The following is a 55,748-nucleotide window of genomic DNA, read 5'->3' as shown; positions in this document are numbered from 1 at the left end:
TTGGCGTGCAGCCCGGTGGCCACCCCTTCGCTGCGCGGGCGTCCCGCCAAGGTGACAAGCGCGATATCGCATTTCCCCGCCGCGATCGCCTGCGCGGCATGGCTGGCCAGCGACAGGTACGACGCCCCGCCGATATCGGTGGAGTCGGCATGCCTGACGCTCAAATTCAGGTATTCGAGCATGGAAGCGGGGCCCATGCCCGGCGCATCGCCCGAACAAAAATACCCATCCACATCGCGGCGCTCCAGGCCCGCGTCCTGGAGCGCGCCCAATGCCACTTCGGCGTGCAATTGCGCGGTGGAAGCGTCGGGCGCATGGCGCGTCGGGTGTTCGTAAGCGCCCACGATGTAGGCCTTGCCGTTGATCGTCATAACCGGCCGTCCCGTCGTTCCAGACCATGCGGCGCGGCAGCCGCCTTGCCTTGCAGCACCGTCTTCCGGCCCACGCTGGCCTGCAGATCGAAACGCAGCGCGCCGTTTTCCTTGCCGACCAGGGTCACCGTGACCGTGACGCTGTCTCCCGCCATGACAGGAGCGAGGAAGCGCGCCGACAGCTCGGTGACCAGCGCGTCGGGGCCGATTGCCTGCGCCAGGCAGGAAGCCGCGAAGCCCATCGTCAGCATGCCGTGGGCGAGCACGCCTTCCAATCCGGCTTCGCGCGCAAAGGGGTAGTCGAAATGTATGCGATTGAAGTCTCCGGAGGCGCCGGCATACTTGACCAATTGCGTCGTGCTTACCGGCCCATGGGTCGTCTGGCGCTGCTGGCCGACGGACATATCGCGTAGATGTATGTCATTGCTCATTCTGTTTCCTTGAAGAAGCGCGGTCAGGCCGCCGGCAGGCGGCCTGCCGCCCGGTAGATCACCACGCGGCCATTGGCGACCACCAAGTCGCCATGCGCATCGGCGGCGCGCAATTCCTGCACCACCAGGAGCATGGCGCCGCTGCGCCCGGCCTTTTCGTCCACGCGGACGAAATGCAGCCGGCATGTCAGCACATCGCCCGACACGACAGGGCGCGCATACTTGAAATATTGTTCGCCCGCCAGTATCCGGCCCTCATCCAGGCCGAGCAGCCAGGGCTGGCGCTCCGGCGGGCGAAAGCTCGCCGGAAATGTCGGCGGCGCCACCAGCCCTCCATAGCCTTTGCTTCGGGCAAAATCCTCATCGCGCGCCAGGCGATTGTCGTCACCGATGGCGTCCGCGAAGGCGCGTATCGCGCCCTTTTCCACTTCGACCACGAAAGGCGCTGTCGCGCTGCCAACCAGAGACCGGTCCAGTTCCATTGCCACTCCTTATTCAGCCAGCTCAAGCTGCAAGCCAGGCGCGGCGGCGCCGGCCTGCTTCAATACAATCAGGGCATCGAGGGCCAGCAGGCCTTTGTTGCGCTTATCCAGGACCAGGGGATTGACGTCGATTTCCCGTATCAGGTCCGCGTTCACATGGGCGAACAGGCTGAGCCGCAGCAGCAGCCGCGCGAGTTCGCCGCGGTCCACCGCTGCTTGCCCCCGCACGCCCTGCAATAAGCGGCCGCCACGCAACCCGTCTATCATGCCCATGGCCTCGTCTTGATCGAAAGGCGCCACGCGCATCGAGACGTCCCGCAGGATTTCCACAAAGATCCCGCCAAGACCCAGCACCACGACAGGGCCGAACTCCGGGTCCGACGTAACGCCCAGGATCAGCTCGGTGCCGGAATCCGCCATTTCCTGCACCAGGACCTTGCCAGGCCCCGGCGCCGCCCGGCTCATGCCGGCCATCGCCTGGGCGAAGGCCTGGCTCACAGCGGCAGGCTCCTCGAGTCCCAGGAACACCAGTCCGAGCTCGGTCTTGTGCAGAATCTGCGGATGCTCGCCCTTGAGCGCCACCGGGTAGCCTATGGACCGGGCCGCGGCCACGGCCTGCTCCGCGCTTTCCGCGGAGAGCTCGCGCGTAACGGGAAAGCCCACCAGATGCAGAATATGCTTGCTCTCGCGTTCGGTAAGGGCGCTGCGCCCGGCGGCGGCGTACTCCTGCAACAGCAGCCTGGCCTGGGCCAGGCTTGCATCCGGGGCATGGGCGGCGGCTTGCGGCGAACCCCGGCCGCGGCCGCGGCAATAGCTGTCCAGCGCGCGGATCGCCGCCGCCGCGCGCGCTGGCGTGCGGAAAACCGGCACATTGCTTTGCATCAGCAAACGCCGTCCCTCGCCTTCGAAATCGCCGCCGGCCCATACCACCACCACGATCTTGCCCGACTTCTGCGCGATGTCGATGAAATCGCGGATCGCCGCCTCGTAGGTCCGCGCCACGGTGATGATGGGAACGACGACTTCAATGGCTGCGTCGTCCAGCAGCACGCTTGCGCAGCGCCCCCAGAATCCATCGTCGCCTATCGTGCGGGCGGTCGTATCCAGGGGATTCTGGAAATTTCCCTCGAATCCCAGCTCCCGTGCAATAGCGGCCTGGGTGCGCCCGGAGAATGCTGGAAAGGCAAGTCCGGCGAGCGATGCGTGGTCGGCGAAAAGACCGATATGCCCGCCTGAAATCGACAGCGCGGCGCAATGGGCGCCCGGGTTCGCAAACGTTCCGAGCTTGCCCGCGCGCCGCAATTTGGCGAGCATGGCGGCGATCTGGTAGAAATCGTCCACGTCGTTGGCGCAAATGGCGCCGTACTGCGCGCACACCGCCTCGAATACCGCCGCCGAGCCGGCCAGCGCGCCAGTGTGCGAGGCGGCCATCGTCTTGCCAAGCTCGGTGCGGCCGGATTTCAAGACGACCACGGGCTTGCCGGCCGCCTTCGCCTCTTGCAGCGCGCCGAAGAAAGCGGCCTTGTCCCGCACTGCCTCCACGGTCATGGCGACGACGTCGGTGGCTGCGTCGGCGATCAAATAGCGGGCGATGTCTATGGTGTCCAGGTCGGCTTCATTGCCGGTAGTCACGATATGGCTGAACGAAATGCCATCTTCCAGCGCGCTGTACAGGATGGTGGCCAGTCCCAGCCCGCCGCTCTGGGATACCAGGCCTATGCCGCCCTGAGGGATATCCGGCCAGCTCGCGGCCGCCGCCGACGACACGCACACCCGGCTCACCATATTGATGAAGCCGATGCAATTCGGCCCCAGCACCCGCACGCCCGCCGCGCGGGCCCGCGCCAGCATGCTTTCCTGCATGGCCACGCCCTGCGCGTCGCCGCGCTCGGCAAAGCCCGCGCTCGAAACCACCATGAGCCTGACGCGCTTGTCCCGGCATTGGTCCAGGACGGCTCCGATATGCTCCGCGGCCAGGGCATAGACGACACAATCCACGTCGCCCGGCACCGCGGCCAGATCGGGATAGCAGGCCAGGCCGCCGATGTTGCCGCGGCCCGGGTTCACCGGGTAAATGGCGCCGCCATAGCCTTGCCGCAGCAGGCTGGGAATAATCTTGCCGCTGAACCTTTCGGGATTGGCCGAAGCGCCCACGACGGCGATCGACTTCGGCTTGAAAAGCCCGGCCACGTCCGCGGGGGCCATGCGCGCGCGCGCCGGCATCAACTGATTGTTTAAATCCATTTTTCAACTTGCCTCGGGTTTAATCCTTGTTGCCGACCGACTGCAGTTCCGATGCGACAGAAGCGCGGAACATCTCGCGCATGTTCTCGACCGACCAGCCGCCGAAAATGAATGCCTCGGCCACTTCCTTGGGATGCGACCATAAAGACAGCTTGTCGCCGCCGATGCCTATCACCTGGCCGGTGATCCACTCGGCCTCGCCGCTGGCCAGATAGACGACCGCCGGCGCGATCTGCTCCGGAGTACCGCGGCGCACCACCGAGGTATCCGCCCATGACGCGTCCTTCTTTTTCCTGACATGCTCGGGAATGCTGTTGGTCATGTCGGTGACGGCGCGCGGGCTGATGGCATTGACCGTGATGCCGAATTTCGAGACCTCCTGGCAGAGCGTGCGGGTCAGGCCCAGCACGCCCGCCTTGGCGGCGGCATAATTCGCCTGGCCTATGCTGCCGCGCAGGCCCGAGCGCGATGCGATATTGATAATCCGGCCGCCCTCTCCAATACGGCGCATTTCCCTTATCGCCGCCCTGGCGCAGGCAAACGTGCCCTTGAGGCAGACGGCAATGACCTGGTCCCATTCACTCTCGGTCATGTTGTAGCTCATGCGGTCGCGCAGGATGCCGGCATTGTTGACGAGGATGTCGATCCGGCCATAGGCGTCGATAGCCGCCTGGACCGCCGCATCGGCGCCGCCGAAGGTGGAGATGTCCGAATGCTGCGCGACGGCGCGCCCGCCCGCGGCGGCGATGGCGTGCGCGACTTCGTCGGCCTTTCCGTGGTTGATATCGTTGACGATGACGCTGGCGCCCGCATCGGCCAGCGCCCGGGCGAGGGTCGCCCCTATGCCCTGGCCGGCGCCGGTGACAAGCGCGACTTTATTAGAAAGCAACATGATGGTTTTCCCTGGTTGTGTGGCCCGCGCTCAGCTCGGCTGAATATTCAAATCGCGGATGATTTTGCCGAAGCGCGTGATCTCGGAATTGATGAATGCCGCCAGCTCGGCGGGAGTCATGTTTATGGCTTCGGCGCCGAGGCTCGCCATGGTCTTCTTGACGTCCTCCTTGCCCTGGCTGGCCTTGATGGCCAGATTCAGCTTGTCGATGGTGGCGGCAGGCGCGCCGGCGCGGGTCACCAGCGCGTACCATTGCATGAATTCGAGATCTTTCAGCCCCGCTTCGGCCAGGGTGGGCACATCCGGCAGAGAGGCCAGCCGCTGCTTGTTGGCCACCGCGATGATCTTGATTCTTCCCGACTGCATTTGCGGCGCGGCCGAGGCAACACCCACGAATGCCATGGACACTTGTCCGCCCATGGCATCGGTCACGGCGGGCGCATCCCCCTTGTAGGGGATATGGACCATGTCCAGGCCCGTGGCGGCCTTGAATGCTTCGCCGGCCAAGTGCCCCGTCCCGCCCACGCCGCTGCTGCCGAAGGACAATTTCGACGCATGCGTTTTGCCGTAGGCGATGAGTTCCTGGACGGTATTGATGTTCAAAGCTTTGTTGACCGCCAGGACGATGGGCACTGCGCCGACCATGCCGACCGGGGCGAAATCCTTCAAGGCGTCGTAGCTGAGATTCGCGTAGAGCGTGGGGTTGGTGCCGTGGGTGGCGCTGTTGCCCATCAAAAGCGTGTACCCGTCCGGGGCGGACTTGGCCACGTAGCTGGCGCCCACAATGCCATTCGCGCCGGCGCGGTTTTCGGCGACCACATTGGCTTTGAGCTCTTCCCCGACGTTCTTGGCCATCAGGCGGGTCAGGCTGTCGTTGGCGCCGCCAGCGGCATACGGCGAGACTATCTGTATGGGTTTGTCCGGGTATTCCGCGTGCGCGGCGGCCGCTGCGAGCGCAAGGCCCATGGCCGCCGCAAATTGCAATGCTCCGCGTAGGTATGCAGTGTGCATGTCTTCCTCCTCAAGGATTTTGATGTATTGGATCTCGCCTCTACCAGGGGCGACAGGAGGAAGTATTGGCGATGAGCGCCGGTTTTACTTGTACGATCTTGCGCTTGCGGTTCCCGCTTGCCTCATGGCCTCAGTGCCTGGCGCAAGAAACGTAGCGCTTGGGCGGTACGCCGACAATGCGCCGGAAATGGCGGGTGAAGTGGCTTTGATCGAAGAAGCCGGTTTCCAGCGCCGCATCGGTGACCGACATGCCGCCCAGCAGCAGCGATTTGGCGCGCTCCACCCTGACTTGCGTCTGGAATGCGTGGGGAGGCATGCCCACTTCGCTCGCAAAGATGCGGTTCAGGTAGTAGGGGCTGACGCGAGCCACGTCCGACAGTTCCGCCAGGGTGATATTCTCGGCATACCGGTCCTGGACGTATTCGCGTATCGCCCGGGTCCTCGCCGCATTTCCCTGGACATTTTCCGGCCTGGCGCGGACGGACCCGAAACGCAGCACCAGCTGCGCCAGCGCCGACAGCAGCCCCGAGTCTTTTTCCAGCGCCGAGGCCGCGGCGCCGGCCATCTTGTGCATGGCAAGGAAGCGGGCAATGAACGCTTCGTCGGTAATGACCAGATCATCGAAATGCGGCTGCCCGCCGTCGTGCTCGGCGACCATGGCTGCAACCTCGCGCATTTTCCCGATGTCGACGAATATCAGCCTGGATATTGCCGAACAGGACCGCACACTGGCTCTGGGCGCGCTATGCACCTGCCCCGGGTGAAACAGCACTATCGAACCCGGCGGCGCGTACCATGCCTTGCCGTCGCACAGGTATTCGCCGGGGTCGCGCGTCGTCATCCCGATCTGGTAGGTATCGTGCGCGTGTTTCGGGATCGCGTGAGGCTGCCCGCGATGCAGTTCGAACGCGACGCCCCTGGCCTGCCATCCGTTGACCTGGCCGGCGCCAAGGCTGATTTCATTATTATGCATAGCCATGCTGGACTCGCCCCCTCCTCTACCGCAACGATCCAATCCGATGTATACAATAGAATACTGTAAAACTGTGGCAAGGACAGTTGCCCCGCCTGCGCGCCGACGGCGCCGATGTTAGGCGCTACACTGCAATGGCCTCCAACCGCATAAGATTCCCATGGCATCCGACTCTTCAGAAACACAACTGCGCCGCGGCGTATCGCGCAGCGACCAGGCTTATCAATTCATCGTCGAAGGCATTCAGTCGGGCCGGATCGTCCCGGGCACCCGGCTGCGTGAAATCGAATTGGCGGGAACCATAGGCCTGAGCCGCACGCCCGTGCGCGAGGCGCTGGGCCGCCTGCAAATGGAAGGCCTGGCCGTCAACGACCCCGCGCGCGGCCTGGTCGTCACCGAACTCGATCATTCGATGACCAGCGAGCTCTACATCATGCGCGAAGTGCTGGAAGGCACCGCCGCGCGGCTGGCGGCGCGCCACGCGTCGGATGTGGAGATCGATTTCCTGCGCGAGATCAACCAGCGCGACGCCCTGCTGACGGCGCCGGAGGACCTGGCCGCGAACAACCGGCTGTTCCACAGCACACTGTACCGCTGCGCCCATAACCGCTATTTAGTGAAAACCTTGAATTCGCTGCAGGAATCGATGATGCTGCTGGGGCCCACTACGCTGGCCGCGCCCGGGCGGGCGCAGAGCTCGCGGGCCGAGCATCTGGCTATCGTGGAGGCCTTGGCCAGGCGCGATCCGGAAGCCGCCGAGCTGGCCGCGCGGGCGCATATCATTTCCGCCTATCGCATCCGCCTGGACGGCCTTTTCCACACGCCCGGGCTGGCCGGACGCCCGGTATCGGCCGGCGAATGAGCGCCAGGGTCAGCGCCCGGCTTCCAGGCCGTCGATCTCGGCCCGGCGCAGGCGCAGCAAGACCAGGCCGGGAAGTGCGATCAGCACCGTAATCACAAAGAATCCGGGCCAGCCTATGGCCTCGACCAGAGGCGGCGTCAGCGGCCCCGCGAGATAGGTGCGCCCCACCGCCGACAAGGCCGACAACAGGGCAAACTGCGTGGCCGAGAATTCCTGCTTGCACAGCGCCATCAGCAGCGCCACGAAAGCGGCCGTGCCCAGGCCGCCGCACAGGTTTTCTATCCCCACCACCAGCGCCATGGAATAGATATGCGCGGGGGTGACCGCCAGGACCCAGTAACCGAAGTTGGAGACGGCCTGCAGCAGGCCGAACAGCATCAGGGAACGATACAGGCCCAGGCGCGTCATGAACGCGCCGCCCGCCAGGGCGCCCACTATGGTGGCCGCCAGGCCGAACACCTTGTTGACGGTGCCGACTTCGGTGCCGGTAAAACCGGCGCCGCGCAGCAGAAAGGTCGTCGACAAGGCGCCGGCAAAGGCATCGCCCAGCTTGTACAACACTATCAGCAGCAGGATGCCCAGGGCGCCGGGACGCTTGAAAAACTCGACCAGGGGCTCGACGACCGCGATCGCCAGCGACCTGGGCGGACGCGCAATGACTTCGGGCTCCGGCGCCAGCAAGGTGGCGACGGCGCATAAGGCCATGAACGCGCCCATCACGAAATAGGTATTGGCCCACCCCAGCCACCGGTCGGCCAGTACCAGCGCCAGGCCGCCCGATACGATCATGGCCAGGCGATAGCCCAATACCTTGACCGCGGCGCCAGCCGCGCGCTCTTCCTTGCGCAGCACGTCGGTGCTGTAGGCATCGAAGGCGATATCCTGCGTTGCCGACAGGAAGGCCACCATTACCGCCAGCAGGGCCAGCGTCATCAGGCTGCCGGCCGGCGAATAAAGCCCCATGGCGGCTATGGCCGCCCCGAGGAGAATCTGGGTGGAGAAAATCCAGCTGCGGCGGCGCCCCAGCACAGGCGGAGCATAGCGATCGACCAATGGCGCCCACAGGAACTTCAGCGTATAGGCCGATCCGATCAGGGTCAGGAAACCTATGTTCTGCAGCGATACATCGGACAGCGTCGCCCAGGCCTGCAGCGTCCCGCCCGTCAAGGCCAGCGGCAACCCGCTGGCGAAGCCCAGCACCAACAAGGGCATGACGCGCGGACTGGCATAGACATTGGTCAACGAAGCGATGATGCGTCCTCTTTACTTTTTAATTGGGGGTCTCGAAGCGGTATACCGCCAGGGTGCTGCGCCAGCTGGGCAAAAGTTTGACTTCTTTGTTGCCATTGAAGGTCGCCAGGTGGGTGATGCGCAGCCCCAGCGCCAGCGCCAGATCTTCGAAATCCTTGAGCGTGCACAAGTGGATATTGGGCGTGTCGAACCACTGGTAAGGCATTTCCCCCGTCACCGGCATGCGGCCCGACAGTATCGACCAGCCATGCGGCCAATAACCGAAGTTCGGAAACGACACGATGCCATAGCGCGCCACGCGCGCCATTTCGCGCAGGATATGCTCGGTGTGGCGCATGGACTGCAAGGTTTGCGACAGCACGACAGTGTCGAACTGCTGGTCGTCGAACAGGGCCAGGCCCTCTTCCAGGTTTTGCTGGATGACCTGCACGCCGCGGCGCACCGAGGCGATGACCAGTTCATCGCTCAGCTCGACGCCGGCGCCCGTCACATTCTTGTTGTTCTGCAGATAGGCCAGCAAGGTGCCATCGCCGCAGCCCAGGTCCAGGACCCGGCTTTCCGGCTCTATCCAGCTGGCGATACGTTGAAGGTCCGCCCGCACATGTTTGGGCGCCACGCTGGCTTGGCTCACGCTAACACTCCTCGCGTCTGGAAGCGCTCGGGCAGTCCCAGCCTGGCGGCGATACGGTCGTAATATCCCTGCACCACGGCATGATAGCGGGCGTCGTCCAGCAGGAACGCATCGTGCCCATGGGGGGCGTCGATTTCAGCATAGGTCACCGGGCGCCGGTTCTTGAGCAAGGCGCGCACGATTTCGCGCGAACGCGCCGGCGGAAAGCGCCAATCGGTGCTGAAGGAAACCAGCAGGAAATCCGCCGACGCGCCTTGCAGCGCGCGGGCCAGGTCGCCGCCATGATTGCGCGCGGGATCGAAATAATCCAGCGCCCGGGTAATCAGCAGATAGGTGTTGGCATCGAAGTAGGTGGAAAACTTTTCGCCCTGATAGCGCAGATAGGACTCGACCTCGAACTCCACGCCGTAGCCGTAGTGGAACTCGCCGTTATCGGCCGGCGCGCGCTGGGCGCGGCCGAATTTCTCAGCCATGTCGTCGTCCGACAAATAGGTGATATGGCCCACCATCCGCGCCACGGACAGGCCATGCCTGGGCACGGTATTGTGCGCGTAATAATCGCCGCCGTGAAAATCCGGATCGCTGATGATGGAACGGCGCGCGACCTCGTTAAAGCCTATGTTCTGCGCCGACAGGCGCGGCGTGCTGGCAATCACAATGCAGTGGCCGATGCGCTCGGGGCAGGTGATGGCCCAGCTCAGGGCCTGCATGCCGCCCAGCGAGCCGCCCATCACGGCGGCCAGCTTGGCTATGCCGAAATGGTCGGCCAGGCGCGCCTGCGCCCGCACCCAGTCTTCCACGGTCAGCATGGGGAACGCCGCCCCCCAGGGCCGGCCGGTTTCGGGATTGAGGCTGGCGGGGCCGGTCGAACCGAAGCACGAGCCGATATTGTTCACCCCGATGACGAAAAACCTGTCGGTATCGACGGCCTTGCCCGGGCCCACCATATTGTCCCACCAGCCTATGTCATCGGGATCGCTGGCCGATATGCCGGCCACGTGGTGCGAGGCATTCAGCGCATGGCAGATCAGCACGGCGTTATTGCGTTCGGCGTTCAGGGTGCCATAGGTTTCCACGGCCAGCTCGTAGCTCGGCAGCACCTGCCCGCTGGTCAGGCGCAGCGGCTCGGTGAATGGAATGAATTGGGGGGAAACGACAGCCGTGGACCCCGGGGGCGCGGCTGCATCGATTGTGCCGGAGGCGGCGCGGGCAATAGCGGTAGGAATATCAGTTGCGGAAATAGCGGCCATATGGACCTCTTTAGCTGGATTTATGAGGCGCCCGCAAGCAGATCAAGCAAATCGGCGCTCTGTCGAAACATGATTTTATCATTGTTGCGGCGGCCCGGCATGGGCGGGCCGGCCGCCAATGCCACGCCAGTTTGTCCACCTACATTTTACCGCGATGAAGATAATTGATACATTTACATAAAATAAGTATCAAAACCATGTCCCGCGAAAGGGGGCTGACACATGAAACCGCTAACCGATCGAGAATTGGCATGCCTGCGCTGGGCGGCAGTCGGCAAGACAAGCTGGGAGATGGGCGTCATCCTGGGCCTGACCGAGCGCACCATCAACTTCCATGTCCATAACGCCTGCCGCAAACTAGGCGTACATGGGCGCCAGGCCGCCATCACGGCCGCATTGCAATTGGGGCTGCTGCCCAGCCTTACCGAGCCACTTGCAACCCGCGCAGAAATTCATCTGCCTGCTGCTCAGGAAACGACGCCTGATCGGCCGTCACAATCCCCTCGATCAAGGCATGGTCCGTCAGCCAAACCCTAGCGCGCATGCGCACCGGACCTTGCTGCGACTTGCCTTCGATGACAAAGGGCGCGCCCATTGCCGGCGGCTGCGCCGGGGGCTCCGCGCCCAGGCTCCGGTAAAGCGAAGCCACTACCGAGGCGGCCAGCTCGCGCGGCTTTTCCGGCGCCGAACGCAGGCCCTCGGGCAAGGCGGCATAGCCCACCGCAAACACGGCGCCATCCACCGCCGCCGTGCTCAGGCTGAAACGCAGTTCATGGCCGGCGTAATTCAGCGGCCTTTCCTGGGTAATCGGCTTGTCGGGGAAGAGCGCCTGCACCGCGCCGTCCGCCAGCGCCACCTCGCGCCAGTTGTAGGTGGGCGTGCAAGCCAACAAGAAACCGGACAACAATGCCATCAATCCAATGCGTATCAACGCTAGCCCCCTCAGGTAAAATCGGCAACGATCAAGACCTCTATTCTATAAAGATACCCTGTAATGACCTCAACTAACCAACGCCTCGTGTCGCTCGGCCAAAACCAGCCCGCGCTAAAAGGCATTTTGCGCGGTATCGAAAAAGAAGGGCTGCGTGTCGACGAACAAGGCGTATTGGCTACAACGCCGCACCCCCCCGTCCTGGGTTCGGCGCTGGCCAATGCCCGCATCACCACCGATTATTCCGAGGCGCTGCTGGAGCTGATTACGGGCACGCATGATTCCATCGACGGCCTGCTCGACGAACTGGATAAAACGCACCGCTACGTCGCGCAGCAGATGCCGCAAGAACTGATATGGAACCAGTCCATGCCGGCGCTGCTGCCGGCCGAAGCCGACATACCCATCGCCTGGTACGGCACCTCCAATACCGGCATGCTCAAGCATGTATACCGGCGCGGCCTGGCCGTGCGCTACGGCAAGGCCATGCAGTGCATCGCCGGCGTGCATTACAATTTTTCCCTGCCCGACGAATTATGGGACGTCATCGGCATAGAAGGCATTTCCCCCCAGGACCGGCGGTCCAAGGGCTATCTGGCCCTGATCCGCAACTTCAGCCGGCATTCCTGGCTGCTGATGTACCTGTTCGGCGCCTCGCCCGCCGTGTCGAAAAGCTTTATGCGGGGCCTGGACCATCCCTTGCAGGAATTCGACGCCGACACCCTGTATCTGCCCCATGCCACCAGCCTGCGCATGAGCGACCTGGGCTATCAGAACAAGGCGCAATCCGACCTGCAGCTGTGCTACAACGACCTGGAAACCTTTTTGGAGCGCCTCTACGGCGCCGTGACGACCCCATGGCCCGATTACGTCAGGATAGGCACCCATCGCAATGGCGAATGGATACAGCTGAACACGAATATCCTGCAAATCGAAAACGAGTTCTACTCGAACATCCGCCCGAAACGCACGACCAGCCGCTGTGAACGGCCCGCCACCGCCTTGGCGGAACGCGGTGTGCAATACATCGAAGTGCGCTGCCTGGATATCGACCCAAGCTCGCCCATCGGCATTTCCGCCGTGACCAGCCGCTTCATGGACGCCTTCCTGCTGTTTTGCGCGGTCGAAGACAGTCCCCTGTTCCCCAACAATGGCTATTGCCGCGACAGCCACGACAACTTCGGCCTGGTGGTCAAGGAAGGGCGCAAGCCGGGCCTGGTCTTGATAAAGCAGAACAAGCCCATATCGCTTGCGGACTGGGGCCAGGAATTGCTCGAGCGCCTCATGCCCTATGCGGATCTGCTCGACGCCGCGCATGGCGGCGCCGAGCATGCCGAGGCCGTGGCGGCGCAGGCCTGCAAAATCCAGGACAGCCAGCAGACGCCTTCGGCGCAGCTGCTGCGGCACATGCGCGACACCGGCCTGAGCCTGCACGACTATTCGCTGGAGCAAAGCCTGCAACATCGCGACGCATTGCGGGCGCGGCCCTTGAGCGCCGCCGCCATGCAAGAGTACAAGCAGATCGCCAGCGACTCGATCGCCGAGCAGAAGCGCCTGGAAGACAGCGACACGGAAGACTTCGCCAGCTATGTGGCCCGCTATCACGCGGCGCTGAAGCGGCCCTGCTAGGCCGCCCCGCTCAGATGCTCGAACAGGATGAGCGCGCCTATCCCGATCAGGATGGCGCCGCCCGCGATTTCGGCGCGGCGGCCCACTATCGCCCCCAGGACCCTTCCCAGCATGACGCCGAGGGTGACCATGATCATCGTCGTCAAGCCGATGGCCGCAGCCGTCGAGACAATATCCACCTCGAGAAAGGCCAGGCCGACGCCGACGGCCATGGCGTCGATGCTGGTGGCGAAGCCGGTTGCGGCCAGCACCCAGAAGGAATGCTTGGCGGGCTTGGCCTGGAGCCCTTCGGGCAGCGTACAGCCGTTCCTGACCATCAGCAATCCGAGGCCACAGAGCAGGACGAAGGCGATCCAGTGATCCCAGGCCGCCACGTAGGGCGCCGCCGCCAGGCCCAGCCCCCATCCCACCACCGGCGTAATCGCCTCGATCACGCCAAAGATAAGGCCTGTTTTCAGCGCTTCGGAAAAGCGGGGCTTATGCAGCGCCGCGCCTTTTCCGACAGCTGCCGCGAAGGCGTCGGTGGACATGGCGAAAGCTAGCAATGCGGTGGATGCGAAATTCATGGGGGAGGTTCCTGGCCGGGCGACGATTCCATGACATGCCAGACGCGCCCGACCTCATTGCGCTGGTATGTCAATGGTCTCGTCAGGCCGAAAACGGCTGCCGGCGCCACGGCACAAGAAGGTGCCGAGAATGTTGACGCGGGCGCTTCCGGGGACGGAAGCAGACTACTCCCCAAATGACGGAGCGAGTGTAGCATTTATCCCGGGCGAGGCGGCTTTTCGGTGGCATCGTCCCTCTCCTGAAGAATTCCTTGCCTGGCTATCACGCAACTGCCGTGCCAGCTTCACCTGCCCACGGGAAAACGGCGCGCCGCCAATAGACAATGCCGGCAGGCGCGCCTGCCGCAAAGGCCGGCGCTGCGTCCGGCTTCCGGAAAGCGGCCGGCCAGGCGGCCGGAAACCGGGCGCTGCCTGGCCGCCGCGCGCAGGCTATATACTCTTGGTCCGAGCGCACGGCTCTTCAGTCTTATGGAGCATCGCCTATGCAAGTCGTAACAATGGTTCTGGTGTTCCTGCTGGCGGTTGTCGTCAGCGGCTTCATCGCGCGGCTGCTGCCGCTGAAGGTGCCCCTGCCCTTGCTGCAGATTGCGGTCGGCGCGGGCCTGTCCTATGGAGTCGGATTCGATGTCACCCTGGACCCCGACCTTTTCTTCCTGCTGTTCATTCCGCCGCTGCTGTTCCTAGATGGATGGCGCATTCCGAAAGGCGTGTTCTTTCGCGAATGGAAGCCGATACTGACCCTGGCGATAGGCCTGGTCGTGTTCACCGTGGTCGGCATCGGTTTTCTGATCGACTGGATGATTCCGGCCGTGCCGCTGGCGGTCGCCTTCGCCCTGGCGGCGATTCTATCGCCCACGGATCCGGTCGCGGTATCCGCCATGACCGCCAATTCGCCCATTCCTTCGCGGCTGACCCACATCCTCGAGGGCGAGTCGCTGCTCAATGACGCCACCGGGCTGGTCTGCTTCAGCTTCGCGGTAGCCGCCGCCGTCACCGGCGCATTTTCGATCGCCAGCGCGTCCATGAGCTTTGTCGTGGTCGCCGGCGGCGGGCTGCTGATCGGGCTGGCCGTGACCTGGATCATCGGGACGCTCAACCGCCTGCTGATCAAGCGCGCGGGCGAGGAACCCGCGGGCCAGATATTGATAAGCCTGCTGATCCCGTTTGCCGCCTATCTCGCGGCCGAGCATATGGGAGTCTCGGGCATACTCGCGGCCGCCGTTGCCGGCATCGCCATGCACTATTCAGAGCTGGCGGGCCACCCGCTCGCTGCCACCCGCATGCAGCGCACCGCGGTATGGGACACCGTGCAGGCCGCGCTCAATGGCGTCATTTTCATCATACTGGGCGAGCAGCTGCCCCGCATCCTGCGCAGCCTGCCCGAGGTGGCCGCTTCCGCGCATGTCGCCAGCGAATGGCAATTGCTCGGCTACCTGGTGGCGATTACGCTCGCGCTCGGCGTGCTGCGCTTCGTCTGGGTGTGGATTTCGCTGCGCTTGACGGTGTTCAACGCCGCGCTGCGCGGCGAAACCATGGACATGCCGAAGACGCGGCTGCTGCTGGTGACCGCCACCGCCGGCGTGCGCGGCGCAATCACCCTGGCCGGCATTCTTACGCTGCCCTTGCTGATGCCCGACGGCACGGCGTTTCCGATGCGCGACATGGCGATTTTCCTGGCGATGGGCGTCATCCTGCTGTCGCTGTTGATCGCCAGCGTCGGGCTGCCGCTGCTTACCCGCGGGCTGGGCGGCGACCTGCCCAAGCCGGTGCGCGGCAGCCACGAAGACAGCGCCCGCATTGCCGCGGCGGAAGCCGCCATACGCCGCATCGAACAGATCACCGCCGAGCCCTTGGCGGACGCCGGCGCCACCCACATCCGCGCCGAGGCCGCCGCCCATCTGCTGGATGTCTACCAGCGGCGCCTGGACTATGGCGACTCGACCGGCGAGGATGCCGAAAGCATCAGGCAACTGGCTGAAGCGGAACGCCACCTGCGCATTCAGGCCCTGCGCGCCGAGCGCGACGAGCTGTACCGCTTGCGCCGCACCCACAGCATCGATGACAGCCTGCACCAGCAACTCATGCGCGAGATAGACCTGATGGAAGCCAGCCTGACGCGCAAGGCCGCATAGGCGGATGCGCCATGCCATATCGGCCCCGCCGCATTGCGTTGTTTTCCTTAGCGGGGCAGGCCGCCATTTCCGAGTATCCCGCTGGCGATGATGTCGCCGAACAGGCCCGTATAGCTGCGGTCGATGCGCACTATATAAGCCTGGTCGGTCTCGTCGAACTGGCGTTCCGGCGCGGTGACCCCCATTCTGCTCAGGCGCAGCAGGACGGTGTTGTAGGGGTGGGCGATGGGCCTGCCCTTGAAAGGGCCGGAGTCGTAGACGCCGCGGTACTGGGCGCTATCTTGAGCCGCTCGAAGCGGATGGGAGACTGGTGCTTTTGATGTTGCCATGTTTACTGCCCGTATCTGCATTTTTCCGGGGGGCCAGTATATACAAACTCAACGGGATTCGCAGCCTGCTGCGAACGCCTTTCCGTTCTTGCATTCCGCGCCGCCGCCTGGCCGCAAACAGCGGCCAGAGACACACCATGCTTGGTTAATATTCGCGGCGTTTTTGGCGGGGTCGAAGGTGATATCCATGAATACAATTCAAGGATCACAAGGAGGCAATGCAAAACTGGCGCGCCCGACAGGAATCGAACCTGTATCAAGAGCTTCGGAGACTCACATTCTATCCATTGAACTACGGGCGCAGGGTCGTCATTGTAGCGTGTTTGGCGAATACTTTTTTTTCGCGCGGGACAGGCCGTCGCTTTCCGCGCTCAATGCTGCCCAAATTTGAGCAGAATCAACTTTCATGCACTTAAACGACAGTCTCGTTATAATCCTTCATTCACGTGGCTTTGAGTCCTTCGCATAACCCATGCACGGGGACCGCCGCACATGGCACACCCATACAGAATTCAGGCCTTGGCGCCCTCTGATTAGGAACACGCAGGATTCGATTATGAACAACACAGAAGAACACGTTGAAGCGACCATCGAGGATCATGAAGGCCTCATCAAAACGCCCAAGCAGTTGATCGTAACTGTAATCCTGGCCTTCATTGTGCCCATTCTGATCATAGTCCTGCTGATCAATCTCGTAACCGCCACTTCGAAAATGGGTTCGGGCTCCGACGCGCAATCGCCCGAAGCGATTGCCTCGCGCATCAAGCCCGTCGCCGGTTTCAGCCTGGTCGACGCCAACGCCCCCAAAGTCATGAAGACCGGGCAGCAAGTATTCGATTCAACCTGTACGGCCTGCCATACCGCCGGCGTGGCGGGCGCGCCCAAGATCGGCGACACCGCGGCATGGGCGCCGTTCATCAAGGCGGGCTACGAAGACCTGATCAAGAACGCGATCCACGGCATCAAGGGCATGCCTCCCAAGGGCGGCAACCCCGCGCTCAGCGACTTCGAAGTCGAGCGCGCCGTGGTCTACATGGTCAACAAATCGGGCGCATCCTTCAAGGAACCCGCGGAACCCGCCGGCGACAAGGCCGAGGCCAAGCCGGCGGAAACCGCAGCCGCAACCGCGGCGCCCGCCGCGCCGCAAGCCGCGCCGGCGGCTCCTGCCGAAGCAGCGCCGGCTGCGGCCGCTCCCGCGGCGCCTGCCGAAACCGCAAGCCCCGCGCCCGCCGCGGATACCGCAGCCATCGATCCGGCCGGCGAAAAACTCTACAAGGCGGTCTGCTTTGCCTGCCACGCCACCGGCGTGGCGGGAGCCCCCAAGTTCGGCGACAAGGCCGCATGGTCCAAATTCATCGAGACCGGCGAGGATACGATGGTGCAGAATGCCATCCACGGCGTTGGCGCCATGCCTCCGCGCGGCGGCTCGCAAGCCAGCGATGCGGAAGTGAAGGCCGCGGTCCAATACATGGTACATGCCGTCAAGTAAAAACAATGGCTACACAAAAACCGCCAGGCGAGCCTGGCGGTTTTTTTTATCTGTACGCAGGGCCGCGGGACAATCGCCCGCGGCGCGCGATCCGGACGGGACCGCTACCTGGCCGCGCAAGCCGGTTCGGCGCGCAGCGACAGGCCCAGTTGTACGCGGCGCTGCAGCCATGGGCTGGGCCGATAGCGCATATCGCCGGTGACGCGATACATCGCCCGCAGGATTTCCAGCACATGCGCCGCGCCCAGGGCATCGCCCATGGACAAGGGCCCGCCCTTGGGATAGCCCAGCCCCAGCGATACGGCGAGATCGATGTCCGCAGGCGTGGCAATCGCCTGCTGGGCGATATCGCTGGCCACATTGACGATGGTGGCCACCACGCGCTGGCCGACGAAACCCGCCGAATCGTCGATGACCGAAACCGGCGTGCCATCGCCGGCAAACAGGGCATGGGCGGCGTCGCGCCATTTTGGCAGGGTGGCCGCCGAACACATCAGGACGCGGCGCTTGCCCTGTTCCAGGCCGAAAAACGTGTCCAGCGCAACGCTGCGTTCGCCATCCAGCTGATGCCCGCCCACCACGGACGCCGTGTCCTCGCCATAGGGCGTGACAACGATCAGCGCGTCGGCGGGCGGCGCTTCGGCGGCGATCACGTTCGCGCCCAGGTTCTTGAGCAGCGCGGCCGCGCGCTTATGGCCCACCGAATGATAGGGCGCCAGCCAGACCTTCAGGCCCGCGGGCAGCGCCGGGACGGCGGGTTCGGCGGGCACTTGCTTCTGGCCGTCGGGATAGGCGTAGAAGCCTTGCCCCGTCTTGCGGCCCAGCAGCTTGCCGGCGCTGCGCACCGCGGTGATGGGCGATGGACGGAAACGCGGTTCGTCATAGAACTGCTGATAGATGGATTCCATGACGGCGTGCGATACGTCCAGCCCGGTCAGGTCCAGCAGCTCGAATGGCCCCATGCGGAACCCGCCCTGCTCGCGCATGATGGCGTCTATCTGGTAGAACGGCGCCACGGCTTCCTGCGCCGCCTTCAGGCCCTCGATATTCATGCCGCGCCCGGCATGGTTGACGATAAAGCCGGGCATGTCCCTGGCCCGCACAGGGGTATGCCCCATTTCCCGGGCGAGCGCCATCAGCGCGTCGCCGGTCCGGGGATCGGAGCGCAAGCCGTCGATGATCTCGACCACCTTCATCAGCGGCACGGGATTGAAAAAATGGAAGCCCGCCACGCGTTCCGGATGCGCGCAGGCCTGGGCGATGGCGGTGATGGGCAGCGACGAGGTGTTGGACGCCAGGATGCAATCCGCCGCCACGACGCCTTCAAGCTGCCGGAAAAGATCGCACTTGACCTCCAGCCGCTCGACGACGGCTTCGATCACCAGGTCGGCCTTGCCCATCGCCTGCAGGTCCTGGCAGGGCAGCAGCCGCTCGAGGGACTGGGCCGCGGCTTCGGGCGTGATTTTCCCCTTGGCGGCCAGCTTGTCCCATGTTTGGCTCAGATTCGTCCGCGCGGCGGCGACCGCATCGGCGTTCAGGTCGAACAACAGCACGTCGAAACCCGCTTGCGCCGCGATCTGGGCGATTCCGCGCCCCATGGCGCCCGCGCCGACTATGCCTATGGTCTTGATATGCTTCATTGAGTCAACTCCTGGATTTCTTCGTCTGACAGGCCCAGGCGCTCGCGCAGGACCTGTTGTGTGTGTTCGCCCAGCAAGGGCGCGGCATGGCGATAGTTGACCGGGCTGGCGGAAAACCGCAAGGGACTGGCGCCCACCGGAGCCTGGCCGGCGGAACTGTGCGGCAAGGTCTGCTGCATGCCGCGCGCCTTGACCTGCGGGTTCTGGTACACCTGTTCGATGGTATTGATGGGGCCGGCCGGCACCCCGACGCGCTCCAGCGCCTCGAGCCAATAATCGCGCGCCTGGGCTTTCATGGCTTCGGTCAGCAGCGGTATCAGAATTTCGCGATGAATCACGCGGTTGGAATTGGTTTTGAAGCGCATATCGTCGGACAGGGCGGGCCGGCCGATGACATGGCAATAAGCCTTGAACTGCGTGTCGTTGCCCACCGCCACGATCAGGTGGCCGTCGGCCGCGGCAAACACCTGGTAAGGCACGAGATTCTGGTGCGCGTTGCCGGCGCGCCTGGGGGCGACGCCCGTGGTCAGATAATTGAGATTCTGGTTGGCCAGCATGGCCACCTGGCAATCCAGCAAGGCCATGTCTATATGCTGGCCCAGGCCGCTGCGGCCGCGCTCGTGCAGCGCCGCCAGTATGCCCACCGTGGAATACATGCCCGTCATCAGGTCGGCCACGGCCACGCCGGCCTTTTGCGGGCCGCCGCCGGGCAGGTCGTCGCGCTCGCCCGTGATGCTCATCAGCCCGCCCATGCCCTGGATCATGAAATCGTAGCCGGGGCGGCTGGCATAAGGCCCGGTCTGGCCGAAGCCGGTGATGGAACAGTAGATCAGGGCCGGGTTGATGGCCTTTATGCTTTCGTAGTCCAGCCCATACTTGCGCAAGCCGCCGACCTTGAAGTTTTCGACCAGGATATCGCATTGCCTGGACAACTCGCGCACCAGGCCGGCGCCGCGCTCGGTGGCGATATCGATGGCCACCGACTGCTTGTTGCGGTTGGCCGAGGCATAGTAGGCCGCCTCCGTCGTGTCCTTGCCGTGCGCATCCTTGAGATAGGGAGGCCCCCAGCCGCGGGTATCGTCGCCGGCGCCGGGCCTCTCGATTTTGATGACTTCGGCGCCGAGGTCGGCGAGGTTCTGGGTGCACCATGGCCCGGCCAGCACGCGGGTAAGGTCTAAAACACGAATTCCGGTAAGGGGGGCAGGACGTAAAGACATGAGTGAACCGCGCAGCAAGTAAAAGCGGTATTTTGCCTCATCTGGCGCATGAGCGCCCGCGCCACGCCGCGGCGTCTCATCAGGCGACCGATTTGGCCCTAGAATATGGCAGCGGCGCACCGCGAGTCGCGTCCCGACGCCACGCGGCGCTGCGCCACCCCATTCCAGGAGACCCGCCGAATGCCCCGCAGCACTGTCACACAGCTTTACCAGCAGCTTTCCTTGCCGGTCATATCGGCGCCGATGTTTATTGTGTCCGGCCCCGAGCTGGTGATCGCCCAATGCGCCAGCGGCATCATCGGGTCCATGCCGGCGCTCAATGCGCGGCCCCAAAGCAGGCTGGCGCAATGGCTGACCCAGATCGACACCGCCCTGGCGGACCTCAGGCGCCGCGAGCCCGGCCGCATCGTCGCGCCCTATGCCATCAATCACATCATCCACAAATCCAATGACCGCGTGCAGGAAGACCTGGCCGTATGCGCCGAGCACAAAGTGCCGCTCATCATCACCAGCCTGCGCGCGCCCAACGAGGTGGTCGACGCCGTGCATGGCTGGGGCGGCAAGGTCTTCCATGACGTGACCACCTTGCGCCATGCCCGCAAGGCGCTGGACGCCGGGGTGGACGGCCTGATCCTGGTGTGCTCGGGCGCCGGCGGCCACGCGGGCACCCTCAGCCCCTTTGCCCTGCTGGCCGAAGTGCGCAGGATCTTTGACGGCCCCATCGCCTTGTCGGGCGCCATCACCCGCGGCCAGGACGTGCTGGCGGCGCGCGCAATGGGAGCCGATTTCGCCTACATAGGCACACGCTTCATTGCCAGCCGCGAGGCGCAAGCCCAGGAAGCCTACAAGCAGATGCTGGTCCGGGCCCAGGCCAGCGATATCCTCTACACGCCCTTTTTCACCGGCATTCCCGGCAACTATCTCAAGCCCAGCATCGAGGCGGCCGGACTGGACCCGGACAATCTCTCCGCCGCCAACACCGATCTCATCGATTTCGGCAGCAGCAGGACCAAGGCGTGGCGCGACATCTGGGGCGCCGGCCAGGGGGTAGGCAGCATAGACAGCATCCTGCCGGTCGAGCATATCGTCGACAAGCTCAAGCAGGAATACGTGCAGGCCTGCCTGTCCCTCAAAGACTCGTTCGCGGGAGCCTGCGCATGATAGTCAGCAGCCTGGACGGGCGCTGCCTGACCCTCACCATCGATCGCCCCGAACGGCGCAATGCCCTGACCGGCACCATGTACCAGGCGCTGGATCAGGGCCTGCAAAAAGCCCAGGCCGATCCCGGCTGCCGCGCCGTGATCCTGACCGGCGCCGGCGATTGCTTCACGGCCGGCAATGATTTGAGCGAATTCCAGGCGGCCAGGCGCGGCATTGCCGACAGCCCCGCCCTGGCCTTTCTGCGCACCCTGGCCAATATCGACGTGCCGGTGATCGCGGCGGTCGAAGGCCACGCCATCGGCGTGGGGGCGACGCTGCTGCAGCACTGCGATTTCGTCTATGCCGGCGAGACGGCGCTGTTCAGCATGCCGTTCGTGTCATTGGGGCTATGCCCCGAAGGCGGCTCCAGCACGCTGCTGGGCCAGCTCGTCGGAGCGCGCCGCGCCGCTGAATGGCTGCTGCTGGGACAACCGTTCAGCGCCGCGCAGGCCTGGGACAGTGGTTTCATTACAGGCGTCGCCCCCGCCGGCCAGGCCTTGAGCCTTGCCCGGGCGACGGCCGCAGCGCTGGACAAGCAGCCGGCGCAGGCGCTCAGGATATCCAAGCGCATGCTGCGCGAACCCGGCCGCGCCGACCTGATGCGCAGTTTCGACAAGGAACGGGACCTTTTCAGCGAACGCTTGCAAAGCGATGAAGCCCAGGCTGCGTTTCGGCGCTTTTTCGAGCGCAAGGCTGACTGAAGGGCGAAGGCGCGCCGCTGGACGTCGCCCGCCATCAGCCATCAGCCAGCTTGGCTTGGCTTGGCTCGGCTTGGCTCGGCTTGGCTTGGCTTGGCTTGGCTTGGCTTGGCTTGGCAAGCATATCCTCAAGTTATTTTGTGGCGGATAAACACCACTTTCCCGGCATTTAAAAAAGATTAGGGTTTACCCTAGCTATATCCTAGGGTAAACCCTATAATTACTCATGTCAGCACACAGCTCTTTTAAAGGTGAGTAATTATGTCGAATCTTTCTTACAACCAGTACAGCCGCCTGAGCGATTCTCTCGAACGCGACATCATGCGCGACTCGTGGAGCAATGGTGAGGCAGTTTCGATCGTTACCCTGGGCAAACAGGCATTTGGCGGCCTGAAAGCAGGCTTCAAGGCTTTTGCCGGCTATATGATCGATGTGACGCGCGCCCTTGACGAAGCCCGCGCCAAAGACGCCCGCTACACGCGTACGGCCTGGTAAGCGGCGCCAAAGCAAATCCAGCGCTGCTTGTACTAAAAAGCCTGCCATATCGGCAGGCTTTTTTGCGTATATGCGGAAGACGTAAGCCTTGCGGCCGCCCCGGTACAAGCACCCATAGCGGAGAAAATCAACGTTGTATATAAGGGGCTATGGAACTAAGGCAAATGGAATACTTCCTCGCGATTGCCGATTTCAAATCGTTTTCGCGTGCGTCATTGCGCATTTCCGTCGCTCAGCCCGTTCTAAGCCGGCAGATCAAGGCCCTGGAGCAAGAGCTGGGCGTCGCCCTTTATCACCGCACCGGCCATGGCGTCGTGCTCAGTGAGGCGGGAAAGCGCTTTGAACAATATGCGCGAGGTATCCTGGACACCGCCGCGGCGGCCAAGAAAGAACTGGCCGCACTGGGCAGCGAACCCTCGGGGCGTGTACTGATAGGCATGCCGCCTTCGGTGCAGGCCGTGCTGGCTGCGCCGCTGGTGGAAAAATTCCAGAACGCGTTTCCCCATGTATCGCTGGGCATCATGGAAGGTTTCAGCGGACACGTTCAGGAATGGCTGATGACGGGCCGCCTGGACATCGCCATTCTTTATCACACCCGGTACAACGGCATGCTGGCCAGCGATCCGCTGCTCACCGACGAGCTGTTTTTGCTGGGCCCCATCAATGACCCGGCCAGGGCCGGGGAAGGGCCGATACGCGCGTCGAACTTGCGCAGCATCCCGCTGATTCTCCCGAACCGGCCGCATGGGCTGCGCATACTGATCGATGAATATCTCGACAAAGCCGGCGTCACGCCCAATATCCAGCTCGAGATGGACGCGATGTCGTCCACCCTGAGCCTGATCGAGCACGGCGTGGGCTACTACACCATTTTGTCGTACTCCAGCGCCCATGAACTGATTACCAGCCGCCGGATTCGCTATTGGAAGATCGTCGAGCCCACCATCACCCGCAGCCTCGTGGTGGCCTCCTCCACGCAGCGGCCATCGACCAAGGCCTCGCGCGACCTGATGATTTACGTAAGGCAGCTGGTGCAGCAGCTGGTCGAGCAAGGACGGTGGTCGCCTCCTGCCTGACCAGGCGGCGCCGGCCGGGCCCTTGCCGGGCCGGGGACTCCGCGTCGCTGGTCACTTTCCGGGCCAAATGGGCTTGGCCAGAGCGAGATCCTCCGGAAAGACCGTAACGGGAACCCCATCCTGCCACTGAATCACGGTCAGGCTGGCGCCGAGACGGTGGCCCGCCTGATCGAATTTCAGTTCGCCGCCCGGAAAGTAAGGAGACTTTCCTTCGTCCATTGTGCGCAGGGCCTGCGCCATCGCTTCCCGATCCGCCTTGCCGGCCTTTTCCAGCGCCGCCTTGATGATCCACATATCGCCATAGGTGGAAATGGCGTTTTGCGTCATCCAGGGCTCCTTGTATTCCGTCTTCATGCGCTGGATCAGGGCCTCCTGCCCCTTGGTCCCCCAGTTGGCCACCGCCGACATCACGCCGTTGAGCAGTTGCGGACTTACCGTATTGAGCACTTCGGGCTCGGCGATCGCGATGCCAAACGAAATCACCGGCACGCGCACATTCATCTCGTTCATTTTCTCGAGGATCAGCTTGGCATCGGAAATGACCGTGGGCAGGAAGAAAACCAGGTCCGGACGGCGCGACCTGACTTGCTGTATGAGCGACGACGCGTCCGCCAGCGGCGGCGTGAACGTTTCGTCGACGACCAGCGTCAGGCCGTTCTTTTCGAGCAGCCCTTCTTTCATGGCCTTGACGGACGACAATGACGCGGCCGTATTATCGGTAATGACGGCGACGGTTCTGGGGCGTTTGCCCGATGCCTTTTCAGCCAGACTCAAAATGGTCGGCAATGCGATTTCAGCCTGCTTGCCCGCCGTCGCCGAGGTCTGGAATATGTATTTGAACCCGCGGTTGGTAATTTGATCCGAATACGACAAGGTCAACATGGGAAGCTTCGCGCGTTCGGTGACCTCGGTCACCGCCAGCGTGAACGAACTGAGATACGCGCCGGTGCCCGCCACCAGATTGGGATAGTCCGCCACCATGCGCTGGGCGGCGCTCTTGGCTTTCTCGGTGGTATCGCCGGAATCGATGACCTCCAGTTTCAGTTTGGCGCCGCCCAGAGCGTTGATTCCGCCTTTATCGTTGATGTCTTTGATGGCCATTTCGGCGCCCATGCGCATCACTTGCCCGTAGCGCGCATAAAGGCCGGACATGGGCGCGATCAGGCCGACCGCAACGGGCGGCGCATCGGCCGCCCGGGCGGCCGATGCATAATTCGAGGCCAGCATGCCTATCGACAAGGCCATGGCGGCGCCAAGGCCTGCATTGGTAAATCTCTTCATCGTCGTCTCCTCTTGTTTCCCGCTGGCGCGGGTTCAACCCGGATTTACATCCCGAGATACGCCCGGCGGACACGATCATCCGCCTGTAATGTTTCATTGCTTCCTTCCAGCACCACCCTGCCCGTTTCGAGCACATAGCCATGGTCGGCGAACTGCAGCGCCTCCGCCACCCGCTGCTCCACGAGCAGGATGGTCAGCTTTGCCTCCTTGCGTATGTCCATCAGCCGATCGAAAATGAAGTCCGCGATTGCCGGGGATAAACCCATCGAGGGCTCGTCGAGCATCAAGAGCCGCGGCGAAGACGCCAGGCCCCGGCCGATGGCCACCATCTGTTGCTCGCCGCCCGACAATGTTCCGGCCAATTGCGCCGAGCGCTGTTTCAAGACAGGCAGCCATTCATAGATGCGTTCCAGATTGCGGCTCCAGTCGCGGCGGCCGGCATCCGTGTATGCGCCCATCTCCAGGTTTTCCAGCACCGTCATGGAGGCGAAAACCTGCCTTCCTTCGGGCACGTGCGCGATGCCCAGATGCGGCCGGCGCCACGGCTCCACGGCAAGGAGGTCGCGCCCATCGAATCGTATGGAGCCCGACATCGCCCGCACGGACCCGGAAATCGTCTTGAACAAGGTGCTCTTGCCCGCGCCATTGGGACCGACGATGGACACGAATTCGCCGTCGTTCACCGTCACGTCCACATGCTGGAGGACGGGTATGGCGGAGTAGCCCGCCACGAGCTGCCTGATTTCAAGCATTTCTCGCGCTCCATTTCTTGCCCAGATAGGCCTCGATTACCCGCTTGTCCCGCGTGATGGCCTGGGGCTGCCCGACGACCAGCACTTCACCGTGATCGAGCACGACGAACTCGTCCACGAGCCGGACCATGGCTTGCATGGTGTGTTCGATAATGACAATCGTAATGCCGGCCGCGGACAGCGAGCGTATTCCGGCGATCACGTCATCGATTTCGCTTTGCCCCAATCCCGCAAGCGTTTCGTCCAGCAGCAATAGCCGCGGTTGCCCCGCCAGCGCCCGGGCCAGTTCCATCAAGCGCAGCTCTTTGGTCGTCAGGGTCGAGGCCAGGCGCGCGGCGCAATCAGACAAGCCGAGCTGTGCAATCGCGCGCGCGGCAAACGATTCCGCTTCCGGTTCGGTGCGCGCCTTGACATAAGCGCCAACCTTCACGTTCTGGGCGACGGTCAGGCGCATGAACGGACGCATGACCTGGAATGTGCGTCCGACTCCGGCCGCGCATAATGCATGGGGCTTGCGCCCCGCCATGTCGACGCCATTGACGATGACTCGTCCGGCGTCGGGCCGCAGGAAGCCATTCAGCACATTGAACAGCGTCGTCTTGCCTGCGCCGTTGGGGCCGATAATGCCCAGGACCATGCCCTTGCGCACCTTGAAGCTGACGTCCTGCACCGCCTTCAGGCCGCCGAAGCTTCTGGAAAGCGACTGGACATCCAGAATGATTTCATCGGAAAGTTCGCGCCTGGCCAAGGGCGCCGGGCCGGCGCCCGCGAAACTGCCTGGGCCGGCCGTCCGCGGAATCGCCGGCCCGGCGGCAAGGCCCTTGCTTCTTTTGCGCCATGAGTCCCTGGCTTTCCAGAAGATGCCTTCCGGGGCGACCAGGATCACCACGACGATGGCCACGCCCAGGATGACCCCCTGTATGCCGGGAAATCGGGAGCCGAGCTCGGCGTGGAGAATCTCGCCCAGGGGGATCAGGATCGCGGCGCCTATGATGGGGCCCCATACCGTGCCCACTCCGCCGAACATGGCTACTGTCAGGGCCTGGGCGGAAACCAGCATGCCGAATACCGAGATAGGCGTAACGACCAGCAACACCACTGCGTAAAAGGCGCCGGTGGCGCCGGCGATCGCGCCGCTCAGGGCGATGGCCTTGAGTTTCAACCTTAGCGTATCGATGCCGGCGGCTTCGGCGGCGGCCTCGTTCTGCTTTATGGCGATCAGGCCCATGCCGAACCGCGTGCGCTCGACGTGCCGCGTAATCTGGATAAAGAGAAGCAGCATGGCAAGCGCGATAGCCGTGTAGATGCGCGGGTCGGAAAACTGCATGAACCACGCCGGATCCTCGCGCTTCATGGGAAAGGTGACTTCCTGCAGACCCAGCCACTCAAATATATACAGCAGCGCCAAGGGATACGCGAGCATCGAAAGCGCAAAATAGTGGCCCCGCAGGCGGAAGGTGGGAAGACCGATCAACAAGCCGGCCAGGGCGCCGATCACCCCCGACACGGGTATCATGACCCAGGGGCTGAGCCCGAAATGGATCTGCGCCAGCACAGTCGCGTAAGCGCCTAGTCCAAAGAATGATGCGTGGCCGAAGGAAACCAGGCCGGTATACCCGCTGAGCATGTTCCACGATAGCCCGAAGCTGGCCCAGATCAGCACCAGGGTCAGGATCAACTGGTGATAAGAATTCTCGACGGCCAGCGCAAGGCCCAGATAGGCAGCCGCGGCCAGAAGAAGGATCAGGCTGGTCCGGAAGGCTTTCATTCAGGTTCTCTCCGAAACACGGCCAAAGAGCCCTTGAGGCCTGAGCGTCACAATCAACAGGAAAAACACAAAGATGGCGGCATTCTGCAATTGCGTCGGCAGCACGAGGCTGGACAGCTGCTGCACCAGGCCTATCGCCATTCCTCCCCAGAACGCTCCCAGAATGCTGCCCATGCCGCCGAGCACCACGCCGGCGTACATGATGATTACGAACTCGAGGCCGACAAATGGGTGGAATGGATAATTCGTCGCCAACAGCCCGCCGGCCAAAGCGGTGATGCAGGTGCCCAGGGCGAAAGCGATGCGGTAGGCCCGGTTGACGTCTATCCCCATATAAGACGATGCCACGGGGTTGTCGGCCGCGGCCCGCAACGATTTGCCCAGGCGGGTGCGATGGACAAGCAAGGTAAACAGGACGATGACCAGCAGCGAGATGATTGCCGCGACCCCGCGGCCTTTATTGATGAAGATGCTGACAAAATCCCCCCACATGGGACCCACTTCCCACGCGCTGCTGGACAAGGGGGTGCGTATCGAAACCAGTTGCGAACCGAACAGCATCATGCCGCCATTCTGCAGAATGAGCGCCAGGCCCAGCGTGAGGACGAGCTGCGCGTAATGCCCCTCGCCCTCCAGGCTTGCAGTGCGGCTGCCCGTCACTTTCGATATCAGGAAGTAGTGGACCAGGTAACCCGCCATGAACATGATGGGGACCGTCAGCAGTATCGAGACATAAGGCCCCAGGACGCTTTGGGTGCCCAGAAGCATGAAGAAAAAGTAGGCGACATACATGCCAAGCATCATGAAATCGCCCTGGGCGAAATTGATCACCCGCATGATGCTGAATATCATGGCCAGCCCGAGGCACATCAGCCCATACAGGCCCCCGACCAACAGTCCGGCGGCCAGAGCCTGGAGCAGGGCCTCGGAAAAAATCTGCAATTCAGTCATTCGTGTCCCCGTCGCATGTTTTTATCGGACAGGCCTGTCATGCAGCGCACAGCATGGCCAGCACTCCGGCATCAGGCTCCGTGTCCAGGCGGTCGACGATGTCCTCGATTTCCATCGCCCGTTGCGCGCCGACCACCGCGCTCGCCGCCTGGCGGAAGCGGCGGCGTATCAATTCGCTGTCGGCCGCCACAACGTCATCCATCTCACTGACCACCGAAGTGCCGTCATCCAGCGAAAGCGTGACCCGGGCTCCTTGCCTGGCCGGGAAGGCGGCGGTATATTGGCCGTCGCTGGCCAGGGTCGTCCCCGACATCAGCCTGGCGATCTCCCCGTCGTCCAGATTGCTGTAATTGCCCTCTTCAATCGCGCCTCTGGCAAGCGTCGCCGCCACCCCGAACGGGATGCTCATTTTGGCCTGCAAGGCATAGCGGAACGGCCCTTTTGCGGCGCATCCCGGATAACGCACGGCCGCCAGGGTCGTATCTATGCGCACGGCGGCGATACGGCGGCTGTCCCCGCCGATTCGCCGCGCCGCCTCGAGCGCCGCCTGGCAGGGCGACTGGGCAAAATTGCAGGCCGGAACGGGCTTGTTGAAGACTGAAAGGATTTCGGCGTCGCCTTCCGGAAAGAGCACGATGGGCGATGCCATCGAGGTGCGCGCATAGGCCTGGAAGAACCCGCCCTCGCCTTCCAGTATCGAGGCCGAGGCAAGCGCCCCGTTGCCAGCCAGCTCGAGACAGGTCAATGCGTTCTTCACGACAAACCCGGGATGGAAATACATCTCGCTGCCCCCGGTGTGCGGCCATTCGTTCAGCCCGGAGCAACAATTGGCCGCCAGCGCAAAAGCGGACAGCGCCTGCTGCGTATCCAGCCCCGCAATACGAGCCCCCGCCAGGGCGGCGGCAAAGGGGCCCATCAGGCCCGTGGGCCGGAACAAGCGCGCCAGATCGCTGGACATCGCCGCGCGCCCTATGCGCGCGCCCACCTCATAGCCTACGATCGCCGCCGCCAAAGCCTGCCGCCCCGACACCCTGTGCTGCTCGGACAAGGCCAGCACGACAGGCCAGACCACCACCCCCAGATGGACGACGCTTGCGGGATGCATGTCTTCGCGCACCAGGCCATGGCCGGCCACGGCATTGGCAAATGCCGCAGCCCCGGGGGAGCAGATCATGCTCCGGCCTACCATATGGGCTCCTTCCGCGGTCGGGGTCGCCAGGGCAAATGCCTGACGGCTCCAGGGAAGGGTCAGCGCCTCGAATGCGCACGACAGGTAATCCAGCAGGCATGACTTCGCCTTCACCATCGCCACGTCGGAAAACGAGCCGGACGGCACTATCATTGCGGTCGTGACGACCTCAAGCGCCGCTGTCCGAATAGTTTCAGGCTCTTTGGTTTCCATCTACGACTCCGTAATAGACGACAGGCCTTCCCGGCCGCGCGCCGCGCGCCGCCATTATTACGGTCCACAGACCGTAATGGCTCCATCGATTTTCAGCGTGACGCCAGCGATGCTCGCGCCCTCGTCCGAAGCAAGGAAAACCGCTGCCGAGGCGATTTCCGAGGCGCTTGCAAGCCGTCCCAGCGGCGTGCGCAGGCGGCGGGATTCCCAGCCTTGCTCATCGATCACGGAGCTGGCCCCCGGCGTCGCGACGGGCCCTGGCGCCAGGGCGTTGACCCGGATATGATGCGGGCCCAGCTCGACGGCCTGTTGGCGGGTCAAGGCATCGAGCGCGCCTTTGATCGCCGTGTATACCCCCGCATTCCTGATGGAAAACGACACCGCGATCGACGACAGATTGATGACCGATCCGCCCCCGCGCGCAATCAAGTGCGGCGTAGCCGCCTGCAGGGACCATAGCGCGCCCTTGAGGCCGACCGCTATCATTTTGTCGACCACGTCTTCGTCCATATCGACCAATGGCGCGTAATGGAAATGCACGGCATTGTTGACCAGGATGTCGAGGCCGCCGGCATCGCGCGCGAAACTGTCGACCGCTTCCAGCACCGCGACGCGATCGGACACGTCGCATACATAGGCCCGCCCCCTGGCGCCCGGCGCGCCGGCCGCCGCCGCGCTCACCAGTTCCCCGTTGTTGTCCAGGAAAGCAAGCTGCGCGCCTTCCGCCGCAAAAGCATAGGCGATTTCTTTGCCAATGCCGCCGCCCGCCCCTGTCACCACGGCCGTTTTTCCGTCCAACCTGCCCATATCGTCTCCTATCGGTTCATTCAGAACATTTCATTGCGGCGATGGCCGCGCGGCGGCGTCAGGATTCGTCGCCGGCAGCGAAGACCTCCCGCGCAATGCGAAACGAATCCACCCCCGCGGGAATTCCGGCGTAGATCGCCACCTGCAGAAGAATTTCCCGGATTTCATCCTTTGTGACGCCATTGCGCAGGGCGCCCGCGACATGCATTTTCAGTTCCTGCGGACGGTTGAGCGCGCCGATCATGGCCAGGTTCAGCATGCTGCGGGTTTTTTTCGATAATCCATCGCGCCCCCACACGGCCCCCCAGCAATATTCGGTGGTCAGCCGCTGCATCGGCATATTGAAATCGTCCGCCGACGCAATCGACTTCTCCACGAACTCTTTGCCCAATACCGATTTACGGATTTCCAGGCCCCGCTCGAACAACTCATCATTCATGGCGCTACTCCCCATCAAAGTAAAAACAGCGATAAATACATCCCATGCGCAATCGAAGAGCCCGCGTCAGCCTCGAACCTCTACTCCAGCCCAGCTCTCCACCACTCGCACAATGGACGTGAAATCGGAATCCGCCCCATATATGGCGTTCGTGACAGCCAGCATCTCGCGCACCGCGGCGCCCACCACCATCGGCACGCCCAAGGACTCGCTCTCGTCCACGCACAGGCGCACATCCTTGTATGACAGGCCGGTAGCGAAGCCGAAATCGAAAGTGCCCGGCAGCACGGCGCGGGGGAATTTATCCTGGGTCGCGCTATTGCGTCCGGAGCCCGAATTGATCACATCGAGCATGACTTTGGGATCGATTCCCGCCTTGACCCCCATGACCACGGCTTCCGCCGAAACGGCCAGCGCGGCAGCGGCCAGCAAGTTGTTCGCGAGTTTCATTGTTTGCGCCTGGCCCGCGCCTTCACCCAAATGAAACACCTTCCCGAAACGTTTCAATATGGGCTCGATGAATGCGTAGGCCGCATTCGGGCATGACACCATCACAGCCAGCATTCCTTCTGTGGCTCCCTTTACTCCGCCGCTGACCGGCGCATCGATATAAGCCACCTGGCGCTGCTGAAACGCCGCGGCCAGGATTTTTGCCGCCCGCGGCCCTATCGTCGAGAAATCGACGATATGCCTGGCGCGCTTGCCCCCGGCGAGCCCTTCCGGGCCGAGCGCAACGGCCTGCACAATTTCCGGGTTGGGCAGACTGAGGAACACCACATCCGCCTGATCCGCCACCGCCTGGGGGGTCTCCGCCTTTCGGGCTCCGCCCGCGACCAGCGCTTCCACCGCGTCCGCCGCAAGGTCATGCACCACGACCTGGCGACCCGCGCTCAACAGCCGCCTGGTCATGGGCGCCCCCATGCGGCCCACCCCGACGAAGCCATACACCATGCTATCCATGCTATTTCCTTTCATTGATTGGCGACGCTGCCGGCGCAACGCCGAATGCAATGCGGTTACGATTGGGTGTGGAAAGGCTGGCCGCGAACGCGGCAGCGACTACGCAAATACGCAGCATGTCTCGTCTCCGATATCCGGCAAATTGTTTTGCTCTAGGGTATGTTTGTTCACTGTCTTCGAGCGGGGCGGGCTGGGCCGGAGCGCCAGTCGCAGTGTCTGCAATTATTCTAGGCCGATCGCCATGAACCGCGCCTTCAACAAACACATATCAGAATCTTCAATATCGTCATACTTCCCGACGCGCGTGGCGGCCGGATCACGCTTTATTCAGCAAGGCCTTGAGCATGCCCAGGCGGTCTTTGGGGCTGAGCGCGCGGGTGGCCGGGTCTTCTTCCTGCCTGACCTGCGCAAGGCCCATCTCTTCGATAAAGCGCGAACATTCGCGCACCACGTCTTCGCGCGCCCGGCGGCGCTTCTTGCACCAGGTGAGGTGCAGCGTGCGCTGGGCGCGGGTGATGCCGACATACATCAGGCGGCGCTCTTCCTGGATGCGCAGGGCCATGGCATCGGCCGCGGCCGCCGGATCGGCGTCGTCTTCGTCGCGCCCCAGGTGCGGCAGCAGGCCCTCTTCGACGCCCGCCAGGAACACATGGGGATATTCCAGCCCCTTGGAGGCGTGCAAGGTGGACAGCTTGACGGCGTCGGGGTCCTCGTCGTCGGAACGCTCCAGCATGGTCACCAGCGCCACATGCTGCACCAATTGCAACAGCGTCAAGCCGTCTTCCTCGGCCTTGCGCTTTAGCCAGCCCACCAGTTCCTGCACATTGTGCCAGCGCGTTTGGGCCGGGCGCTCTTCCAGCGTGTCATATAAAAAACGCTCGTACTGGATGGCATTGAGCAGATCGTCCAGTATGGCTCCCGCCGTATCGTCCCGCGCGCCGTCGGCCCCGACAGCGCCATGGGCGTCATCGGCGCCGAACAGGCTGCCGGTGCCCGGCATCACGCGCGCCGTCCCGTCCTTGCGGCCGGCGCGCGCCTGGATGCGCTGGATGAAGCTGCCAAAAACCTGCAGGGGCTCCAGTTGTTTGGCAGCCAGCCTTTCCGTGGCGCCGATCTCGAAGATGGCCTCGAACAGCGACAGCTGGCGCTCGGCGGCGAACTGGCCCAGCGTTTGCAGCGTGGCCTGGCCTATGCCGCGGCGCGGGGTGGTCACCGACCTGATGAATGCCGGGTCGTCGGCATCGTTGGCCACCAGGCGCAAATACCCCAGGATGTCGCGGATCTCGGGTTTCTCGAAAAAGCTTTGCCCGCCGGAAATGATGTAGGGAATCCTGAGGTTGCGCAACGCTTGTTCCAGGGCGCGCGCCTGGTGATTGCTGCGGTACAGCACCGCGAAATCGCGCCACTCGGCCTGCCGCTCGAAGCGCGCGGCCGACAGGCGCACGGCTATGGATTCGGCCTCGGCTTCCTCGCTGTCCATGGGCGTGACCTGTATGGGTTCGCCCACCCCCAGGTCGGACCACAGCTTCTTGCCGAACAGGTTCGGATTCTTGGCGATGACCTGGTTGGCCGCTGAAAGAATGCGCTGCACGGAGCGGTAATTCTGCTCGAGCTTGATCACTTTCAGGGCGGGATAATCGGTGGTGAGCTTGGCAAGGTTTTCCACTGTGGCGCCGCGCCATGCATAAATGGCCTGGTCGTCGTCGCCGACAGCGGTCAGCATCGCGCGCTGCCCGGTCAGCCACTGCACCAGCCGATACTGGCATACATTGGTGTCCTGGTACTCGTCGACCAGCAGGTAATGCACGCGCGCCTGCCAGCGCTGGCGCACCTCGGCGTTATGTTCCAGCAGCAAGGCGGGCAGCCGGATCAGGTCGTCGAAATCGACGGCCTGGTAAGCAACCAGCGTGGCGCTATAACTGCGATAGATCTTGGCAGCCTCCACTTCGCTGGGGCTTGCGGCGCTGCGGTCGGCCGCATCGGGGTCCATCAAGGCGTTTTTCCACAGGGAAATATTCTGCTGCACCGCGCGCAGGCGCGCCTTGTCCGTGGTGGCCAGCAACTCCTGGATGATCGCCAGCGCGTCGTTGGAGTCCAGGATGGAAAACTGCGGCTTCAGGCCGGCATGCGCGGCTTCCTCGCGCAGAAAGCGCAAGCCCAGCGAGTGAAACGTGCTGACCGTCAGGCCCTTGGCCAGCTTGGGGTCGACCAGCAGCTTGACCCGTTCGTTCATCTCGCGCGCCGCCTTGTTGGTGAAGGTAAGCGCCACGACCTGCCTTGCCGAATAGCCGCATTCGCGCAGCAGATAGGCGATTTTCTGCGTGATGACCCGCGTTTTCCCGCTGCCGGCCCCGGCCAGCACCAGACAGGGGCCATCCAGATACAGCACCGCCTGACGCTGCATGGCGTTCAGATCGGGCGCTACGGTATGACCTCGGGATGAATTCAATGCGGGCCTTTAGATTTCCAGGGGATCGACTTCAAGGTTATAGCGCACGCGAAAACGCCGGGCGATGTCTCCCAAAGCATAAGACCATGCGGTCAAGAACGCCTGCAGGGCCGGCCGGTTCGAGCTTTCGACCAGCAATTGCGCGCGCTCGATGTTGGCCACGCGCACCACGCGCAGCGGAACCGGGTCGTAGACGGTAATGCTGCAAGCCGTTGGAAAACTGTCGGGATATTCGCCCAGCAAGGCCCTGGCATGCGCCAGGAAATCCAGGGCGGTGGCCAGTTCGCGGGCCTCGGCGGTCAGCAGGGCCTGGTGGGCGTATGGCGGCAGCCCGACCGCCTCGCGCTCGGACAGGCCATACTGGGCGAAGCCGGGGTAATCGTGTTTCAGCAAAGCCTGATACACGGCTTGCTCGGGGTAATCGGTCTGGATGATGACTTCGCCGCCCTCCGCGTGGCGGCCCGCCCGCCCGGCTACCTGCATCAATTGCGCGAACAGCCGTTCCGGCGCGCGGAAGTCCTGCGCGAACAGCATGGCGTCGGCATTCAATACGCCGACCAGGCCCAGGTTCGCGAAGTCGTGCCCCTTGGCCACCATCTGCGTGCCGACCAGCAAATCCACTTCGCCGGCATGGACCTGGGCGAACAAGGCGGCCGCGCTGCCCTTCAGGCGCGTGCTGTCGGCGTCGATGCGCGCGATGCGGGCGGCGGGAAAGAGCTCGGCCAGGTGTTCTTCGACCCTTTGCGTGCCTCGCCCCATGGGCTTGAGATCCTGGTCGCCGCAATCGGGGCAGGCGCGCGGCACCCGCGCCTGATAGCCGCAATGGTGGCACTGCAGATGATTGCGCCTGGCGCCCGCCCGATGCAGCACGGTATAGGCCGTGCACCGCGGGCAGTTGCTGACCCAGCCGCAAGAAGCGCAATTGAGGACCGGCGCATAGCCGCGCCGATTGAGAAAGATGAGCGCCTGCTCGCCGCGCTCCAGGCGCTCGCCCAATGCCGTGACCAGTTGCGGCGAAAAGCCTTCCTGCATCGCCAGCCGCCGGGTGTCGACCAGGCGCACCTTGGGAAGCTCGACATCGCGGGCGCGGCGGGCCAGGGTATAGCGCTGGTAATGGCCGCGCTGCGCGTGGCTCCAGCTTTCCAGCGAGGGAGTCGCCGAGCCCAGCACGACCGGCACATTGCGATCGCGTGCGCGCCACACGGCGAGATCGCGCGCCGAGTAGCGCAGGCCGTCCTGCTGCTTGTAGGAGGTGTCGTGCTCTTCGTCGACGATGATCAGGCCCAGGTCCGGCATGGGCGCGAAGATCGCCAGCCGCGTCCCCAGCAGGATGCGCGCCTCGCCGCGCTGGACGCTCAGCCACGCCTGCAGGCGCTCGCCATCGGCCAGGCCGCTGTGCATGATCGCCAGGGTTTGCGGCCCGGCCAGCCCCGCGAGCCTGGCGCGCAAGGATTGCTCGAGCTGCGGGGTAAGGTTGATTTCCGGCACCAGGAACAGCACCTGCCGGCCGCGCGCCAAGGCGGCCTGGGCGGCATGCAGATACACCTCGGTCTTGCCGCTGCCGGTAACGCCATACAGCAGGATGGTCTTGTGGCCCTGCAACGCGGCAATGGCATCCGCCGCCGCGGTCTGCTCGGCGTTCAGCGCCGGTACGCAATCGGCCGGCATGATGGGCGCCGGGACGCGCGCGCGGCGGTCCAGACGCTTGACGGGCCCTCCGGCCGAGCGCTTGCCCTGATAAGCGCTGACCTTGCGCAGGCTAGGCGGCAGGGCCGGCAGCATGACCTCGCCTATCGGCCGCTGATAATACTGCGCCGCAAAAGAGGCCATGCGCAGCCAGTCGGCAGGCATGGGAGGGGTATCGTCCAGCACCTGGTCGACGTCCTTGATCTGTTCGGGCGCGATGGCGGGCTCGGCGGGCGTCGCCACGACTATCCCCACCAGCCTGCGGCGGCCAAACGGCACGATGACCCTGGAACCGACGGGCACGGCGGCCGGGGAACGGTAGTCGAACACGTCGAGCAGTGGAACGTCCAGCGCTACCCGTATCCAGAAGACGGCCTGCGGCGCCGCGCCCGGGCAGGGATGGAAAGGCGGTTCGACGACGCTGATATCTGGCATTGATACTTCAAGTGAATTCTTGCTATGCATCCTAAATGCAGGCGGCAAGCGAGTTTTGATGCATGGGCCCCGCGCCTGTGGATAACTTTGGGGAAAAACTTGAGAACAACTTGGTAAAAGTCAACAAGGTGACAAGTAAATTTTCGAAAATATCTCTTAACAAACCGATTATTTACTTATAAAACAGTAGCTTATAAGAATAAGCTAAAGGGTAACTTATGAATGAAAACTCATTGTGCATAGCACACTAAATTGTGCACAACCTCGGTGCAGCGGCCTTGAATCAAGGGGTTTCCCCCTTGATTCATTTAGATCTGATGCTTGGAACGACTGTAGGTGTGGACCTCGTCCACCAGCGCGGTCACGGCTTCGGGGGGCGTGAAGCGCGATATGCCATGGCCCAGGTTGAAGACATGGCCGCCGTTCTTCACCGGGCCGAAATCGTCGATGACGCGCCTGGCCTGGGCCCGGATAGCCGCCTCGCCGCCGAACAATGCCATGGGATCCAGATTGCCTTGCAGCGCAACAGAGTCCCCGGTGCGCTGCCTTACCTGGGCGAGGTTGGCCGTCCAGTCCAGGCCCACTGCCGCGCAGCCGCAAGCGGCGATCTGTTCTATCCATTGAGCGCCGCCCTTGGTAAAGACTATGGCCGGCACGGTGCGCCCTTCGTGTTCGCGGATCAGGCCCTGCACCACCTTGCGCGTGTAGGCCAGGGAAAACTCCTGGAACTGGCCGTCGGCCAGGACGCCGCCCCAGCTGTCGAAAATCATGACGGCCTGGGCGCCCGCCTGGATCTGGGCATTGAGGTACTCAATGGTGGACTGGGTATTGATTTCCAGGATGCGATGCAGCAGGTCGGGGCGGCTGTACAGCATGGTCTTGATCAGGCGGTAGTCGCTGGACCCCTGCCCTTCGACCATATAACAGCCCACGGTCCAGGGGCTGCCGGCAAAGCCGATCAGGGGCACTTTGCCGTCGAGTTCCTTGCGGATCAGGGAAATGGCGTCGAATACGTACTGCAAGCGGGACAGGTCGGGAACGGCCAGTTTTTTTACGTCGTCCTCGCTGCGCACGGGATGGGCGAACCTGGGGCCTTCGCCTGGAAGGAAGTCCAGCCCCAGCCCCATGGCGTGAGGAATGGTCAGGATATCGGAAAACAGAATGGCCGCATCCAGGTCGAAACGCAGCAGCGGCTGCAAGGTTACCTCGCAGGCGTATTCCCGGTTTTGCGCCAGCGCCAGAAAAGACCCCGCCCGTGCGCGGGTTTCATTGTATTCGGGCAAATAGCGCCCCGCCTGGCGCATGAGCCAAAGCGGCGTATAGGGAACCGGCTCGCGCAACAGCGAACGCAGGAAGATATCGTTTTTCAAAATAGGTGCAGTCACGTCTATCCTTATTCTAAGATCCCCGATTTTACCCGTCTCTGGCGCGATTGGGGGCGGGAGCGCCACGAAACGGCGTGGCGTCGATTTCGTGTTTGCGCATGAGCGCCCAAAACGCGCGCCTGTGCTTTTGCGCGGCGCGGGCGGCCATCGCGATATTGCCGGAATGGCGCCCCAGCGCCGCGGTAATATAGGCGCGCTCGAAGCGTTCGATCACCTTGCTTTTGGCCGCCCGGAAAGATTCTTTGGAGGTGGCGCAGCGCGAGGCGGAAGCCGCGGCGTAGGCGTCCAGTTCCTGCCCGCTGCGATCGAGGATGTTGGCGCATATGGCTTCCTGGGTATCGGCGCCGGGCGCGCCTTGATACCGCGGCGCCGACTCGCCGACGCGGCCGCGGGCGGCCACCGCCACATGATAGCGCCTGTCGTCGAGCAGGTGTTCAATGCGCGCCCGCAGTTCATGCGGGCAGGCCGGGGCGCGGATGAAGTCGGCCAGCCCGAGCGCGTACAGGTCGTCGAGCGCCGCGGCCTTCAGTTGGTGCGCCAGCGCCAGCAGCGGCGTATGCAATACACCCCGGGAGGCCGACAAGGCCCTGCGGGCCCATGCCAGGTTTTGCTCGGCCACGGGCAGCAGGCAGGCATCGAAGCGCCTGAGCCGCATCGACGACGCGGCCAGCGCGGCCGCCGAAGCGGGATGGCTGGCGTCCACGGCGCCCAGGCTGTGCAAGCGCAGCCTGCCGTCCGTGTGGGCGGCGAGCCACGGGCTTACCCATGGCTCGCTGCAAGTCGTGCCGAAAATGGCGCAATCCAGATGTTCTCTCATGGGTCCTCCCGAGGTAAAGCCTGCCTGCCATCAAACCGCCCGACGCGGCATTGAATGGCAATGCGCATCGAAGGGGCGCGCTGGCGATACCCGCGTGCGGCAAAGAAACCAGCGCCCATGCCACAAGAGTAATGAGAAGGCCGGGGGGCGGCAATTCGGAAAACTCTTAACTCGGAAACTACTTATCCATCCGCTCTGCTTATCCGCCCGCTCGCGGCGGGGAGGACGACACGCAAGAAGGGCACCCCGCGGGGTGCCCTTCTTGCGTGCGCAGGCCGCCTGAACGGCCTGGCCTGCCTAGTGCCTGCGCCCCTGGCCGAGCCGGCGGGCCGCCGCAGCCTGCGCGGCGAGCATCGCGAGTTCAGCCTCGACCACGGCGATGTCGGCCTTGTCCTTGGTGTTGCGCAAAGCTTCTTCGGCGTGTTTGCGCGCTTCGATAGCCTTGGCTTCATCGAGGTCTTCGGCGCGGATGGCCGTGTCGGACAGCACCGTCACCGCGCCGGGCTGGATCTCGAGGATGCCGCCCGCCACGAAGATGTTTACTTCGGAACCGTCGGGCTGAACGACCTTGACCGTTCCCGGGCGAATGCGCGAAATGAGCGGCGTGTGGCCGGGCAGGATGCCCAGTTCGCCAGACTCGCCAGGCAGTGTCACGAATTTCGCCTCGCCGGAGAAAATCGATTCCTCTGCACTGACCACGTCAACATTCAAGTAGGCCATGTGTAGTCCTTATTGGAGTTTCTTGGCTTTTTCGAAGGCTTCGTCGATAGAACCAACCATGTAGAAAGCCTGTTCGGGCAAGGCATCGCACTCGCCATCGACTATCATTTTAAAGCCGCGCAGCGTTTCCGTCAGCGGAACGTATTTGCCGGGCGAGCCGGTAAAGACTTCGGCGACGTGGAAAGGCTGGGACAGGAAGCGCTGGATCTTGCGGGCGCGCGCCACTGCCTGCTTGTCTTCGGGGGAAAGTTCGTCCATCCCCAGAATGGCGATGATGTCGCGCAATTCCTTGTAGCGCTGCAGCGTTTGCTGCACGCCGCGGGCGACGGCATAGTGCTCTTCGCCGACCACCTGGGGATCGAGCTGGCGGCTGCTGGAATCGAGCGGATCGACGGCCGGGTAAATACCCAGCGCGGCGATATCGCGCGACAGCACGACGGTGGAGTCCAGATGCTGGAAGGTCGTGGCGGGCGACGGATCGGTCAAGTCATCGGCAGGAACGTATACGGCCTGGATCGATGTGATCGAGCCCTTCTTGGTCGATGTGATGCGTTCCTGCAGCTTGCCCATTTCCTCGGCCAGCGTAGGCTGGTAGCCCACGGCCGAGGGCATGCGGCCCAGCAGCGCCGAGACTTCGGTTCCGGCCAGCGTATAGCGGTAGATATTGTCCACGAAGAACAGGATATCGCGGCCTTCGTCGCGGAATTTCTCGGCCATGGTCAGGCCCGACAGCGCCACGCGCAGGCGGTTGCCGGGAGGCTCGTTCATCTGGCCGAACACCATCGCCACTTTCGATTCGGCAAGGTTGTCCAGCTTGATGACGCCGGCTTCAGCCATTTCGTGGTAGAAGTCGTTGCCTTCGCGGGTACGCTCGCCCACGCCGGCGAACACCGACAAGCCGCTATGCGCCTTGGCGATGTTGTTGATCAGTTCGAGCATGTTGACCGTCTTGCCCACGCCGGCGCCGCCGAACAGGCCGACCTTGCCGCCCTTGGCGAACGGGCAGACCAGATCGATGACCTTGATGCCGGTTTCGAGCAGTTCGACCGAGGGGGAAAGCTCGTCGAACTTGGGGGCGTCCTGGTGTATGGAGCGCAGTTCGTCGCTCTGGATCGGGCCGCGCTCGTCGATGGGGCGTCCCAGCACGTCCATGATGCGGCCCAGGGTGCCCAGGCCGACGGGAACCGAAATGGGCGCGCCGGAATTGGCCACGGCCATGCCGCGGCGCAAGCCGTCGCTGGAGCCCATGGCAATCGTACGCACCACGCCGTCGCCCAGCTGTTGCTGCACTTCGAATGTCAGACCGGCTTCGGCGAATGCCGAGCTGTCGTCGACAAGCTTGAGCGCGTCGTAGATTTTTGGAATGCTGTCGCGGGGGAACTGAATATCCACCACGGCGCCGATGCACTGAACGATGGTACCGTTGCTCATGTTTAGTCCTTGCTAAATATCTTTGACGGGATGCCTTTCTGTTTACGCTTAAACAGCGGCAGCGCCCCCCACGATTTCTGAAATTTCTTTGGTAATGGCAGCCTGGCGGGTTTTGTTGTAAACCAGCTCCAGCTCGCCAATGACTTTCTTGGCATTGTCGGATGCCGACTTCATGGCCACCATGCGAGCCGACTGCTCGGAAGCCATGTTTTCCGCGACAGCCTGATACACCAGGCCCTCCACGTAGCGCATCAACAAATCATCGATGACGGATTTGGAGTCTGGCTCGTAGATGTAATCCCAGCCGTATGTCGCCTTGACCACGCCTTCGTCGTTCTGGACGTCGTAGGCTTCCGACTGGAAGGGATCTTCCAGGCCGCTGGGCAAAGGCAGCAGGCGGATGAAGCTTGGGTCCTGCTTCATGGTGTTCACGAAGCGGTTCGTCGCCATGTAGATGGCGTCGATCTTGCCATTGACGAAATCGTCGATCTGCACCTTGATGGCGCCGATGAGCCGCGCCAGGTTGGGCATGTCGCCCAGATGCACCTCTTGCGAAACCAGATTCGCGCCGATGCGCGTCAAGACGCCGGCGCCCTTGTTGCCCAAGGCTGTCGCCTGCACCTTGATGCCCTGCTTCTCGAACTCTTTCAGACGCGCCAGCACCAGCCGCATGATGTTGGTGTTCAAGCCGCCGCACAAACCTTTGTCGGTGCTGATCACGACCATGCCCACCGCGCGCACGTTGCGTTCTTCCATGTAGGGATGGGAGTAATCGGGGTGCGCCTGCATCAAGTTGGCGGCAATATCCCTTACCTTGGTTGCATAGGGACGGCCCGCGCGCATCCGTTCCTGCGCCTTGCGCATTTTGGATGCCGCGACCATCTCCATGGCTTTGGTGATCTTGCGCGTGTTTTGCACGCTCTTGATCTTGGTTCGAATTTCCTTAATTCCGGCCATCGCTCTTTCCTGAAAGGGCGTTATAGCGGTGCCGCCTGAGCGGACCCCGCCGTGCGTATGGATACTGAAGCAAGTGCTTCATCACCCTCGCCAGTCAAACTTAAAAAGCACCGTGCTTTTTGAACTCTTGTATGGCTGCAACCAATTCGGCCTCGTCATCCTTGGACAGTTCTTTGGTGTCCTCGATGCGCTGGACCATGCCTTCATGCTTGGACTTGAGATAATCCTTGAGCGCCTTTTCGAAGGACAGGATCTGTCCGACTTCGAGATCGTCCAGGTAGCCGTTGTTGACCGCGAACAAGGTCACCGCCAGCTCCCATACCTGCAAAGGCTGGTACTGCGGCTGCTTGAGCAGTTCGACCACGCGCTTGCCGCGTTCCAGCTGGCGGCGCGTGGCATCGTCCAGGTCGGACGCGAACTGCGCGAAGGCGGCCAGCTCGCGATACTGGGCCAGGTCGGTGCGGATGCCGCCGGACATCTTCTTGACGACCTTGGTTTGCGCAGCGCCGCCGACACGGGAAACCGAAATGCCCGCGTTGATGGCGGGACGCACGCCGGCGTTGAACAAGTCGGTTTCCAGGAAGATCTGGCCGTCGGTGATCGAAATCACGTTGGTCGGAACGAAGGCGGAAACGTCGCCGGCCTGGGTTTCAATGATGGGCAGCGCCGTGAGCGAGCCGGTTTTGCCCTTGACCGCGCCGTTGGTGAACTTTTCCACGTACTCTTCGTTGACGCGCGCGGCGCGCTCGAGCAGGCGGGAGTGCAGGTAGAACACGTCGCCAGGGTAGGCTTCGCGGCCCGGCGGGCGGCGCAGCAGCAGCGAAACCTGGCGATAGGCCCAGGCCTGCTTGGTCAGGTCGTCATAGATGATCAGGGCGTCTTCACCGCGATCGCGGAAGTATTCGCCCATGGTGCAGCCCGAGTAGGCCGAAAGGTACTGCATGGCGGCCGATTCGGACGCCCCGGCGGCAACGATGATGGTGTATTCCAGCGCGCCGTGCTCTTCGAGCTTGCGCACGACGTTGTTGATGGTCGACGCCTTCTGGCCGATGGCGACGTACACGCAGGTGACGTTCTTGCCTTTCTGGCTGATGATGGTGTCGACGGCGACAGCCGTCTTGCCGGTCTGGCGGTCGCCAATGATCAGCTCGCGCTGGCCGCGGCCGATAGGCACCATGGAGTCGATTGCCTTGATGCCGGTCTGCAGAGGCTGCGACACCGATTTGCGGGCAATGACGCCGGGCGCGACTTTTTCGATGATGTCGGTGGCCTGGGCATTGACAGGGCCTTTGCCATCGATGGGCACGCCCAGCGCGTCGACCACGCGGCCGCGCAACTCGGGGCCGACGGGCACTTCCAGAATGCGGCCTGTGGTTTTGACCGGGTCGCCTTCCGACACCCCAGTGTAATCGCCCAGAATAACCGCGCCCACGGAATCGCGCTCGAGGTTGAGCGCGAGACCGAACACGTTATTCGGGAATTCAAGCATTTCGCCTTGCATCACGTCGGACAGACCGTGGATGCGGGTAATACCGTCGGTCACGGAAACGACCGTGCCTTGCGTACGTACGTCGGTCGACGCGCCCAAGCCTTCGATGCGGCTCTTGAGCAGTTCGCTGATCTCTGACGGATTAAGTTGCATGTTCAGACTCCTGGAATCCTGTTATCTGGCGCGCATCAGGCGGCCAGCGTATCGCGCATGCGGGCCAACTGGGCCTGCACAGAAGTATCAAGTACTTGGTCGCCAACGGTCACGCGCACACCGCCTATCAGGCTGGTATCGATGGTGACGGCCGGCTTGAGCTTGAGACCAAACTTTTTTTCAAGCCCGGACACGAGCTTCTGGACCTGCTCGTCGCTTAGCGCGTAGGCGCTGCTGATTTGAGCCAGCGCCGTGCCTTCGTGCCGGTTTTTCAGTATTTCGAATTGCTCGGCGATTTGCGGCAACACCAGTATACGGTTGTTGCTCACCAGCAATTCGATGAAGTTGCGCGCCGCAGCCGAAAGCGGAGTCTTGATCAGCCCCGCAAACAGCTCGATGCGCTGAGCGGCGTTGAGCCGCGGGTCTGTCAGTGCTTCGCGCACATCGCCGAGGCTAGCCACTTGAGCCAGCTCGGCCACCAGACTCGACCATGACGCCAGGCCAGCCTGGTCGTCGCGGGCCGTTGCGAACAACGCTTCGGCGTACGGTCTAGCGATAGTCGATAGTTCAGCCATGGCCTGCCCTGGTTTAGAGTTGAGCCTGAAGCTGATTCAACAGCTCGGCATGTGCCTGTGCATCGATTTCCCGCTTGAGAATCTGTTCTGCACCCTTGACGGCAAGAATGGCGACGTCGGCGCGCAAGCTTTCGCGTACACGCTGAGCCTCTTGGGCGGCGTCCTGCTGAGCCTGGGCGATGATGCGCGCCTTCTCGGCCTCGCCTTCACGCCGAGCCTGGTCGATGAGCACCGCGGCCTGTTTCTCGGCCTCGACCATGCGAGCATGGTTTTCCGTTTTCGCAGAAGCCTCGATTAGGCTGATACGCGCCTGGGCCTGGGCCAGATCGGCCTTGCCCTTGTCGGCGGCCGCGAGGCCATCGGCAATTTTCTGACGGCGATCATCCATTGCTTTCGTGAGAGGCGGCCATACGAATTTCATCGTAAACCAGCCCAGCACGAAAAACACGATCATCTGAAAAAAGAGAGTCGCGTTTAAATTCACGGTCGTTTCCCTTTAATACCCGTAGTGCCGGGCAGCCTGGCTGCACAACACCTGATGTCCATGCCGCAGACTGCCTAGACCCGGCGCCTGCGGCTGCTTAACCCGCCAGCGGCGGGCTGCAATGCTTACCCGACGAACGGGTTGGCGAAAGCAAACAACATGGCGATACCAACACCGATCAGGAACGCAGCATCGATGAGACCGGCCAACAAAAACATTTTGGTCTGCAAAGCGTTCATCAGTTCAGGCTGACGAGCAGAAGCTTCCAGATATTTGCCCCCCATCAAAGCGATACCAATGCAAGCACCGAAAGCGCCGAGACCAATAATAAGACCGCAAGCTAGAGCAACGAAAGCAACGTTGGTCATAACAACTCCTTGGTTAATAACCGTGTAATCAAAAAGTCAAAAAAACTGCTTTTGCAAGAACATCTTGCACCCCGGCCGGGCGAAACTGCCCGAACCGAAAACTATTAATGGCCTTCGTGAGCCTGACCCACGTATACGAGAGTCAGCATCATGAAAATAAACGCCTGCAGCAGCACGATAAGTATGTGGAAAACCGCCCACAACGATCCCGCCAACACATGGCCTATACCCAAGCCTATGCTTGCGCCATTAAATCCGGTCCATGCGCCGCCCAACAAGGCGATCAACATGAAAATAAGCTCGCCGGCAAACATGTTGCCGAACAACCGCATGCCCAGTGAAACCGACTTGGCGGCGTACTCGATGCAGTTCAACAGGAAGTTGAACGGCGCGAGCACCAGGGCGCCAATACCGTGGGCGTGGAAGGGAGCGGTGAACAATTCTTTGACGAAGCCGCCGGGGTGCTTGATCTTGATGCCGTAATAGAACATCAGCAGCAGCACGCCCAGGGCCATGCCCATGGGCACGTTCAGGTCGGCCGTCGGCAGGATGCGGTGATAATAGAGGACATCATGGTGTTCGGCGCCCAGGCCGGTCAGGCGGAACACCCAGGCGAGGAAGTCCACGGGGACCAGATCCAGCGCATTCATGAGGATGATCCACAAGAACACGGTCAGCGCCAGGGGCGAGACGAAACGGCGGGAGAGTTCGCTGGGGACTATGCTTTTGGCCTGCTCTTCGACCATGTCGACCAGCATCTCGATGGCGGCCTGGAAACGGCCGGGAACACCGGCGGTAACCATTTTTGCCGCGCGCCACAACATGAACACGACGACCAGCCCCATGAGGATGGACCAGAACAGCGAGTCGTAGTTGACGACACTGAAATCGGCGATGGCCGACTGTTTTTCACCCACACTATTCAGGTGCACCAGGTGGTGTTGAATGTACGCAGACTGGGGCGAAATATCTTGAGCGGCAGCCATCTGTAACCTTATCCTGTAAGCTTTTAACCGGAGCGCAAGGCCCGTGAATTAACTTGTACCGCTACGGCAGCTTGCGAAACACAAGCAGCAGCACGTAGCCTTTCAAAACGCACAACAACCCGAACAGCATCGCGGGCCACACCACCCAATCGCGGCCCAGCCAGGCCACAAGCACCAGCGCGCCGACCGCGGAACCAAGCTTCAACGCCTCACCCAGAAAAAAGGTGAACGGATTCGATTTCACAGGGCCGAAAATGCCCAGCAGCAAGCGCAGCGCAAAAAGCGCATTGGGAACAAAATAGGCGCAGGCGCCGACCAAAGCGGAAACAGCCGCCGCGGCCCCCGACACCCCCCATGACACCAGCACAGCCGCGCCGGCCATAATCGCCTGGGCCGCAAGGGTACGAAGAATACCATTGCCTGCCCTGCGTTTTATCGCTGCGCGTTCCTGCTCGGTAAGCACAAGGCGTGTTTCGATTTCCATACCGACACCATCCGGTTTGCTGCATGGCCCGCTGTGCAAAGCACAGCCGGCAAGGGTTTGTACCGAATGCGGCAAACTGCAAGAGTATAACTTTATTTCTGATATCCAGGCAACTGCCCGCACAACCGCCCCAAGGCCCCGCGGGCCTGGATACGCATTTCATACAACACTTTCCGCTCGCGGTGCGATCAGGATACCACCTGAATCGCCCCTGAACGCCGCAGCGCTTATTTGTGCTTGAATTCGGGCTTGCGCTTTTCGACGAACGCCGCCATGCCTTCCTTTTGATCTTCAGTGGCGAAAAGCGCATGGAAATTCCGGCGCTCGAACATCAGCGTGTCGCCGAGCGCGCCTTCGTACGCCATGTTGACGCATTCCTTGGCCATGATGACGGACGGCAGGGACATGGACGCGATGATGGTGGCGGCCTCGATGGCCTCGTCGAGCAGCCGCTCGGCGGGAACGACGCGCGAGACCAGGCCGGCGCGCTCGGCCTCGGCTGCATCCATCATGCGCGCGGTAAGCACGAGGTCCATGGCTTTGGCTTTGCTGATCGCGCGCGGCAGGCGCTGCGTGCCGCCAAAACCCGGAATCACGCCCAGCTTGATTTCGGGCTGGCCGAAGCGCGCGTTGTCGGCCGCGATGATGAAGTCGCAAAGCATGGCCAGTTCGCAGCCGCCGCCCAAGGCATAGCCGGCCACGGCCGCAATGATGGGCTTGCGTATGCGCTTGAGGGATTCCCAATTGCCGCCCAGGTAGTCCTGCTTGTACACATCCATGTACGACCAGCCCTGCATGGCGCCGATGTCCGCGCCCGCGGCAAAGGCCTTTTCGCTGCCTGTCAGCACCATGGCGCCGATGTTCTCGTCGGCATCGAAAGCCCGCAAAGCCTCGGCGAGCTCGTCAATGACCGCGTTGCTCAGCGCGTTCAGCGCCTTGGGCCTGTTCAGCGTAAGCAAGCCCACGCGGCCGCGAACCTCTATTTTTACCAATGGCGCTTCCATGCTGTCTCCTCGTTGCAAAGTAATATATAGGGATGAAAAAAGAATCCATACTTTATAGCGTAACGCCTTTTGATCCCGCCGGTCACCGACTCAAGGTGCGCTTGACCATCCAGGACCCGGCCCCGAACGGGCAGGAAGTGTCCCTGCCTGCGTGGATACCAGGCAGTTATCTTATCCGGGATTTCTCGCGGCAAGTGGAAACAATGGAGGCCTATAGCGGCGGCAAGCCCGTTGCGGTGGCCAAGAGCGGCAGCCACACGTGGCTGTGCGCGCCCTGCCCGGGCCCCCTCGTCCTCGAGTACGGTGTTTATGCATGGGACCTTTCCGTGCGCGGCGCGCATGTCGACGAGTCGCATGCTTTCTTCAACGGCACCAGCGTCTTTTTATGCGTCGCGGGGCAGGAGCGCGAACCCTGCCTGGTGGAAATCTGCCCCCCGCCGCACGCCGACGACTGGAAGGTCTACACCAGCCTGCCCGAGGCCGGGCATCATCCGCAGGCCGCGCAGCGGCATGGTTTCGGCATGTATGCCGCCGCCGATTACGATGCGCTCATCGACCATCCGGTGGAAATGGGCACGCCGCAGGTCGTGCGTTTCGAGGCGCACGGCGCCGTGCACGAAATGGTGTTTACCGGCGTCATTCCAAAACTGGACCTCGAACGCATCGCCTCGGACGCGCATGAAATCTGCGCCGCCCAGATCGAATTCTTTGAGCCGCAAAGCAGGCAGGCCCCCTTCCTGGATTCGTCGGACCGCTATGTGTTCATGACCATGGTCACCGGCGACGGCCACGGCGGCCTGGAGCACCGCGCCTCCACCGCCCTGATGGCCTCGCGCCATGACCTGCCGGTGCTGGGCCAGCCCGACGCCGGCGAAGGCTACCAGAGCTTTCTGGGGCTGGTAAGCCATGAATATTTCCACACATGGAACGTCAAGCGCATCAAGCCGGCGCGCTTCGCCCCCTATGACCTGAGCCGGGAAAGCCACACGCGGCTGCTGTGGGTCTTCGAGGGTTTTACCTCGTACTACGACGATCTGATGCTGTTGCGCGCCGGCGTCATCGAGGAAGCCGACTACCTGCGCCTGCTCGGCAAAACCATAAGCAACGTCCACCGCAGCGCGGGCCGCTACAAGCAGAGCGTCGCCGAAAGCTCATTCGACGCCTGGACACGCTATTACAAGCAGGACGAGAACTCGCCCAATGCCCTGGTCAGCTACTACACCAAGGGCTCGCTGGTCGCCCTGGGGCTGGACATCGTCATCCGCCAGGAATCCAAAGGCGCGCGCTCGCTGGATGACGTAATGCGGCTGCTGTGGCAGCGCTATGGCCGGGATTTTTACCGCGGCGCGGCAAGAGGCATGGCCGAAGACGCCATGCCCGCCCTCGTGCGGGAAGCCACCGGCGTCGACGTCTCCGGCTTCATTGCGCGCCACGCCTATGCGCGCGACGACGTGCCGGTGGAAGCATTGCTGGCGTCGCAAGGAGTTGCGCTGGCGTGGAAGCCGCCGCCCGGCAGCGCCTCGCTGGATGCGCGCCTGCGCAGCAGCCATGGCGAAACCCAGCTGGCGACGGTCTATGAAGGCGGCGCCGCCCATGCCGCGGGCCTGTCGGCGGGCGACGTGCTGGTCGCCGTCAACGGCTTGCGGGTCACCGACAACACCTCGCTCGAACGCCTGTTGCGTTCCTACCAGGCCGGGGATGTGGTGACGGTTTTCGTATTCCGCCGCGATGAGCTGCGCGGCTTCGATGTCATGCTCAATGCCCCCGCCGCAACCGAATGCGTGCTGGAACGCAAAGGGTGACGGAAAGGCCTGCTACTGCCCGGCCTCGATCTTCGCCTGGATGGCCTTGGCGGCGGTCACGCCGTCGGCCAGGGCGGTGACCACGCAGGGGTGCTGCCGCTGGGCGACCTCGCCTATGGCATAGACGCCCTGGCAACTGGTTTGCGCGGTCTGCATGTCGGTCGCGATGAAACCCTGGGCGCTGCGCTGCAGGCCCAGCGCATCGGCAAAACGCATACAGGGCTCCCAGCCGTAAAACACCAATAACAAATCGTAGGGTTCGCCATTCACACTGCGGCCGGCGGCATCGACGCGATAGCCGCCGGCTGAAACGCCAGCAGGCGGCACTTTGCGCACGAACTGCCGCTGCGCCCTGATAGTGCGCGCATAGATATGCACTTTGGCGGCGCCATGTTCCATGGCATAGAGCGCATTCTCGAAGGCGTTGTCGCCCCCGCCCAGAACGGCGACCCGTTTGCCGCGGAAGTCCTGGGCCACGATATGCGCGCCGGGGCCGACCAGAATGCCCGCGGGCGGCGCGGCGGCCGCGGGCGCTTCAGCGCCTGGCCCGCCAGCCGGATCGGCACCCGCATCCGCCAGCGGGCGCGCCCGCACGCCGGTGGCCAGGACGATATGCCGCGCCAGCAACTGGCCGGGCAGGCCCGCGCCCGTCACGGCGAAGCCTGAATCGGCGGGCGCGACGCGGCCCACCGCGCAGGAAAGCCACAGCGGAACCATCGCCTGCCGCAGGCTGAGGGCCAGGTTATCGGCGACCTGCGGCCCGCTCACGCCGGGCAGGGAGGCATTCCATTCGTCGATAAACGGATTGTCGCGGCACAGGCCGCCCACCTGCGCCCCGGCTTCGAGCAGAGCGGGCGAAAAACCCAGGCGCGCCAGCCAGACAGCGCAGGACACACCCGCCGGGCCGGCGCCGATAATCAGCGCATCGAACGCCTTGCCATGCGCGCTCATATCTTTTCCGACATATTCTTGTTCGCTCCATTCATCGACTGGTGTCCTGTTTGAATTAACCAAACAGGACACTAGGCACTACAATTCAAGCAATTCTACAAGGCCGACCTTATGCCCACCCGACGCATTTTCTTCAACCAGCTTGCGCTGGACGCACGCATTGGCATCCTCGAGCATGAGCTGCGCGCCACGCAGCCCTTGCATATCGATGCCGAATTCGACGTCGATATCGCCCAGGAGGTCCATGACCAGAACATCCAAACCGTACTGGATTATCGCCTGCTGCGCCATGCCATCGTCGACGAGTGCACTCACGCCCATGTCAACTTGCTGGAAACGCTGAGCGAGCGCGTCGTGGCCCGGATACTGCGTGAATTCCCGGATGTGCAGCAGGTTAAAATCCGCATCAGCAAGCCACTTGCCTTTTCCGACTGCGCCGCCGTCGGCATCGAACTGCAACGCAGCCGCTGAACCACTTCATTATTGCCATGCAAGCCGACACCCTACTTCCCGACACCAGCGAACCCGGCCCGGACGACGCGAGCCGCCGCGCCCAAAAGCAGCGCGTCAACGAAAACAAGCTGGCCAAGCGCCTGGTCCGCGAAGCCGGCCGCGCCATCAGCGACTTCAACATGATCGAGGACGGCGACAAGGTCATGGTGTGCCTGTCCGGCGGCAAGGATTCGTACAGCATGCTGGACATCCTGCTTACCCTGAAGGCGCGGGCGCCCATCGACTTCGATATTATCGCGGTCAACCTGGACCAGAAACAGCCCGGCTTCCCCGAGCATATCCTGCCCGAGTACCTGCGGTCCATCAACGTTCCCTTCCATATCGCGACCCAGGACACCTATTCGATCGTCACGCGCCTGATCCCCGAAGGCAAGACCATGTGCTCGCTGTGCTCGCGCCTGCGCCGCGGCATCCTGTACCGGGTGGCCAGCGAACTGGGCGCCACGAAAATCGCGCTGGGGCACCATCGCGACGACATCCTGGGCACATTCTTCCTGAACCTGTTCTACGGCGGGCGCATGAAGGCCATGCCGCCCAAGCTCATGTCCGACGACGGCCAGCATATCGTGATCCGGCCCCTGGCCTACGTGCCCGAAAAAGACCTGATTGCCTATTCCGAGCTGAAACAGTTCCCCATCATCCCCTGTAATCTGTGCGGCTCCCAGGAAAACCTCAAGCGCAAGGAGGTCGGGCGCATGATCGCCGAATGGGACAAGAAATTCCCCGGCCGGTCATGGAATGTTTTTGGCGCCCTGTCGCGCGTGGTGCCCACCCATCTGATGGATAAAGACCTGTTCGACTTCGCCGGCCTGCAGGCGACCGGGCAGGCCGACGAGAACGGCGACATCGCTTTCGATGCCGAAGACTACGACGCCCCGCCGATGCCGGCCATGGGCGGCGGCGAGCCCGGCGGCACAGAGGACGCTGACGCACCCGCGCGCAAGGTCGTCTTCATGACCGACCTGCGCACCCTGCCCTAGCCGGGCGCCCCTGGCCGGGCGCCCCTAGCCGGGCGCCTCTGGACGACTGGCGCCGGGACTGGAAAGCGACTGATTACTGAGTATGGGCCATGCCTTCCCAGTGGGGGCCGGGCACGTGGATGCCGAAGAGCTCCAGCACGCGGGCGACGGTATGGTCCACCATTTCCTCGAGCGTCTTGGGATGATGGTAGAAAGCCGGCAGCGGCGGGAAGATAATGCCGCCCATTTCCGTCACCGCCGTCATATTGCGCAGATGCGCCAAATTCAGCGGCGTCTCGCGCACCATCATGACCAGCCGCCGGCGTTCCTTGAGCGTCACGTCGGCGGCGCGCGTCACGAGGTTGTCGGACAGGCCATGGGCCACGGCCGCGAGCGTGCGCATCGAGCATGGCACGACCACCATGCCGGCCGTGTCGAAGCCGCCGCTGGACAAGGCCGCGCCCACATCGCGAAAATTGTAGACCTGGTCCGCCAGGCTGTGCACGTCCTGGCGGCTCAGGCCGAGCTCATACTTGATATTGAGCACGCCCGGCGGCGACACCACCAGGTGCGATTCGACATCGGCCACGCCGCGCAGCGCCTGAAGCATGCGCACCGCGTAGATGGCGCCGGTGGCGCCCGTGATCCCGACTACGAGCCGCCGCCTGGCTGTCACGCAAGCGCCCCGGCCTCTTTCAATGCCGTTGCGAGCTCGCCGCTTTCGTGCATTTCGGCAATGATGTCCGAGCCGCCGACGAATTCGCCGGCCACATACAGCTGCGGAATCGTGGGCCAGTTGGAGTATTCCTTGATGCCCTGGCGGACCAGGTCGTCGTCGAGCACATTCACCGTGACCAGCTTGGTCACGCCGGATGCCTTCAGAATTTGAATGGCGCGGCCGGAAAAGCCGCATTGCGGGAACTGCGCGGTACCCTTCATGAATAGCACAACGGGGTTGGCCGTGACGGTTTCACGAATAAAATCTTGAACTTCGCTCATGATGCTCTCGTTTCCAGGAAAAAGTTAATTATAAATACCGCCGGTGACCCGGTCGATACCGGCCAGGTCTGGCAGACTGGCAAGCTGTTTGAAACCGGCTTGCCGCAAAAGTTGGCGCACTGCCTGCGCCTGGTCCCATCCATGCTCCACAAGCAAGGCGCCCTGCGGCGCCAGCCATGGGCCCGCCCCGTGAATGATCGCCCGCAGCGCCGTCAGGCCGTCGGAACCATCCGTCAGGGCGGCGATGGGCTCAAAGCGCACATCGCCCTCTTGCAGATGAAAATCGCCAGCCGCAATATACGGCGGATTCGAGACGATCAGGTCAAAGCCCTTATGGCCGGACAGGGCATGGTACCAATTACCGCGCAAAAACTCGACCCGGGCGCCCAAACGCCGCGCGTTCGCCTGCGCCACGGCCAAGGCGTCGGGGTCCAGATCGGTGGCAAGCACGGTGGCCGCCGGGCACGCGAGCGCAATCGATACGGCAATGGCGCCGCTGCCCGTGCCCAGATCCAGCACGCGGGGCGCCGCCCGCCCTTTGAGGTAGTCTAACCCGGTCTCGACCAACAGTTCGGTTTCGGGGCGCGGGATCAGCACGGCGGGCGATACCTCGAAGTCATGCCCCATGAATTCGCGGCGCCCCAGCAGATAGGCCATGGGAGCGCCCGCCAGGCGCCGGGCCTGGAGGTCGCTGAACCTGGCCAGCGCCTCGGGCGCCAGCGGGTCAGTGTCGTGGGCGATCAGCCAGGCGCGCGGCACTTGCAATACATGCTGCCATAACATCTGCCATTCGAGTCGCGGCAGCTTGCTGTCGCGCGACAGGCTGCGCAGGCTGTCCATGGCGTCAGTCCTGCCCCAGGGAGGCAAGCTGCTCGGCCTGGTGCTCGGCCCGCAAGGCGCCGGTCAGCTCGTCGAGGTCGCCCTCCATGATCTGGTTCAGCTTGTAGAGCGTCAGGTTGATGCGATGGTCGGTCACCCGCCCCTGCGGATAATTGTAGGTGCGTATGCGCTCGGAACGGTCGCCCGTGCCCACCAGGCTCTTGCGCTGCGCCGCCTCCTTGCTGTGCTGCTCCTGCTGCTGCTTGTCTTTCAGGCGCGCCGCCAGCACCTGCATGGCCTTGTCCTTGTTGCGATGCTGGGAACGGTCGTCCTGGCATTCCACCACCAGGCCGGTGGGCAAGTGCGTGATCCGCACCGCGGAATCGGTCTTATTGATATGCTGCCCGCCCGCGCCGCTGGCGCGGTAGGTATCGATGCGCAAATCGGATGCATTGATGATGATATCGCTTTGCGCATCGGCCTCCGGCAGGACCGCCACCGTGCAGGCCGAGGTATGGATGCGGCCCTGCGTTTCCGTTTCGGGAACGCGCTGCACCCGGTGCGCGCCGGACTCGAACTTCAACTGGCCGTAAACCTCGTCGCCGTCGAGCCTGACGATGACCTCCTTGTAGCCGCCTATCTCGGCCGCGCTTTCGGATATCAGTTCGACTTTCCAGCCCTTGTTTTCAGCATAGCGGGTATACATCCGCAGCAAATCGCCGGCGAACAGGGCGCTTTCGTCGCCGCCGGTGCCGGCGCGGATTTCCAGGAAGACGCTGCGCCCGTCGTCGGGATCGCGCGGCAGCAGCAATACCCGCAGATCGGCGGCCAGCTGTTCCAGCCTGTCCTTGCCGAGCTTGTATTCCTCTTCGGCCATGTCGCGCATTTCCGGGTCGCTCATCATGTCCTGGGCGGCCTGGATGTCTTCCTCGGTGCCGGTATAGGCGGCGAACGCCGTCACCACGGGCTCCAGTTCGGAGCGCTCGCGCGACATCTTGCGGTAGCGGTTCATATCGCCGGCGATTTCAGGCTCGGCCAGCAAGGCATCGACTTCGACCAATCGGCGAGCAAGCTGCTCCAGCCGATTGCGTATGGAACTTTTCATAAATAGGAAAGGGGTAAACAGTTATAGAAAGCGCGCGCAAACACCAGGGAGAGAGCGCCGCTAACGATGACGTTCGGTGCGGGGCAGCAGGCGGGGCAGCAGCTTGAGCAACTGCTGGCGCTCGTCGCTTTCGCTGCGGTTCAGGGCGGCCATGGGGCCGTGCAGGTATTTTTGCGTAAGGCCGTGGGCCAGTTGCTCCATCACGAGCTCGGGACTGTCGCCGCGCGCCAGCATGCGGCGGGCGCGGTCGAGCTCGCTCTGGCGGACCTGGTCGGCCGCCTGCTGGAAATCGATGATGGCGGGCACGATTTCGCGATTTTGCAGCCAGTGCATGAAGTTCTGCACCCGCGTCTCGATAATGGCCTCCGCCTGGACCACCGCGGCGCGGCGCGCGTCGGTGCCGCTCTGGACCATGCGGCCCAGGTCATCGACCGTATACAGGTAGACGTCGGCCAGGCGGCCGACTTCGGTTTCGATATCGCGCGGAACGGCGAGGTCCACCATCACCATGGGGCGATGGCGGCGCGAGCGCGTAGCCCTTTCGACCATCCCCAACCCGAGGATGGGCAAGGAGCTTGCCGTACAGGAAACGATGACGTCGAAATCCGCGATCTTGTCGGGGATGTCGGACAGCTTCATGGTCCTGGCCGCGTACCGGGAAGCCAGCATATCGGCCCGTTCCAGAGTGCGGTTGGCCACCACCATGTGGCGCGGGCCGAGCGCGGCGAAGTGGGTGGCGCAAAGTTCTATCATTTCGCCGGCGCCTATGAACAGCACGCTGGCCTGCGACAGGTCGCCAAAGACGCGTTCGGCCAGGCGCACCGCCGCGGCGGCCATGGAAACCGAATGCGCCCCGATGGCCGTTTGCGAACGGACCTCCTTGGCTACCGAAAACGTGCGCTGGAACAGCTGGTGCAGCAAGGTTCCCAGGGAACCCGCCGCGCTGGCCGCCCGCACCGCGTCCTTCATCTGGCCGAGGATCTGGGGCTCGCCCAGCACCATGGAGTCCAGGCCGCT

The 55,748-nt window shown here is 63.1% G+C and carries 54 protein-coding genes, 1 tRNA gene, 1 pseudogene and 1 riboswitch (1 of these 57 cut by a window edge); of the genes and pseudogenes, 12 read left to right on the top strand and 44 right to left on the bottom strand.

The genetic code is table 11. The features are described from left to right. Nucleotides 1–16 precede the first annotated feature (16 nt). The 7 genes and pseudogenes from BUB23_RS08015 to BUB23_RS07985 all read right to left on the bottom strand — a co-directional run. Nucleotides 17–371: pseudogene (locus BUB23_RS08015) on the bottom strand (thiolase domain-containing protein); the annotation flags it as partial. After that, complete coding sequence (locus BUB23_RS08010) at nucleotides 368–802, bottom strand: MaoC/PaaZ C-terminal domain-containing protein (protein ID WP_218598905.1); 435 nt, start codon at nucleotides 800–802, stop codon at nucleotides 368–370. The gene BUB23_RS08010 and the pseudogene BUB23_RS08015, both read right to left, overlap by 4 nt. A gap of 23 nt (nucleotides 803–825) precedes the next feature. Next, nucleotides 826–1,284: an FAS1-like dehydratase domain-containing protein gene (locus tag BUB23_RS08005; protein WP_073102559.1), complete on the bottom strand. Its 459-nt coding sequence runs from the start codon at nucleotides 1,282–1,284 to the stop codon at nucleotides 826–828. A gap of 9 nt (nucleotides 1,285–1,293) precedes the next feature. Next, nucleotides 1,294–3,528: an acetate--CoA ligase family protein gene (locus BUB23_RS08000; RefSeq protein WP_073102558.1), complete on the bottom strand. Its 2,235-nt coding sequence runs from the start codon at nucleotides 3,526–3,528 to the stop codon at nucleotides 1,294–1,296. Nucleotides 3,529–3,547: 19 nt separating this feature from the next. Next, a complete protein-coding gene (locus BUB23_RS07995; RefSeq protein WP_073102557.1) occupies nucleotides 3,548–4,420 on the bottom strand; it encodes an SDR family NAD(P)-dependent oxidoreductase in 873 nt (290 codons plus the stop codon). Between the two features lie 30 nt (nucleotides 4,421–4,450). Then, nucleotides 4,451–5,431: a Bug family tripartite tricarboxylate transporter substrate binding protein gene (locus BUB23_RS07990; protein ID WP_073102556.1), complete on the bottom strand. Its 981-nt coding sequence runs from the start codon at nucleotides 5,429–5,431 to the stop codon at nucleotides 4,451–4,453. A 130-nt stretch (nucleotides 5,432–5,561) separates the two neighbouring features. Next, nucleotides 5,562–6,410 (bottom strand): AraC family transcriptional regulator, encoded by an 849-nt coding sequence (locus BUB23_RS07985; RefSeq protein ID WP_084135881.1) that lies wholly within the window; start codon nucleotides 6,408–6,410, stop codon nucleotides 5,562–5,564. A gap of 154 nt (nucleotides 6,411–6,564) precedes the next feature. Between BUB23_RS07985 and BUB23_RS07980 the strand changes: the two genes are divergently transcribed. Further along, nucleotides 6,565–7,266, top strand: coding sequence for a GntR family transcriptional regulator (locus tag BUB23_RS07980; RefSeq protein WP_073102554.1), 702 nt, complete (start codon nucleotides 6,565–6,567; stop codon nucleotides 7,264–7,266). Between the two features lie 9 nt (nucleotides 7,267–7,275). Here BUB23_RS07980 and BUB23_RS07975 read toward each other — a convergent pair whose 3' ends face one another. The 3 genes from BUB23_RS07975 to metX are packed head-to-tail and all read right to left on the bottom strand — an operon-like array spanning nucleotide 7,276 to nucleotide 10,398. Continuing rightward, nucleotides 7,276–8,508 (bottom strand): muropeptide transporter, encoded by a 1,233-nt coding sequence (locus BUB23_RS07975; RefSeq protein ID WP_073102553.1) that lies wholly within the window; start codon nucleotides 8,506–8,508, stop codon nucleotides 7,276–7,278. 28 nt (nucleotides 8,509–8,536) lie between these two features. Then, complete coding sequence (gene metW / locus BUB23_RS07970; protein WP_073102552.1) at nucleotides 8,537–9,148, bottom strand: methionine biosynthesis protein MetW; 612 nt, start codon at nucleotides 9,146–9,148, stop codon at nucleotides 8,537–8,539. Then, complete coding sequence (gene metX, locus BUB23_RS07965) at nucleotides 9,145–10,398, bottom strand: homoserine O-succinyltransferase MetX (RefSeq protein WP_073102551.1); 1,254 nt, start codon at nucleotides 10,396–10,398, stop codon at nucleotides 9,145–9,147. Before metX ends, metW begins: the two co-directional genes overlap by 4 nt. Nucleotides 10,399–10,620: 222 nt before the next feature. Here metX and BUB23_RS07960 point away from each other — a divergent pair, with 222 nt between their 5' ends. Then, nucleotides 10,621–10,935 (top strand): helix-turn-helix domain-containing protein, encoded by a 315-nt coding sequence (locus tag BUB23_RS07960; RefSeq protein ID WP_073102550.1) that lies wholly within the window; start codon nucleotides 10,621–10,623, stop codon nucleotides 10,933–10,935. On the opposite strand, the gene BUB23_RS26650 is transcribed toward BUB23_RS07960, so the two are convergent. Continuing rightward, a complete protein-coding gene (locus BUB23_RS26650; RefSeq protein ID WP_073102549.1) occupies nucleotides 10,820–11,311 on the bottom strand; it encodes a hypothetical protein in 492 nt (163 codons plus the stop codon). The genes BUB23_RS07960 and BUB23_RS26650 overlap by 116 nt on opposite strands. 81 nt (nucleotides 11,312–11,392) lie before the next feature. On the opposite strand from BUB23_RS26650, the gene gshA reads away from it, so the two are divergent. After that, on the top strand, nucleotides 11,393–12,958 hold the full coding sequence (gene gshA / locus BUB23_RS07950) for a glutamate--cysteine ligase (RefSeq protein ID WP_073102548.1): 1,566 nt from the start codon (nucleotides 11,393–11,395) through the stop codon (nucleotides 12,956–12,958). Here gshA and mntP read toward each other — a convergent pair. Beyond that, the gene (gene mntP, locus BUB23_RS07945; protein ID WP_073102547.1) at nucleotides 12,955–13,524 is read right to left on the bottom strand and encodes a manganese efflux pump MntP; all 570 of its coding nucleotides are present in this window, start codon (nucleotides 13,522–13,524) and stop codon (nucleotides 12,955–12,957) included. The genes gshA and mntP overlap by 4 nt on opposite strands. Before the next feature lie 14 nt (nucleotides 13,525–13,538). Beyond that, nucleotides 13,539–13,711, bottom strand: a riboswitch (yybP-ykoY riboswitch). Nucleotides 13,712–14,006: 295 nt separating this feature from the next. On the opposite strand from mntP, the gene BUB23_RS07940 reads away from it, so the two are divergent. Continuing rightward, nucleotides 14,007–15,656: a Na+/H+ antiporter gene (locus BUB23_RS07940; protein ID WP_073102696.1), complete on the top strand. Its 1,650-nt coding sequence runs from the start codon at nucleotides 14,007–14,009 to the stop codon at nucleotides 15,654–15,656. 47 nt (nucleotides 15,657–15,703) lie between these two features. Here BUB23_RS07940 and BUB23_RS07935 read toward each other — a convergent pair whose 3' ends face one another. Further along, complete coding sequence (locus BUB23_RS07935) at nucleotides 15,704–15,985, bottom strand: hypothetical protein (protein WP_073102546.1); 282 nt, start codon at nucleotides 15,983–15,985, stop codon at nucleotides 15,704–15,706. A gap of 227 nt (nucleotides 15,986–16,212) precedes the next feature. Continuing rightward, a tRNA-Arg gene (locus BUB23_RS07930) sits at nucleotides 16,213–16,287 on the bottom strand. Nucleotides 16,288–16,541: 254 nt separating this feature from the next. On the opposite strand from BUB23_RS07930, the gene BUB23_RS07925 reads away from it, so the two are divergent. Continuing rightward, complete coding sequence (locus tag BUB23_RS07925; protein WP_073102545.1) at nucleotides 16,542–17,474, top strand: c-type cytochrome; 933 nt, start codon at nucleotides 16,542–16,544, stop codon at nucleotides 17,472–17,474. A 104-nt stretch (nucleotides 17,475–17,578) separates the two neighbouring features. Here BUB23_RS07925 and BUB23_RS07920 read toward each other — a convergent pair whose 3' ends face one another. Both BUB23_RS07920 and BUB23_RS07915 read right to left on the bottom strand, forming a co-directional pair. After that, nucleotides 17,579–19,114: a 3-hydroxyacyl-CoA dehydrogenase gene (locus BUB23_RS07920; RefSeq protein WP_073102544.1), complete on the bottom strand. Its 1,536-nt coding sequence runs from the start codon at nucleotides 19,112–19,114 to the stop codon at nucleotides 17,579–17,581. After that, nucleotides 19,111–20,331: a CaiB/BaiF CoA transferase family protein gene (locus BUB23_RS07915; RefSeq protein ID WP_073102543.1), complete on the bottom strand. Its 1,221-nt coding sequence runs from the start codon at nucleotides 20,329–20,331 to the stop codon at nucleotides 19,111–19,113. Before BUB23_RS07915 ends, BUB23_RS07920 begins: the two co-directional genes overlap by 4 nt. 180 nt (nucleotides 20,332–20,511) lie before the next feature. Here BUB23_RS07915 and BUB23_RS07910 point away from each other — a divergent pair, with 180 nt between their 5' ends. From BUB23_RS07910 to BUB23_RS07895, 4 genes are all read left to right on the top strand, one after another. After that, entirely contained in the window at nucleotides 20,512–21,492 is a 981-nt protein-coding gene (locus BUB23_RS07910) for an NAD(P)H-dependent flavin oxidoreductase (protein ID WP_073102542.1), read from the top strand. Further along, nucleotides 21,483–22,232: an enoyl-CoA hydratase gene (locus BUB23_RS07905; protein WP_425439533.1), complete on the top strand. Its 750-nt coding sequence runs from the start codon at nucleotides 21,483–21,485 to the stop codon at nucleotides 22,230–22,232. Before BUB23_RS07910 ends, BUB23_RS07905 begins: the two co-directional genes overlap by 10 nt. Before the next feature lie 258 nt (nucleotides 22,233–22,490). Further along, nucleotides 22,491–22,724, top strand: a complete 234-nt coding sequence (locus tag BUB23_RS07900) for a hypothetical protein (protein WP_073102540.1) — start codon at nucleotides 22,491–22,493, stop codon at nucleotides 22,722–22,724. A 164-nt stretch (nucleotides 22,725–22,888) separates the two neighbouring features. Continuing rightward, nucleotides 22,889–23,800, top strand: coding sequence for a LysR family transcriptional regulator (locus BUB23_RS07895; protein ID WP_245801198.1), 912 nt, complete (start codon nucleotides 22,889–22,891; stop codon nucleotides 23,798–23,800). A 51-nt stretch (nucleotides 23,801–23,851) separates the two neighbouring features. Here BUB23_RS07895 and BUB23_RS07890 read toward each other — a convergent pair whose 3' ends face one another. The 22 genes from BUB23_RS07890 to BUB23_RS07785 all read right to left on the bottom strand — a co-directional run bounded on the left by BUB23_RS07890 (nucleotide 23,852) and on the right by BUB23_RS07785 (nucleotide 47,583). Beyond that, nucleotides 23,852–25,081, bottom strand: a complete 1,230-nt coding sequence (locus tag BUB23_RS07890; protein WP_073102538.1) for an ABC transporter substrate-binding protein — start codon at nucleotides 25,079–25,081, stop codon at nucleotides 23,852–23,854. A 44-nt stretch (nucleotides 25,082–25,125) separates the two neighbouring features. Next, nucleotides 25,126–25,833: an ABC transporter ATP-binding protein gene (locus tag BUB23_RS07885; RefSeq protein ID WP_073102537.1), complete on the bottom strand. Its 708-nt coding sequence runs from the start codon at nucleotides 25,831–25,833 to the stop codon at nucleotides 25,126–25,128. Further along, on the bottom strand, nucleotides 25,826–27,601 hold the full coding sequence (locus tag BUB23_RS07880; RefSeq protein WP_073102536.1) for a branched-chain amino acid ABC transporter ATP-binding protein/permease: 1,776 nt from the start codon (nucleotides 27,599–27,601) through the stop codon (nucleotides 25,826–25,828). Before BUB23_RS07880 ends, BUB23_RS07885 begins: the two co-directional genes overlap by 8 nt. Beyond that, on the bottom strand, nucleotides 27,602–28,552 hold the full coding sequence (locus BUB23_RS07875) for a branched-chain amino acid ABC transporter permease (RefSeq protein ID WP_073102535.1): 951 nt from the start codon (nucleotides 28,550–28,552) through the stop codon (nucleotides 27,602–27,604). 37 nt (nucleotides 28,553–28,589) lie between these two features. Beyond that, the gene (locus BUB23_RS07870) at nucleotides 28,590–29,954 is read right to left on the bottom strand and encodes an MmgE/PrpD family protein (RefSeq protein ID WP_073102534.1); all 1,365 of its coding nucleotides are present in this window, start codon (nucleotides 29,952–29,954) and stop codon (nucleotides 28,590–28,592) included. A gap of 57 nt (nucleotides 29,955–30,011) precedes the next feature. After that, nucleotides 30,012–30,761, bottom strand: coding sequence for an SDR family NAD(P)-dependent oxidoreductase (locus tag BUB23_RS07865; RefSeq protein ID WP_073102533.1), 750 nt, complete (start codon nucleotides 30,759–30,761; stop codon nucleotides 30,012–30,014). Between the two features lie 58 nt (nucleotides 30,762–30,819). After that, complete coding sequence (locus BUB23_RS07860) at nucleotides 30,820–31,200, bottom strand: carboxymuconolactone decarboxylase family protein (protein WP_073102532.1); 381 nt, start codon at nucleotides 31,198–31,200, stop codon at nucleotides 30,820–30,822. Nucleotides 31,201–31,266: 66 nt separating this feature from the next. Further along, entirely contained in the window at nucleotides 31,267–32,199 is a 933-nt protein-coding gene (locus BUB23_RS07855; protein WP_281255541.1) for an NAD(P)-dependent oxidoreductase, read from the bottom strand. A 277-nt stretch (nucleotides 32,200–32,476) separates the two neighbouring features. Further along, a complete protein-coding gene (locus BUB23_RS07850; RefSeq protein ID WP_073102530.1) occupies nucleotides 32,477–34,564 on the bottom strand; it encodes a UvrD-helicase domain-containing protein in 2,088 nt (695 codons plus the stop codon). A gap of 54 nt (nucleotides 34,565–34,618) precedes the next feature. Continuing rightward, nucleotides 34,619–36,730 carry a primosomal protein N' gene (locus BUB23_RS07845; protein ID WP_073102529.1) on the bottom strand — a complete coding sequence of 704 codons (2,112 nt, stop codon included), beginning with the start codon at nucleotides 36,728–36,730 and terminating at the stop codon, nucleotides 34,619–34,621. A gap of 308 nt (nucleotides 36,731–37,038) precedes the next feature. Beyond that, nucleotides 37,039–38,115, bottom strand: coding sequence for a uroporphyrinogen decarboxylase (hemE, locus tag BUB23_RS07840; protein ID WP_073102528.1), 1,077 nt, complete (start codon nucleotides 38,113–38,115; stop codon nucleotides 37,039–37,041). Between the two features lie 28 nt (nucleotides 38,116–38,143). Continuing rightward, on the bottom strand, nucleotides 38,144–38,932 hold the full coding sequence (locus BUB23_RS07835; RefSeq protein ID WP_073102527.1) for a hypothetical protein: 789 nt from the start codon (nucleotides 38,930–38,932) through the stop codon (nucleotides 38,144–38,146). A 297-nt stretch (nucleotides 38,933–39,229) separates the two neighbouring features. Then, nucleotides 39,230–39,652, bottom strand: a complete 423-nt coding sequence (locus tag BUB23_RS07830; protein WP_073102526.1) for a F0F1 ATP synthase subunit epsilon — start codon at nucleotides 39,650–39,652, stop codon at nucleotides 39,230–39,232. A gap of 9 nt (nucleotides 39,653–39,661) precedes the next feature. Next, nucleotides 39,662–41,083, bottom strand: a complete 1,422-nt coding sequence (gene atpD, locus BUB23_RS07825) for a F0F1 ATP synthase subunit beta (protein ID WP_073102525.1) — start codon at nucleotides 41,081–41,083, stop codon at nucleotides 39,662–39,664. 48 nt (nucleotides 41,084–41,131) lie between these two features. Further along, entirely contained in the window at nucleotides 41,132–42,040 is a 909-nt protein-coding gene (atpG, locus tag BUB23_RS07820; RefSeq protein WP_073102524.1) for a F0F1 ATP synthase subunit gamma, read from the bottom strand. Nucleotides 42,041–42,140: 100 nt separating this feature from the next. After that, entirely contained in the window at nucleotides 42,141–43,682 is a 1,542-nt protein-coding gene (gene atpA, locus BUB23_RS07815; RefSeq protein ID WP_073102523.1) for a F0F1 ATP synthase subunit alpha, read from the bottom strand. Between the two features lie 35 nt (nucleotides 43,683–43,717). Beyond that, nucleotides 43,718–44,257: a F0F1 ATP synthase subunit delta gene (locus tag BUB23_RS07810; protein ID WP_073102522.1), complete on the bottom strand. Its 540-nt coding sequence runs from the start codon at nucleotides 44,255–44,257 to the stop codon at nucleotides 43,718–43,720. 13 nt (nucleotides 44,258–44,270) lie between these two features. Next, nucleotides 44,271–44,741 carry a F0F1 ATP synthase subunit B gene (locus BUB23_RS07805; RefSeq protein ID WP_073102521.1) on the bottom strand — a complete coding sequence of 157 codons (471 nt, stop codon included), beginning with the start codon at nucleotides 44,739–44,741 and terminating at the stop codon, nucleotides 44,271–44,273. A gap of 125 nt (nucleotides 44,742–44,866) precedes the next feature. Then, nucleotides 44,867–45,109: a F0F1 ATP synthase subunit C gene (gene atpE, locus BUB23_RS07800; RefSeq protein ID WP_073102520.1), complete on the bottom strand. Its 243-nt coding sequence runs from the start codon at nucleotides 45,107–45,109 to the stop codon at nucleotides 44,867–44,869. A 104-nt stretch (nucleotides 45,110–45,213) separates the two neighbouring features. Continuing rightward, complete coding sequence (gene atpB, locus BUB23_RS07795) at nucleotides 45,214–46,095, bottom strand: F0F1 ATP synthase subunit A (RefSeq protein WP_073102519.1); 882 nt, start codon at nucleotides 46,093–46,095, stop codon at nucleotides 45,214–45,216. A gap of 61 nt (nucleotides 46,096–46,156) precedes the next feature. Further along, nucleotides 46,157–46,558 carry an ATP synthase subunit I gene (locus BUB23_RS07790; RefSeq protein ID WP_245801196.1) on the bottom strand — a complete coding sequence of 134 codons (402 nt, stop codon included), beginning with the start codon at nucleotides 46,556–46,558 and terminating at the stop codon, nucleotides 46,157–46,159. A 248-nt stretch (nucleotides 46,559–46,806) separates the two neighbouring features. Further along, a complete protein-coding gene (locus BUB23_RS07785) occupies nucleotides 46,807–47,583 on the bottom strand; it encodes an enoyl-CoA hydratase (protein WP_073102517.1) in 777 nt (258 codons plus the stop codon). Between the two features lie 32 nt (nucleotides 47,584–47,615). On the opposite strand from BUB23_RS07785, the gene BUB23_RS07780 reads away from it, so the two are divergent. Next, nucleotides 47,616–49,385 carry a M61 family metallopeptidase gene (locus BUB23_RS07780; RefSeq protein ID WP_073102516.1) on the top strand — a complete coding sequence of 590 codons (1,770 nt, stop codon included), beginning with the start codon at nucleotides 47,616–47,618 and terminating at the stop codon, nucleotides 49,383–49,385. A gap of 12 nt (nucleotides 49,386–49,397) precedes the next feature. Here BUB23_RS07780 and BUB23_RS07775 read toward each other — a convergent pair whose 3' ends face one another. Then, nucleotides 49,398–50,336, bottom strand: coding sequence for an NAD(P)/FAD-dependent oxidoreductase (locus BUB23_RS07775; protein ID WP_073102515.1), 939 nt, complete (start codon nucleotides 50,334–50,336; stop codon nucleotides 49,398–49,400). A 111-nt stretch (nucleotides 50,337–50,447) separates the two neighbouring features. On the opposite strand from BUB23_RS07775, the gene folB reads away from it, so the two are divergent. Both folB and ttcA read left to right on the top strand, forming a co-directional pair. Then, nucleotides 50,448–50,807 (top strand): dihydroneopterin aldolase, encoded by a 360-nt coding sequence (folB, locus tag BUB23_RS07770; RefSeq protein WP_073102514.1) that lies wholly within the window; start codon nucleotides 50,448–50,450, stop codon nucleotides 50,805–50,807. Nucleotides 50,808–50,824: 17 nt separating this feature from the next. Further along, a complete protein-coding gene (ttcA, locus tag BUB23_RS07765; RefSeq protein WP_073102513.1) occupies nucleotides 50,825–51,829 on the top strand; it encodes a tRNA 2-thiocytidine(32) synthetase TtcA in 1,005 nt (334 codons plus the stop codon). Between the two features lie 73 nt (nucleotides 51,830–51,902). Here ttcA and BUB23_RS07760 read toward each other — a convergent pair whose 3' ends face one another. The 5 genes in view from BUB23_RS07760 to hemA are tightly spaced (at most 60 nt apart) and all read right to left on the bottom strand, a layout consistent with a single transcriptional unit that may run on beyond the window. Beyond that, nucleotides 51,903–52,484 carry a UbiX family flavin prenyltransferase gene (locus BUB23_RS07760; protein WP_073102512.1) on the bottom strand — a complete coding sequence of 194 codons (582 nt, stop codon included), beginning with the start codon at nucleotides 52,482–52,484 and terminating at the stop codon, nucleotides 51,903–51,905. Further along, on the bottom strand, nucleotides 52,481–52,807 hold the full coding sequence (gene grxD / locus BUB23_RS07755; protein ID WP_073102511.1) for a Grx4 family monothiol glutaredoxin: 327 nt from the start codon (nucleotides 52,805–52,807) through the stop codon (nucleotides 52,481–52,483). The genes BUB23_RS07760 and grxD overlap by 4 nt, the downstream gene beginning before the upstream one ends. A gap of 24 nt (nucleotides 52,808–52,831) precedes the next feature. Continuing rightward, nucleotides 52,832–53,647, bottom strand: a complete 816-nt coding sequence (gene prmC / locus BUB23_RS07750; protein ID WP_073102510.1) for a peptide chain release factor N(5)-glutamine methyltransferase — start codon at nucleotides 53,645–53,647, stop codon at nucleotides 52,832–52,834. A gap of 4 nt (nucleotides 53,648–53,651) precedes the next feature. Further along, a complete protein-coding gene (gene prfA / locus BUB23_RS07745) occupies nucleotides 53,652–54,731 on the bottom strand; it encodes a peptide chain release factor 1 (RefSeq protein WP_073102509.1) in 1,080 nt (359 codons plus the stop codon). Nucleotides 54,732–54,791: 60 nt separating this feature from the next. Beyond that, nucleotides 54,792–55,748, bottom strand: partial view of a glutamyl-tRNA reductase gene (gene hemA / locus BUB23_RS07740; RefSeq protein ID WP_073102695.1) — the 3' portion only. 318 nt of this gene lie beyond the right edge of the window; only the last 957 of its 1,275 coding nucleotides appear in the window; the start codon falls outside the window, past its right edge — the gene reads right to left on this strand; its stop codon occupies nucleotides 54,792–54,794.

Origin of the sequence: Pollutimonas bauzanensis, from assembly GCF_900129885.1 — a bacterium.
GTDB classification, from domain to species: domain Bacteria; phylum Pseudomonadota; class Gammaproteobacteria; order Burkholderiales; family Burkholderiaceae_B; genus Pollutimonas; species Pollutimonas bauzanensis.
Note: the sequence above shows the minus strand (reverse complement) of the source record. Positions and strands in the feature narration are given on the sequence as shown.

What these genes read in the sequence shown, in the direction of transcription:
- BUB23_RS07850 (WP_073102530.1), bottom strand. Translation starts at nt 34,564, where the DNA reads ATGCAGCGTCAGGCGGTGCTGTATCTGGATGGCCCCTGTCTGGTGCTG.
- BUB23_RS07985 (WP_084135881.1), bottom strand. Translation starts at nt 6,410, where the DNA reads ATGGCTATGCATAATAATGAAATCAGCCTTGGCGCCGGCCAGGTCAAC.
- BUB23_RS07875 (WP_073102535.1), bottom strand. Translation starts at nt 28,552, where the DNA reads ATGACTGAATTGCAGATTTTTTCCGAGGCCCTGCTCCAGGCTCTGGCC.
- BUB23_RS07895 (WP_245801198.1), top strand. Translation starts at nt 22,889, where the DNA reads ATGGAATACTTCCTCGCGATTGCCGATTTCAAATCGTTTTCGCGTGCG.
- atpG (WP_073102524.1), bottom strand. Translation starts at nt 42,040, where the DNA reads ATGGCCGGAATTAAGGAAATTCGAACCAAGATCAAGAGCGTGCAAAAC.
- BUB23_RS26650 (WP_073102549.1), bottom strand. Translation starts at nt 11,311, where the DNA reads ATGGCATTGTTGTCCGGTTTCTTGTTGGCTTGCACGCCCACCTACAAC.
- BUB23_RS07860 (WP_073102532.1), bottom strand. Translation starts at nt 31,200, where the DNA reads ATGAATGATGAGTTGTTCGAGCGGGGCCTGGAAATCCGTAAATCGGTA.
- BUB23_RS07880 (WP_073102536.1), bottom strand. Translation starts at nt 27,601, where the DNA reads ATGAAAGCCTTCCGGACCAGCCTGATCCTTCTTCTGGCCGCGGCTGCC.
- BUB23_RS07885 (WP_073102537.1), bottom strand. Translation starts at nt 25,833, where the DNA reads ATGCTTGAAATCAGGCAGCTCGTGGCGGGCTACTCCGCCATACCCGTC.
- BUB23_RS07835 (WP_073102527.1), bottom strand. Translation starts at nt 38,932, where the DNA reads ATGAGAGAACATCTGGATTGCGCCATTTTCGGCACGACTTGCAGCGAG.
- BUB23_RS07870 (WP_073102534.1), bottom strand. Translation starts at nt 29,954, where the DNA reads ATGGAAACCAAAGAGCCTGAAACTATTCGGACAGCGGCGCTTGAGGTC.
- BUB23_RS07980 (WP_073102554.1), top strand. Translation starts at nt 6,565, where the DNA reads ATGGCATCCGACTCTTCAGAAACACAACTGCGCCGCGGCGTATCGCGC.
- ttcA (WP_073102513.1), top strand. Translation starts at nt 50,825, where the DNA reads ATGCAAGCCGACACCCTACTTCCCGACACCAGCGAACCCGGCCCGGAC.
- BUB23_RS07935 (WP_073102546.1), bottom strand. Translation starts at nt 15,985, where the DNA reads ATGGCAACATCAAAAGCACCAGTCTCCCATCCGCTTCGAGCGGCTCAA.
- BUB23_RS07915 (WP_073102543.1), bottom strand. Translation starts at nt 20,331, where the DNA reads ATGTCTTTACGTCCTGCCCCCCTTACCGGAATTCGTGTTTTAGACCTT.
- BUB23_RS07865 (WP_073102533.1), bottom strand. Translation starts at nt 30,761, where the DNA reads ATGGGCAGGTTGGACGGAAAAACGGCCGTGGTGACAGGGGCGGGCGGC.
- BUB23_RS07920 (WP_073102544.1), bottom strand. Translation starts at nt 19,114, where the DNA reads ATGAAGCATATCAAGACCATAGGCATAGTCGGCGCGGGCGCCATGGGG.
- atpD (WP_073102525.1), bottom strand. Translation starts at nt 41,083, where the DNA reads ATGAGCAACGGTACCATCGTTCAGTGCATCGGCGCCGTGGTGGATATT.
- atpE (WP_073102520.1), bottom strand. Translation starts at nt 45,109, where the DNA reads ATGACCAACGTTGCTTTCGTTGCTCTAGCTTGCGGTCTTATTATTGGT.
- BUB23_RS07890 (WP_073102538.1), bottom strand. Translation starts at nt 25,081, where the DNA reads ATGAAGAGATTTACCAATGCAGGCCTTGGCGCCGCCATGGCCTTGTCG.
- BUB23_RS07990 (WP_073102556.1), bottom strand. Translation starts at nt 5,431, where the DNA reads ATGCACACTGCATACCTACGCGGAGCATTGCAATTTGCGGCGGCCATG.
- folB (WP_073102514.1), top strand. Translation starts at nt 50,448, where the DNA reads ATGCCCACCCGACGCATTTTCTTCAACCAGCTTGCGCTGGACGCACGC.
- BUB23_RS08010 (WP_218598905.1), bottom strand. Translation starts at nt 802, where the DNA reads ATGAGCAATGACATACATCTACGCGATATGTCCGTCGGCCAGCAGCGC.
- BUB23_RS08005 (WP_073102559.1), bottom strand. Translation starts at nt 1,284, where the DNA reads ATGGAACTGGACCGGTCTCTGGTTGGCAGCGCGACAGCGCCTTTCGTG.
- BUB23_RS08000 (WP_073102558.1), bottom strand. Translation starts at nt 3,528, where the DNA reads ATGGATTTAAACAATCAGTTGATGCCGGCGCGCGCGCGCATGGCCCCC.
- BUB23_RS07785 (WP_073102517.1), bottom strand. Translation starts at nt 47,583, where the DNA reads ATGGAAGCGCCATTGGTAAAAATAGAGGTTCGCGGCCGCGTGGGCTTG.
- prfA (WP_073102509.1), bottom strand. Translation starts at nt 54,731, where the DNA reads ATGAAAAGTTCCATACGCAATCGGCTGGAGCAGCTTGCTCGCCGATTG.
- BUB23_RS07910 (WP_073102542.1), top strand. Translation starts at nt 20,512, where the DNA reads ATGCCCCGCAGCACTGTCACACAGCTTTACCAGCAGCTTTCCTTGCCG.
- atpB (WP_073102519.1), bottom strand. Translation starts at nt 46,095, where the DNA reads ATGGCTGCCGCTCAAGATATTTCGCCCCAGTCTGCGTACATTCAACAC.
- BUB23_RS07925 (WP_073102545.1), top strand. Translation starts at nt 16,542, where the DNA reads ATGAACAACACAGAAGAACACGTTGAAGCGACCATCGAGGATCATGAA.
- BUB23_RS07845 (WP_073102529.1), bottom strand. Translation starts at nt 36,730, where the DNA reads ATGCCAGATATCAGCGTCGTCGAACCGCCTTTCCATCCCTGCCCGGGC.
- BUB23_RS07775 (WP_073102515.1), bottom strand. Translation starts at nt 50,336, where the DNA reads ATGAGCGCGCATGGCAAGGCGTTCGATGCGCTGATTATCGGCGCCGGC.
- BUB23_RS07995 (WP_073102557.1), bottom strand. Translation starts at nt 4,420, where the DNA reads ATGTTGCTTTCTAATAAAGTCGCGCTTGTCACCGGCGCCGGCCAGGGC.
- atpA (WP_073102523.1), bottom strand. Translation starts at nt 43,682, where the DNA reads ATGCAACTTAATCCGTCAGAGATCAGCGAACTGCTCAAGAGCCGCATC.
- BUB23_RS07830 (WP_073102526.1), bottom strand. Translation starts at nt 39,652, where the DNA reads ATGGCCTACTTGAATGTTGACGTGGTCAGTGCAGAGGAATCGATTTTC.
- mntP (WP_073102547.1), bottom strand. Translation starts at nt 13,524, where the DNA reads ATGAATTTCGCATCCACCGCATTGCTAGCTTTCGCCATGTCCACCGAC.
- BUB23_RS07780 (WP_073102516.1), top strand. Translation starts at nt 47,616, where the DNA reads ATGAAAAAAGAATCCATACTTTATAGCGTAACGCCTTTTGATCCCGCC.
- BUB23_RS07940 (WP_073102696.1), top strand. Translation starts at nt 14,007, where the DNA reads ATGCAAGTCGTAACAATGGTTCTGGTGTTCCTGCTGGCGGTTGTCGTC.
- BUB23_RS07900 (WP_073102540.1), top strand. Translation starts at nt 22,491, where the DNA reads ATGTCGAATCTTTCTTACAACCAGTACAGCCGCCTGAGCGATTCTCTC.
- metX (WP_073102551.1), bottom strand. Translation starts at nt 10,398, where the DNA reads ATGGCCGCTATTTCCGCAACTGATATTCCTACCGCTATTGCCCGCGCC.
- grxD (WP_073102511.1), bottom strand. Translation starts at nt 52,807, where the DNA reads ATGAGCGAAGTTCAAGATTTTATTCGTGAAACCGTCACGGCCAACCCC.
- BUB23_RS07810 (WP_073102522.1), bottom strand. Translation starts at nt 44,257, where the DNA reads ATGGCTGAACTATCGACTATCGCTAGACCGTACGCCGAAGCGTTGTTC.
- BUB23_RS07960 (WP_073102550.1), top strand. Translation starts at nt 10,621, where the DNA reads ATGAAACCGCTAACCGATCGAGAATTGGCATGCCTGCGCTGGGCGGCA.
- gshA (WP_073102548.1), top strand. Translation starts at nt 11,393, where the DNA reads ATGACCTCAACTAACCAACGCCTCGTGTCGCTCGGCCAAAACCAGCCC.
- prmC (WP_073102510.1), bottom strand. Translation starts at nt 53,647, where the DNA reads ATGGACAGCCTGCGCAGCCTGTCGCGCGACAGCAAGCTGCCGCGACTC.